Annotated in this window: 37 protein-coding genes, 1 rRNA gene and 2 pseudogenes; 16 read left to right on the top strand and 24 right to left on the bottom strand. The window is 57.9% G+C overall.

The genetic code is table 11. The features are described from left to right. The 6 genes from rrf to AB4Z35_RS23165 all read left to right on the top strand — a co-directional run. Window positions 1–83, top strand: a 5S ribosomal RNA gene (gene rrf, locus AB4Z35_RS23190); the annotation flags it as partial. Between the two features lie 395 nt (window positions 84–478). Next, window positions 479–931 (top strand): VOC family protein, encoded by a 453-nt coding sequence (locus AB4Z35_RS23185; RefSeq protein ID WP_108228069.1) that lies wholly within the window; start codon window positions 479–481, stop codon window positions 929–931. Window positions 932–1,355: 424 nt separating this feature from the next. Then, complete coding sequence (locus AB4Z35_RS23180; protein ID WP_442099633.1) at window positions 1,356–2,783, top strand: APC family permease; 1,428 nt, start codon at window positions 1,356–1,358, stop codon at window positions 2,781–2,783. A 94-nt stretch (window positions 2,784–2,877) separates the two neighbouring features. Next, entirely contained in the window at window positions 2,878–3,612 is a 735-nt protein-coding gene (locus AB4Z35_RS23175) for an SDR family NAD(P)-dependent oxidoreductase (RefSeq protein ID WP_442099631.1), read from the top strand. Between the two features lie 90 nt (window positions 3,613–3,702). Continuing rightward, complete coding sequence (locus AB4Z35_RS23170; RefSeq protein WP_008000547.1) at window positions 3,703–4,611, top strand: NAD-dependent epimerase/dehydratase family protein; 909 nt, start codon at window positions 3,703–3,705, stop codon at window positions 4,609–4,611. A 62-nt stretch (window positions 4,612–4,673) separates the two neighbouring features. Then, window positions 4,674–5,567: a polysaccharide deacetylase family protein gene (locus tag AB4Z35_RS23165; protein ID WP_442099629.1), complete on the top strand. Its 894-nt coding sequence runs from the start codon at window positions 4,674–4,676 to the stop codon at window positions 5,565–5,567. 213 nt (window positions 5,568–5,780) lie between these two features. Here the strand turns inward: AB4Z35_RS23165 and AB4Z35_RS23160 are convergent, their stop codons facing one another. The 3 genes from AB4Z35_RS23160 to AB4Z35_RS23150 form a co-directional block, all read right to left on the bottom strand. Continuing rightward, window positions 5,781–7,520: a dipeptidase gene (locus tag AB4Z35_RS23160; RefSeq protein WP_442099627.1), complete on the bottom strand. Its 1,740-nt coding sequence runs from the start codon at window positions 7,518–7,520 to the stop codon at window positions 5,781–5,783. 157 nt (window positions 7,521–7,677) lie between these two features. Next, window positions 7,678–7,989 carry a hypothetical protein gene (locus tag AB4Z35_RS23155; RefSeq protein ID WP_442099625.1) on the bottom strand — a complete coding sequence of 104 codons (312 nt, stop codon included), beginning with the start codon at window positions 7,987–7,989 and terminating at the stop codon, window positions 7,678–7,680. Window positions 7,990–8,112: 123 nt separating this feature from the next. Next, window positions 8,113–8,664, bottom strand: coding sequence for a nuclear transport factor 2 family protein (locus AB4Z35_RS23150; RefSeq protein WP_442099623.1), 552 nt, complete (start codon window positions 8,662–8,664; stop codon window positions 8,113–8,115). Between the two features lie 251 nt (window positions 8,665–8,915). Here AB4Z35_RS23150 and AB4Z35_RS23145 point away from each other — a divergent pair, with 251 nt between their 5' ends. Next, the gene (locus tag AB4Z35_RS23145) at window positions 8,916–9,401 is read left to right on the top strand and encodes an ester cyclase (RefSeq protein WP_442099621.1); all 486 of its coding nucleotides are present in this window, start codon (window positions 8,916–8,918) and stop codon (window positions 9,399–9,401) included. Window positions 9,402–9,569: 168 nt separating this feature from the next. Further along, window positions 9,570–10,334, top strand: coding sequence for an SDR family NAD(P)-dependent oxidoreductase (locus tag AB4Z35_RS23140; protein WP_442099619.1), 765 nt, complete (start codon window positions 9,570–9,572; stop codon window positions 10,332–10,334). Between the two features lie 44 nt (window positions 10,335–10,378). On the opposite strand, the gene AB4Z35_RS23135 is transcribed toward AB4Z35_RS23140, so the two are convergent. After that, a complete protein-coding gene (locus AB4Z35_RS23135) occupies window positions 10,379–11,281 on the bottom strand; it encodes a helix-turn-helix domain-containing protein (protein ID WP_442099617.1) in 903 nt (300 codons plus the stop codon). Window positions 11,282–11,434: 153 nt separating this feature from the next. Here AB4Z35_RS23135 and AB4Z35_RS23130 point away from each other — a divergent pair, with 153 nt between their 5' ends. The 4 genes from AB4Z35_RS23130 to AB4Z35_RS23115 all read left to right on the top strand — a co-directional run bounded on the left by AB4Z35_RS23130 (window position 11,435) and on the right by AB4Z35_RS23115 (window position 14,025). Beyond that, on the top strand, window positions 11,435–11,875 hold the full coding sequence (locus AB4Z35_RS23130; protein WP_442099615.1) for a DoxX family protein: 441 nt from the start codon (window positions 11,435–11,437) through the stop codon (window positions 11,873–11,875). Between the two features lie 74 nt (window positions 11,876–11,949). Continuing rightward, window positions 11,950–12,873 (top strand): NADP-dependent oxidoreductase, encoded by a 924-nt coding sequence (locus AB4Z35_RS23125; RefSeq protein ID WP_442099613.1) that lies wholly within the window; start codon window positions 11,950–11,952, stop codon window positions 12,871–12,873. 141 nt (window positions 12,874–13,014) lie between these two features. After that, a complete protein-coding gene (locus tag AB4Z35_RS23120; RefSeq protein WP_442099612.1) occupies window positions 13,015–13,752 on the top strand; it encodes an SDR family oxidoreductase in 738 nt (245 codons plus the stop codon). A 15-nt stretch (window positions 13,753–13,767) separates the two neighbouring features. Next, window positions 13,768–14,025 (top strand): Atu4866 domain-containing protein, encoded by a 258-nt coding sequence (locus AB4Z35_RS23115; RefSeq protein ID WP_442099610.1) that lies wholly within the window; start codon window positions 13,768–13,770, stop codon window positions 14,023–14,025. 79 nt (window positions 14,026–14,104) lie between these two features. Here AB4Z35_RS23115 and AB4Z35_RS23110 read toward each other — a convergent pair whose 3' ends face one another. Further along, entirely contained in the window at window positions 14,105–15,175 is a 1,071-nt protein-coding gene (locus tag AB4Z35_RS23110) for a threonine aldolase family protein (protein WP_442099609.1), read from the bottom strand. Window positions 15,176–15,288: 113 nt separating this feature from the next. After that, the gene (locus AB4Z35_RS23105) at window positions 15,289–16,104 is read right to left on the bottom strand and encodes an AraC family transcriptional regulator (RefSeq protein WP_442099608.1); all 816 of its coding nucleotides are present in this window, start codon (window positions 16,102–16,104) and stop codon (window positions 15,289–15,291) included. 248 nt (window positions 16,105–16,352) lie between these two features. On the opposite strand from AB4Z35_RS23105, the gene AB4Z35_RS23100 reads away from it, so the two are divergent. Continuing rightward, complete coding sequence (locus AB4Z35_RS23100) at window positions 16,353–17,258, top strand: NmrA/HSCARG family protein (RefSeq protein ID WP_442099607.1); 906 nt, start codon at window positions 16,353–16,355, stop codon at window positions 17,256–17,258. 18 nt (window positions 17,259–17,276) lie between these two features. On the opposite strand, the gene AB4Z35_RS23095 is transcribed toward AB4Z35_RS23100, so the two are convergent. Continuing rightward, window positions 17,277–18,188 carry a LysR family transcriptional regulator gene (locus tag AB4Z35_RS23095; protein ID WP_442099606.1) on the bottom strand — a complete coding sequence of 304 codons (912 nt, stop codon included), beginning with the start codon at window positions 18,186–18,188 and terminating at the stop codon, window positions 17,277–17,279. Between the two features lie 125 nt (window positions 18,189–18,313). Here AB4Z35_RS23095 and AB4Z35_RS23090 point away from each other — a divergent pair, with 125 nt between their 5' ends. After that, the gene (locus AB4Z35_RS23090; protein ID WP_442099605.1) at window positions 18,314–19,210 is read left to right on the top strand and encodes a pirin family protein; all 897 of its coding nucleotides are present in this window, start codon (window positions 18,314–18,316) and stop codon (window positions 19,208–19,210) included. A 16-nt stretch (window positions 19,211–19,226) separates the two neighbouring features. Here the strand turns inward: AB4Z35_RS23090 and gltS are convergent, their stop codons facing one another. The 3 genes from gltS to AB4Z35_RS23075 form a co-directional block, all read right to left on the bottom strand. Next, window positions 19,227–20,441 carry a sodium/glutamate symporter gene (gltS, locus tag AB4Z35_RS23085; protein ID WP_442099603.1) on the bottom strand — a complete coding sequence of 405 codons (1,215 nt, stop codon included), beginning with the start codon at window positions 20,439–20,441 and terminating at the stop codon, window positions 19,227–19,229. Between the two features lie 236 nt (window positions 20,442–20,677). Continuing rightward, on the bottom strand, window positions 20,678–21,238 hold the full coding sequence (locus tag AB4Z35_RS23080) for a YSC84-related protein (RefSeq protein ID WP_442099602.1): 561 nt from the start codon (window positions 21,236–21,238) through the stop codon (window positions 20,678–20,680). A gap of 833 nt (window positions 21,239–22,071) precedes the next feature. Beyond that, window positions 22,072–22,338: a GDCCVxC domain-containing (seleno)protein gene (locus AB4Z35_RS23075; RefSeq protein WP_442099600.1), complete on the bottom strand. Its 267-nt coding sequence runs from the start codon at window positions 22,336–22,338 to the stop codon at window positions 22,072–22,074. Between the two features lie 161 nt (window positions 22,339–22,499). Here AB4Z35_RS23075 and merR point away from each other — a divergent pair, with 161 nt between their 5' ends. Continuing rightward, window positions 22,500–22,895, top strand: coding sequence for an Hg(II)-responsive transcriptional regulator (merR, locus tag AB4Z35_RS23070; RefSeq protein ID WP_442099598.1), 396 nt, complete (start codon window positions 22,500–22,502; stop codon window positions 22,893–22,895). A 36-nt stretch (window positions 22,896–22,931) separates the two neighbouring features. On the opposite strand, the pseudogene AB4Z35_RS23065 reads toward merR, so the two are convergent. Beyond that, a pseudogene (locus AB4Z35_RS23065) lies at window positions 22,932–23,075 on the bottom strand (DUF2790 domain-containing protein); the annotation flags it as partial. Window positions 23,076–23,087: 12 nt separating this feature from the next. Next, window positions 23,088–23,243 (bottom strand): hypothetical protein, encoded by a 156-nt coding sequence (locus tag AB4Z35_RS23060; RefSeq protein ID WP_178087109.1) that lies wholly within the window; start codon window positions 23,241–23,243, stop codon window positions 23,088–23,090. Between the two features lie 707 nt (window positions 23,244–23,950). Here AB4Z35_RS23060 and AB4Z35_RS23055 point away from each other — a divergent pair. Further along, window positions 23,951–24,076 (top strand): annotated as a pseudogene (locus AB4Z35_RS23055) (hypothetical protein); the annotation flags it as partial. Here AB4Z35_RS23055 and AB4Z35_RS23050 read toward each other — a convergent pair. The 12 genes from AB4Z35_RS23050 to AB4Z35_RS22995 form a co-directional block, all read right to left on the bottom strand. Further along, the gene (locus AB4Z35_RS23050) at window positions 24,058–26,556 is read right to left on the bottom strand and encodes a fimbria/pilus outer membrane usher protein (RefSeq protein ID WP_442099597.1); all 2,499 of its coding nucleotides are present in this window, start codon (window positions 26,554–26,556) and stop codon (window positions 24,058–24,060) included. The pseudogene AB4Z35_RS23055 and the gene AB4Z35_RS23050 sit on opposite strands and share 19 nt — an antisense overlap. Before the next feature lie 85 nt (window positions 26,557–26,641). Continuing rightward, complete coding sequence (locus AB4Z35_RS23045) at window positions 26,642–27,391, bottom strand: fimbrial biogenesis chaperone (RefSeq protein WP_442099596.1); 750 nt, start codon at window positions 27,389–27,391, stop codon at window positions 26,642–26,644. Window positions 27,392–27,463: 72 nt separating this feature from the next. After that, a complete protein-coding gene (locus AB4Z35_RS23040) occupies window positions 27,464–28,057 on the bottom strand; it encodes a fimbrial protein (RefSeq protein ID WP_442099595.1) in 594 nt (197 codons plus the stop codon). A 105-nt stretch (window positions 28,058–28,162) separates the two neighbouring features. After that, entirely contained in the window at window positions 28,163–28,810 is a 648-nt protein-coding gene (locus AB4Z35_RS23035; protein WP_442099594.1) for a response regulator, read from the bottom strand. A gap of 21 nt (window positions 28,811–28,831) precedes the next feature. Continuing rightward, window positions 28,832–31,999: an ATP-binding protein gene (locus AB4Z35_RS23030; RefSeq protein WP_442099593.1), complete on the bottom strand. Its 3,168-nt coding sequence runs from the start codon at window positions 31,997–31,999 to the stop codon at window positions 28,832–28,834. An 86-nt stretch (window positions 32,000–32,085) separates the two neighbouring features. Continuing rightward, on the bottom strand, window positions 32,086–33,273 hold the full coding sequence (locus tag AB4Z35_RS23025; RefSeq protein ID WP_442099592.1) for an EAL domain-containing response regulator: 1,188 nt from the start codon (window positions 33,271–33,273) through the stop codon (window positions 32,086–32,088). Continuing rightward, a complete protein-coding gene (locus AB4Z35_RS23020; RefSeq protein WP_442099591.1) occupies window positions 33,260–36,073 on the bottom strand; it encodes a response regulator in 2,814 nt (937 codons plus the stop codon). Before AB4Z35_RS23020 ends, AB4Z35_RS23025 begins: the two co-directional genes overlap by 14 nt. 53 nt (window positions 36,074–36,126) lie before the next feature. Then, window positions 36,127–37,095, bottom strand: coding sequence for a fimbrial protein (locus AB4Z35_RS23015; RefSeq protein WP_442099589.1), 969 nt, complete (start codon window positions 37,093–37,095; stop codon window positions 36,127–36,129). A 470-nt stretch (window positions 37,096–37,565) separates the two neighbouring features. Further along, window positions 37,566–38,381 carry an HpcH/HpaI aldolase/citrate lyase family protein gene (locus AB4Z35_RS23010; RefSeq protein ID WP_108228090.1) on the bottom strand — a complete coding sequence of 272 codons (816 nt, stop codon included), beginning with the start codon at window positions 38,379–38,381 and terminating at the stop codon, window positions 37,566–37,568. Next, window positions 38,378–39,220: an FAS1-like dehydratase domain-containing protein gene (locus AB4Z35_RS23005; protein WP_442099588.1), complete on the bottom strand. Its 843-nt coding sequence runs from the start codon at window positions 39,218–39,220 to the stop codon at window positions 38,378–38,380. Before AB4Z35_RS23005 ends, AB4Z35_RS23010 begins: the two co-directional genes overlap by 4 nt. Before the next feature lie 25 nt (window positions 39,221–39,245). Then, window positions 39,246–40,202, bottom strand: coding sequence for an electron transfer flavoprotein subunit alpha/FixB family protein (locus AB4Z35_RS23000; protein ID WP_442099587.1), 957 nt, complete (start codon window positions 40,200–40,202; stop codon window positions 39,246–39,248). After that, the coding region (locus AB4Z35_RS22995; protein WP_442099586.1) for an electron transfer flavoprotein subunit beta/FixA family protein at window positions 40,203–40,541 on the bottom strand (339 nt) is incomplete at its 5' end.

Here is a 40,541-nt window from a genome sequence, read left to right as displayed (position 1 = left end):
CCCATCCCGAACTCAGCAGTGAAACGATGCATCGCCGATGGTAGTGTGGGGTTTCCCCATGTGAGAGTAGGTCATCGTCAAGATTAAATTCCGAAACCCCTATCTGCGTACGCAGGTAGGGGTTTTGTTTTTCTGGCTCCTGTAGGAGCGAGCTTGCTCCGGGCGGCGTTCCGACGAAAAACTTCAGGGCAACCGGTGGCTTCAGTCAGCCAGCGTCATCGTTAACGACCAACAATGGCAGCGCAGCTGGTGCGCTGCGAGCGCTCTTCCATACAGGTGGTGTCGGTGTTCAATACGTGAGCGTGGATCCACGGCCAGCTTGGGCGCCGGAAACACCCGGAACCATCCCCCTGCTAGCCGCTTGGCAGCGCTTTTCGCTGTTTCAATCGGACCCGCTGGTCCAGTTTATTTCGACGTCTTGTTTGGGAATGCCAAGCTAGGTGCCCGGCTACGTTACGTTGGATGGCAAGGAGAGATCATGACAGTCAAGCGTATGGACAACATCGGCATCGTTGTAGAAGACCTCGACGCTGCCATTGAGTTCTTCACCGAACTTGGCCTCGAACTCGAGGGGCGCGCGCCAATCGAAGGAGACTGGGCAGATGGTGTCACTGGATTGCGCGACATGCGCGTCGAAATTGCCATGATGCGTACACCGGACGGTCACGGCCGTCTCGAGATGTCCCGATTCCTCGCACCACCTGTGGTCGCCGATCACCGCAGCGCCCCGGTGAACGCTCTCGGTTACCTGCGCGTCATGTTCACCGTGGAGGACATCGACGACACGCTCGCCAGGCTCCACAAACGCGGCGCGGAGCTCGTCGGCAAAGTGGTCCGGTACGAAAATACGTATCGGCTCTGCTACATTCGGGGGCCCGAAGGAATTCTCATCGGGCTTGCCCAGGAGCTCGGGCAGCACGCTTCTCGATGAGCACCTGCAGCAGGTACAGAGCTGATAGGGGGGGCGTGGCTGGTTGCCGTTGAGGGCGTCTGATAATTTACTTCGCTAATTCAGATTTAAACATCGGCAATTACTGATGGTAGGTATTTTTTGGCTGTTCCTATACTGACCTCCCCCCATTCAGAAGTTTAAGCACCACAACTGATCACGCACGCAGCTATGCAGTTGAAGTGACTGCTGGCGGCTGGAAAAAATAATCTCGACTTGAGGGTTTTCCTGGGCAGCGATAAAAAAGAGCGCTGTAAGTCAAATCTGAATAAGCTGTCGGTGTCTGGCTTGTTCGGGTTTTGAGTATCTGCATTTTGCTTAGTTGAATAATAAGAACGGCGTCCAAATCAACTCAAATGGTTTGACGCTACAACATCTTCTATAGCTATTAATCAGAGCCTGAAAAATGAACTTTTATGAAATCATCGGCTATGACCGTGACGGAACTGTTCGTGATCTGGATACTGCGTTAAACAAGGGAACTCTAACTACCAGGGATGTGACGTTTTCGGCGCTGGGCTTCAATGCGCCTGGCTGGATCGCAGCTTCTTCCATGTCGATTCTTTACTCAATATCGGGCCACCACGCTCCACTGGCCATATTGATTGCGTACTTCTTTCCGATGTTGGTCATGGCATTCTGCATGATCTCACTCACTCGCCAGGCTCCGTCGGCGGGTGGCGTCTTCACTTTCACGTCGCGTTTTCTGCACACCCGTGTAGGGACCATTCTCGGTTGGGCGTACTCGGTTGCCTGCATGGCAGTGATGGCAATGTGCGCAATTATCGGAACCGAATACATACAGGCGTTGTTCCCGGTGTTGGCTGGCCCCCTCAACGCAAAACTGATCGGGACGGGTATGGTTCTGATCTTCCTGGCCATTTCCTGCTATGGCGTCAATGCCACAGCCAAAGTAGCCAGCGTATTTCTGATTTTCGAGATCAGCGTGGTAGCCGGGCTCGGGTTGATGGGAATCATCAATCCTCAGGTTCCGGATTTGTCAGTGATTTCCATGTACACGCTGGAAGGGTCTGCTGGTTGGTCCGCGATCGGGCCGGGGGTGCTGTTCGGTGTCTGGATGCTCGCGAACTTCGATTCGGCGATCAACTATATCGAAGAGTCGCGTATTCCGGTTCGGACTGTACAGCGCTCTATGCTACTCGTTCTGACTTCGGCATTCGTCATTTACAGTCTTGCGGCGATTGGCTGGCAGTACGCGGTGCCTGTAGAGAAGTTGGCGGCAATTATCGAAGACGGCAACGGTGGGCCGATCGCCGCCGTGGCGAATGTCTACTTGCCCCCCGCCATGGCCTGGATCGCTCTATTCGTCGTAATCACTTCGGCATGTGCCGGCTTGCAAATTTCTTCGAGTGCAGCTGCGCGTACGCTCTATCGAATGAGTGAGGAAGGGCATCTGCCAACAGCGCTTCGCTCAGTCAATAAATCGAGATCGCCATGGCTGGCCAGCATTATCGTCTCGACCCTCGCCATTACACTGCTCTGGTGGAAGCCACTGGACAAGATCTCGTGGTACTACGATGTCGTGACCATCACGCTGGTGATGTCCTACATGGCCGCTATCGCAGCATTCATTGTCATGACCTTCCGCCGTCAACGTTTTGGTATGGCGTTGGCACTATCGATCCCGGCTGCGCTGGCAATCCTTGTACTGGGATACATCGGTTATACCGCCGGAGCCAATCCGGTTTCGCCCGAGGATCAATACACCGCTTGGTACCTGGGCGCGCTGACCATCCTTTCTGGCGCAATGATTCTGTTTTGGCAGTCGCGAATTTCCAGGCAAACCGTACTAACGCCAATGCAAGAGTCCTGATTGCGAAGTTAACGCATGCGGTCAATGTTGCAGCCTGCGTTAACCGGACATTGGCGCCTGCGTGTGGTGTTCATTTAAAACCATGGGTGAACTTATGAAGCGTGTTGTCGTAATTACGGGAGCGGGAAGGGGCATAGGGCTGGCAATTGCCAAGCGTTTTGCTGCAAGTGGCGATCATTTGGTACTCAACTATTTCGACGTCAAGGATCAACTGGACGCAGTGATACGTATTGCCCAGGACAACGGTGGCGATGGGATCACTGTTCAAGCGGATGTCAGTCATCCCGAAGCGGCAGCCGGAATCATCCGCGAGGCGGAGAACCACTTTGGGCGGGTCGATATTCTTGTCAACAATGCCGGCAGGCTGGTTTCGGCGACGGTCGCGCAGACGACCTGGGCGCAGTGGGAACAGATGATCAGCACCAATCTCGGGGGGACCTGGGCCTGTATGCAGGCCGTGTTGCCGGGCATGCTGGCACGCGGTCAGGGGCGGATTATTAACATCAGTTCCGAGCTGGGGTTGATTGGCTTTCCGACCTACGCCGCGTACTGCGCCTCCAAGGGCGGGGTGATCGCGCTGACAAAAGCGGTTGCGAAGGAAGTTGCCCCACAAGGCGTATTGGTGAATTCGGTGGCACCGGGGCCGATCGAAACGGACATGCTGATCAACGACACCATTGAATACAACGACGAGACGCGCGCGACCATTCCATTGAAACGCTTCGGAAAACCGGACGAGATTGCGGCCATGGTCGAAGCCCTGGCCGGACCTGCGGGAGATTATATGGTTGGACAAGTAGTCAGCCCCAATGGCGGGGCCGCGATCTAGTTGAGTGTCGTGCAATTAAACTTCACTGAGTCATGAATTTCCCAGTCAAATAAGTGGCTCTGATTTTTCTAATAACAAGAAGGATACAAAATGAGCGCTGTGATGATTACCGGTGGTTTGGGCTATGTTGGCAGGTACCTGACTAAAAAGCTCAGCGAACAGGGCGTTAAGGTCGTTAGTTACAATCGTGACTACTCGGAGGCCAGGTCGGAGTTCATGACCCCTGTACAGGGCGAGTTGTACGATATTCCCAGGATCGTCAGAACCATTCAGGACTTTGGGGTTGATCGTGTTATTCATACGGCCGCGATGTCACATCCTGACTTGTCCATAGATCTGCCGATTACGACAGTGGCAGCGAATATCGATGGCACCATTCATTTGCTTGAGGCAATGCGCCTGGCGGGCATTAAAAAGCTCGTGAATTTTTCCTCTGAAACGGTGTACGGGCACTTCGAAGGTGTGATCAATGAAAAAACACCGACTAATCCAACGACACCCTATGGTGTAACCAAAGTTGCCACCGAGCATTTTGGCCGAGTCTACAATGATCTTTATGGTATGGAAGTAATCTCGCTGCGGATTGCTGAAGTGTATGGCCCTGAAAATAAAATGCCGCAGGTTCTCAGGGACATACTTAAAACGGTTCATCGGGGTGAAACTTTCAAATTGGCTGCCGGCGGCGATCATCGGTTCCATTATATTCATGTGGAAGACGTTGTGCGCGCTGTACTGATGGCGGCTGAAACCAGAGATACGAAGGGCGGCATATTTAATATTGCCGGTGACTGCTCCTGGACGCTGCATGAGGCCGTCGAACTGATCAGGAAAATAATTCCTGATGCCCGCATAGAAATCGGCGATGGCTATTGGCATCTCGATCGGCATGGGGAATGGGACCTGAGTGCTGCGCAGCGGGAGTTGGGGTATCGAGCGCAATGGTCGCTGGAAAAAGGACTGACGCATTATTCCAATTGGCTGCTCGATCACGAGTATTGATATCGGGATAGCTCACGGTTCTTGGTAAATCAATGATATTCAGCAGCCATTGGTGATTAAACATGATTGAAAACCCGATTGTCTGGCCAAACGGCGCACGCTGTGCCGTCTCCTTTACCTTTGATATGGACGCAGACAGCATTCTGCATGTGGCGCACCCCAAGGATTCAGCAACGCGAGTTGCCAGTATTTCAATGCTGCACTACGGACCGAAGGTGGCGATTCCAAGGATCCTGGAAACCTATCGACGTTTCGAGATTAAACAAACGTTCTTCATTCCGGCCTGGTGCATCGAGCAATACCCCAAGGCCATTGAAGCGATCGTCGAAAATGGACACGAAATTGCTCACCATGGCTATATACATGAACATCCAAACGAGCTGACTCGAGAAGAAGAGGCTTATTGGCTCGACCGTGGTTGCGACACCATCAAGCGCTTCACGGGCCAGGCACCGCGAGGCTGGCGGGCTCCCCTCTACAATATGTCGGAGCACTCGGCTGACTTGCTGATCGAGCGAGGCTTCAGTTATGACGCCTCATTGATGGGGGATGATGTTCCTTATCTGTTGCGCACAAATGCTGGAGAGCTGGTGGAGCTGCCCTCCAGCTGGGCGCTGGATGACTGGCCCCAGTACATGCACAGTATCGACCTTGATTTTCAGATGCCGATTCAGTCGCCGCAACGCGCCGTAGAGGTATTCAAGGCCGAGTTTGATGCAGCATGGGAATATGGCGGTCTTTTCATACCCGTCTGGCATCCCTTCCTTTCCGGCCGTTTGGCACGCTGGCATGAAGTTTCGAAGTTGATCGAATACATGATGCAAAAAGGCGATGTCTGGTTTGCACGTATGGATGAGATCGCGGCGCATGTTCAGCGTAGTGTCTGCACTGGGGTCTATACACCACGGATTGACAGCCTGCCTTACTATCAGGGACCGGTTAAAGCGAACAAATAACCGTTCTGATGGTGAATGTATCGTGCGTATTGGGTTCTTGTAGTTATTGATGTTGGAGCCGCGCCCCTCGATGAAGGGGCGCTACTCTGCCTGAATGATGCTTTTTTTACTTCATTGGGCCTGGAGAGCGCGGATCAGCGCGACATTCGAGTTGTGTTTCCAGCATAGCCGGCCTCAAACCGGACCCGCCAGAAGGGCGGGTCCGAAGGGGGATCAAAGCTTCGGCAATTGCCCGATGCGGCCCATCATCTCGGTCACGACCTGCAAGTCCAGCAGGAACTGCTCGGTAGTCTTGAACTCGTTGTCGTTGTGGCCGGTGTATTTGACGTTCGGCATGGCCAGGCCGAATTGCACGCCGTTGGGCAGTTCATGCACGGACGTGGCGCCGGCGGAGGTGCCGAACTTGTGTTCCATGCCGAGGTTTTCACTGGCCACGGCGAGCAGGGCCTTGGCCCATTCACCCTCGGGGTTGCGGTACATCGGTTCGGCAATCGACAGGTCGAAGGCCGGTGCGATCCGGGTCTTCTTGCTCCATGCGTCCAGCTTTGCGGCGATTTCGGACTTGAGCATTTCCGGCGACTTGCCCTTCGGCACGCGCAGGTTGACCGCGAGCTTGAAGGCGTTGTCATCCATCCCGACATAGGTCAGGGAAGTGGTCAGCGGGCCCATGAACTGATCGGCAAAACCGACCCCCAACTTGCCACCCAGGTAGTCCAGCCCCCAGTTGTCGGTGGCGTAGCGGGCAGCGTCAGTGATCTGGTTGTGCTTGAGCGCAACCTTGTCGTCGAGGCTGTTGATGAAATCGAGCATCCTGGCCACCGGGTTGACGCCGGACTCCGGCTCGGAGGAGTGGGCGGAAACACCGGTGACGGTCAGCTTGACGTCCTTGCCGTCGACCCTGGCAGCCACCTCGAAATTGCCGCCGTTGCGCTTGGCGTAATCAGTGCCGGCCTTTTGCAGGCTGGCGGCCAGTTCGGCGGGCTTGTCGGTCACCAGGGTCGCGACCGATGTCGACGGAATCTGGTTGGTGGCCAGGCCGCCGGTCATCGAGGTGATTTCCGCGCCTTGGCCTTCAGCGTTACGTTTGGCGAAGCTGGCCATGACCGTGCCGTAACCTTTCTCGGCGATCACCACCGGATAGCCGCCATCCAGTGCCAGGTTGTAGTTGGGCGTCGGGTTGCGTTCGAAGTAGTAGGGGATGGCATCGCCCGTGGTCTCTTCGGTGGTGTCGACCAGCAGCTTGAAATTTCTGGCCAGCGGCAGCTGCTCTTCCTTGATGATCTTCATGGCGTAGAGCGCCACCACGATGCCGTTCTTGTCATCCTCGGTGCCGCGGCCATACATGCGATCGCCGACCAGGGTGACTTTGAATGGATCGAGGCGGGTGCCGTCCTGCAGCACCCAGTTCTCCGGCGTTACCGGCACCACATCGGCATGGGCGTGAATGCCCACGACTTCATCGCCGGTGCCTTCGAGGGAGATCTCATAGACGCGGTTGTCGATGTTGCGAAAGTTCAGGTTGAACGCCTGGGCAAGGCTCTTGATTTTCTCGGCTATCTTGAGGAATTCGGGATTGTCGTGCTGGGCAACGCCATCCACGCGCACGGTTGCAATGGCCACCAGCTCCTTCAAGGTGTCGGTGGCCGCACTGCCGTATTTCACCCGTGCATAGAGGCCAAGCAGGCGATGGATTTCGCTTTGCTGCTCAGAAGTAAGCGTCTTGTTGTCGAGGAACGCACTGATGGCCGGGCCGAGGTAGTCGGTCTTGGCGATATCGCTCTTGGCCAGACTTTCCAGGAATTGCCTGAAATCCTTGACCGACGCATCACTGAAGGTCTTGAGGATGATCGCGTTCTGTTGCGGGGTGATGTTGGCGTGGGCTGCGGTGGTGAACGACGAAAGGCTGGCGAGCATGAGGGTGGTCGCGGCCAGGTGCTTGAGTGAAAAATCCATTGCTGGGGGCATTCCTTTGCAGGCGGTTTGTAAGAAATTTCTGATCGCTTGATCAGAAACATTTCCAAACTAACACCACGAGCGTGTGAAACGGGAGCCCCTGAAGTGGGATCTGTCGCACAAAAAGGCAAAAGCGGCGCAGAAACGAAAAACTCTATCAATGTTTACATTCCGCCATCACCACGTGGCAGGTATCCGGCGTACCGCCGGATCGGCCGGCATAGCGTATGCAATTACTCAGGGATTTTTGCCGAGCCATGTCCAGGGTGTCGCCCCAGGCGAGGCCACCTTCGCCGACAGTGGGGAGTGCTTCTGCAAAGCAGACTGAGCCGGTGTTTGAACCGGTGTTTGAGGCAGGATGTGGAGCCGTGGTGGCTTTGCTTGAACATCCGGCCAGCAGCGCCATGTTGACGGCGAGCAGGGAGAGCAGGAGCCATGGCGAGCATTGGCGTGCTGTATGTCCCGTCATCCCGGTTCCCCTGTATCAAGAGGCGTGTTCAAGGTCGTACCTATTCAGATTAGGCCCCTATCAGGACATCATCCACTTGCCCGCCGGCTTGTCTCGGAATTCACTGAGTAAGAGGCCCACTGTCTAGACGGACGGCAGCCTGATCTCTTCGTCCAGTGCGTGAGCGGCTGGAATTGGATCGAAGTACTCTCGGATAAACCTGAGCTTGCCGTTTTCGGCCTCCACGAACAAAACGTAAGTCTGTCTGTAGATTCGACCTGTCGTCTTGATCCTCCCTTCGGCCTTTACTTGCGCGACTGCTTTTGAATGATCGGCAAAGGCATTGATCTGAAGGTCGTAAAAGCGAAAGTCTTGCACCGCTCCGATAAACCAGCCGACATGCCCCAACACCTGATCACGACCCGTCAATCGGGTCGGATGCCCGAGGCTCGGGGCGTAGGGAAGCTCCCAGACAATGTCGTCAGAAATAAGCGATTTCCATTTTTCAGGGTTGGCGACAAACGTGTCGAAGTGCGCCTGAAGCAGCGCTTGAGCGTGGTTCATCTTTCGCCTCCAGGGTTTGATGACCGGTGCACAGCGAATGCTGTCCGCGGCTTGGTCGAAAGAATGTCCCATGGATCCCGGCTCGAATAAAACCCGATTAATTTCGATCTCCAGGTTCCAGAAAATCGACAAGTTCCTCCCTCAAGCGGATGCCTCCTGCGCCGCGCTTTGTTGAACAAAACGGTCAATCAACCACCGTGCGGCAGTTCCCGGTAGCAGATCCGTGCGGTGGATGACGTCGAAGGCATAGTGTTCCAGGATCAGAAATCATGCCTATTTCCTCGAACTTAATGGTCAAACTTATCCCGGTATTACTAAAAGCTTCATCAGTCTAGATTGCCTGTCCGGCTTGCGGTTTCAACCAGACCATCAGGGAGACTGAAATGAACGCCATAAAAAACTGGAAGGCAGCGCTCTGCGTTGCCCTGGTATGTGTCAGTGCACTGGTCAGCGGCGGGCAGTCCAGTCAAAACAAGCGAGATGTCGAACTCTGGTATGCCGCTTTCGACCAGAACGACCCCAGCCTTATTGACCACATACTGAGCAAAGACTGGATAGACATCCCAGCGGGCGCGAATCAGGCCCCGGGCCCTGAGGGTGCCAAAGCAGTGCTGCACCATCTTCATAGCACCTTCTCGGATTTCAGCATCAAGATTGAGGAGGTGTTGCAGGACGGCGACAAAGTCATCGTGCGCTCGCGCATTTCCGGTATCCAAAGTGGTGTCTTTGTGGGGGGGGCGCCCACCGGCCAGCGAATCGACATCATGGCCACCGATATCCATGAATTCAAAAACGGGAAAATCGTTCGCACCTGGCACATGGAGGACTGGATGACCGGGTTGCATCAGCTCGGCGTGCTGAAAAAATAAAACGCCAGGCAGATAAGCGCAAAACCACGACAGGGTGAGCAAGGCTCCTAAAGAGTGGCGGATCGCAATCGGCGAAGGTTGAGTCGTGGAAAGCGACACCCCGCATACGTTCAGGTCTATGCGCAGCGGCTGGAATTGTTCAGCTGCTCTCTTGCCAGGAGAAACGAGATGACTGATTTTATTGCTACCCCCAACGAGATCGCCGGAAAAGTCGTGATTGTCACGGGTGCCGCCAGCGGTATCGGCCGAGCTATCGCCGAGCTGTTTCATGCCCGAGGCGCCAAGGTCATTGCCGAAGACATCAACCCTGAAGTGAATGCACTTGAACGCCCTGGTTTGGTGCCTTTGGTCGCGGATATCACGGTCGATGGCTCGGCGGAAAAAGCGGTTGCACTGGCCGTTCAACACTTCGGCAAGCTCGATGTGCTGGTCAACAACGCCGGACGAATCATCTACAAGCCTCTGGTCGAGATGACACGCGAGGATTGGAGCTGGCAGATGGAGACAAATGTAACGGGTGCGTTCCTCCATTCCCGTGAAGCGGCGAAAGAAATGATGAAGCAAAAGTCAGGCGCAATCGTCAACATTGCGTCCTATGCCTCTTACTTCGCGTTCCCGGGAATCGCAGCCTATACCGCATCGAAAGGGGCACTGGCGCAATTGACCCGAACCCAGGCGCTGGAAGCGATAGAGCACGGTATTCGGGTCAACGCGATTGGCGTGGGCGACGTGGTCACCAATCTGCTCAATCACTTCATGGAAGACGGCCCGGGGTTCCTGCAGGAGCACGGCAAGTCGGCACCGATCGGCCGTGCGGCTTCGCCCGATGAAATCGCCGAGATCGTGGCATTCCTGGCCTCTGAGCGCGCCAGTTTTATTGTCGGCTCGGTCGTCATGGCCGATGGCGGCATGAGCATTCCCGTGGGCAGTTGATTGGCCGGTTGTATTTGCGGTACGGCGAGCGCCGTGCCGCGTTTTCATTTGCGGTAATGACTGGGCAGGACGCCGACTTCCCGTTTGAATGCCTGGGAAAAATGGCTGGCGCTGCTGTACCCGACCTCCAGTCCGGCATCGATGATGCTCATGTCGGTTTCAATCAGCAGTTGCCTGGCCTTGGTCATTCTCAGCCTGATGAAGTAGCGGGAGGGTGAAAGTCCCGTGGCGCGTTTGAACAGACGGCTGAAGTGGTACTCGCTCATGCCGGCTGCGTCGGCCAGATCCCCCAGGCAAAACGTCTCACCCAGAGACTTCTCCATCGCATTCACCACACGCTTGAGCTTGAAGGCCGGCAGGGCGTTGCGCTGAACGATGTTATCGGCTTGCGCATCAAGATAATCGCGTGCCAGGTGTACGGCGATGCACTGGGCGATGCCTTGCATCAGCAGTGGGCTGGTTTCTCCCCGGGTGGTCAGTTCAACTCTGAACTGTTCGAACAGCACCGACAGCGCTTCATCTCGACCACCGGATATTTCACGCAGGCAAATCGAACCGGTGACTGCCTTGCGGGTTTCCTGGATTGCATGTTCGAGCAGGGGCAGGCCGAGGTAAATGTGCATCACCACAAAGGGTTCCGCACTGGTCACTTGCCAGCGCATTTCGTAGGGCTCGGCGCTGGTGGTCAGGAAAAAATCTCCCTTTGTCACTTCACTCGTCAGCCAGTTTTCGCCTGCCTCCCGTTCCTCAATGGTGGCGTTGCCGGAAAGCACCCAGACAATCAGCGGCTCGGCCACGGCGGGAACGATAACGCTTTGCTCGAACCGCTCCCGGTTAAAGATCTGCACCAGGACATCGTTGGAAAAAACCTCGTCGGAGGCCGCCAGGCGCTTACCGCGAATGTGCGCTTCCAGGCCTGTTGCAGACGTTCGCTCAGCGGATTGCACGATTGAACTCCCATTCGGTGGAGTGAGTGGCTTGCCTATTTAATCGAATCTAATGATCTAAATTAGTCGGCTATTAAGATGAGCTGACCAGGAGCAACATTTCCTCACCCGGGCGATTCAAGTCGAATCGCACCCAACTGAAGGAAATACCCCATGACGACTTCTGCAAACATCGCTCATTCCGCCACCTCTGAACAGAGCCGTTCCGACGTGACCCAAGCCTCGGCCTCGTTGATCGGCCGGGTACTGCTCAGCGCAATCTTCATCCTTTCCGGTTTTTCGAAACTGGCCGCTCCGGCCATGATGGTCGGTTACATCGGCTCTGTCGGGCTTCCGTTTCCGCAACTGGCGCTGGCGCTAGCAATCATTGTCGAGATCGGTGGTGGCCTGGCGCTGATCGCCGGTTACCGCACTCGCACTGTCGCAGCTGTACTGGCTGTGTTCAGCGTGTTTACCGCCCTGGCGTTCCATAACGCACTGGGCGATCAGAACCAGTTCATCCACTTCTTCAAGAACATCGCGATGGCTGGTGGCTTGCTGCAGGTCGTGGCCTTCGGTGCCGGTCGCTTCAGCCTCGACGCTCGCCGTCGTTGATACCCCGCGCTGCGAAGGGCGAACCCTCGCAGCGCAGTGTTTGTCTCCCTTCTTTTTCAATGATCGAGGCCTCCATGAAAGCCCTACGCGTGTACGAATACGGCAGCCCTGAAGTTTTGCGTCTGGAAGATATTGCCGACCCGGTGGCCGGCGTCGGTGAAGTGCTGATCGATGTCGCCGGAGCGGGGGTGAACCCGATTGACTGGAAGATCCTCTCCGGAGCCATGAAAGCGTTCATCCCGTTGCCGCTGCCTTTTACCCCGGGTGTCGAAGTGGCCGGTACGGTGGTAGCAGTGGGGCAGGGCGTTACTGAATTCAGCATTGGCGATGAAGTGTTCGGCTTCATCAACATCGTTGGTGGTTATGCGACCAAAGCAATCGCCCAGGTTTCAAAACTGGCGATCAAACCAAAATCGCTCAGTGCCTTGCAGGCCAGTGCTGTACCCGCATCGGCCCTGACAGCCTGGCAGGCCCTGACCGAACACGCGGGTGTGCAACGGCGGCAGAAGGTGTTGATCCACGCCGCGGCCGGTGGCGTGGGCAGCATGGCTGTGCAGATTGCCAAGTACCTGGGCGCGGAAGTCTACGCAACGGCCTCGGCACACCATCATGCTTACCTGAAGGAAATCGGAGCGGATTACACCATCGACTATACGACCCAGGCATTCGAAGAGTTGGTGTCCGGCGTCGATGTGGTACTGGATCTGGTGGGCGGCGACACACAGACCCGTTCCTTTGCGGTACTGAAAAGAAACGGTGTGCTGGTATCGCCGGTGAGCCTGCCGAACATGTCACTGGCAAACGACTACGGCGTGACCCCCGCCAACTTTGCCACCCGCTCGGATGGCCGTCAGCTCTCGCTCATTGCCGAACTGTTCGACAAGGGACACCTCACGGTCGACGTTGAGGCATACCCCTTGAGTGATGCGAAAGTGGCGATCGAGAAAAGCATGGGCCGTCACTTACGTGGCCGGCTTGTCCTCGATACAACGAAGTAAGTGGTAGCCAGTCATCCCCGACAGGATCAGGCAAGTTGTCAGAAGGATCTGACTAACTGGCTGCCGCCGTTATCCCTAATCTGGACTGGCAGCGAGACACCGCTCTCGCGTCACCAGGCACTCAAGTGAGGGATTAGGGTCATGTCGAATATCTCGAAAAAAGTCGTTCTGATCACAGGCGCGAGCAGCGGAATAGGCGAGGCGACAGCGCGTCTTTTAGCCAGCAACGGTGCACATGTCGTGCTCGGGGCACGTCGCACGGAACGCCTCGAAATACTCTGTGGGGAGATCAACGCGAGCGGCGGAGTCGCGCACTTTCAGGCGTTGGATGTCACCCGTCGAGCCGACGTACAAGCGTTTGTCGATTTTGCATTAAAGCTGCATGGCCGGGTCGATGTGATGGTCAATAACGCCGGGGTGATGCCGCTGTCGAAACTCGATGCGTTGAAAGTCTCTGAGTGGGACCAGATGATCGACGTCAATATTCGTGGCGTCTTGCACGGTATCGCGGCCGGTTTGCCTTTGATGCAACAACAGAAATCAGGCCAGTTCATCAATATTGCATCGATTGGTGCCTACACCGTCAGCCCGACAGCGGCGGTCTATTGCGCGACCAAGTTTGCAGTGCGCGCCATCTCGGAAGGGTTGCGCCAGGAGGTCGGCGGGGACATTCGTGTCACGGTGATTTCGCCTGGCGTTACCGAGTCCGAATTGGCCGAGAGTATTTCCGACGAAGGCGGGCGGGCCGAGATGCGCGAGTTCCGCAAGATCGCCATCCCTGCAATGGCCGTCGCTCGCGCTATCGCTTACGCCATTGAACAGCCCGCCGATGTGGACGTCAGTGAACTGATTGTCCGCCCAACCGCCAGTGCATTCTGAACGGAGGACTTGAACATGACAGTCAAAAAATCCGCTGATCAGGATAAGTACGTCGGTATGTGGGTCACGGCGGACGGGCTCATCCGCCACGGGCTTTTACCGGGTGGTCGATACGATGAAGCCCGGGGCAGGAAGGTGAGTGCCTATCAGGGCCGGTATTGGCTGGAAGGTGACCACATTGAGTACGTCGACGACACCGGCTTCACGGCTGATGGTGAGTTCCGCGACGGGATTTTGTATCACGCAGGCATGATTCTTTATCGCGAGATGTAGAAGCCTGACACCGCAGTGGCGGGTGCTCATTCGAATTTGAGCGAACACAGCCGCCATCAATCATCGACTATTACGACTGCTATTTTTGTACATGATCAACAACTCGCCGCACCTGACTCAACAGGTGATCGACATCCTCGGCGGTGGTTGCGAATGACGTGACAAAGCGAACGATGTTCGGTCCCCAGCGATCATGGTAGAACCCGAACCCGGCCCGTAGCAGCGCTTCGATTATTGCCGGGTCCAGCCGACAGAACAGGATGTTCGCCTCAGTGCCGCCGAGCACGTCAACGCCGTTCAGGCCGGCAAGTCCTTGCGCCAGGCGCTGGGCCGCAGCGTTGGCCTGGCGTGCATTGCGCAACCAGAGGTCGTCAGTCAGATACGCGTCGATCTGCGCCGAAAGAAAACGCATCTTGGAGAAGAGATGGCCTGCGCGCTTGCGCCGGTAACTCATCTCGGTGGCGAGCGAGGTGTTGAACAGGACGATGGCTTCCGCCGCCAGCACACCATTCTTCGTGGCACCAAACGACAGGGCATCCACACCGGCCTTCCACGTCATTTCTGCAGGAGAGCAACCCAGCGAAACCAAGGCGTTGGCAAACCGCGACCCATCCATATGGAAGCCAAGGGAAGCTGACTTGCAGACATCACCGATGGCTGCGATTTCGTCCAGGGTGTAGATGCTGCCGACTTCGGTGGCCTGAGTGATGCTGACGCAGGCGGGCTGGGTGGTGTGCACGTCGCCGACTTTCTCGCGAGTCCGCTCGCGCAGTCGGGTGATGTCCAGCTTGGCCGATGGGCCATCGATGGTCATCAGCTTCGCGCCGTTGGAAAAGAACTCGGGCGCGCCACATTCATCGTTGTTGATATGACTGGCCGGATGGCAATAGATATTCCCCCAGGGTGGAGTCATCGTGCTCAGGCACAGGCCATTGGCGGCGGTGCCGGTGGGCACGAGAAAGACCTCCACGTCGCGCTCGAAGATCTCGCAGAACTTGCGCTGGACCTGCGCCGTCAACTCGTCAGTGCCATAGGGGCTCGCCTGGCCCGTGCTGTGTTTGACGATGGCTTGCGCCACCTCCGGCGATGCGCCTGCGATGTTGTCACTTGAAAAACCCAGAGCGGGCGGTCTGTTTGCTTCACCGTTCATCATCCAGTTCTCGGCTGTGCGGGCGAAGGTGTTTCGCCCGAATTGGCGCATCCTATGGAGAGGGACGGTTGTCGCGCTTGTAAAAAATTGACGGTCGTCTGATGGCCGACGCCCTATGTCCTGTAGCGGGAGGGCGCGACGCCAAATGCCTGTCGAAAGGCGCGATTGAAATGGCTTTGATCGTAAAAGCCGACAGCGTGGGCGACCTCGATGATCGGTTGCCCGCTACGCGACAACAGGCCACAGGCCCGTTCGAGACGCAGGCGAAGCAGCCACGCGTGGGGCGTCATGCCGACGGTCCGCTTGAACTGTTTGAGAAACGGGAAGCGGCCCAGCCCACACAATCCAGCGAGATCATCGAGGGTGATTCGCTCATCGATGTGGCTGAAACAATAGTCCCTGACGCGAGACCATTGCAGGGGGGATAGCGTGCCTGTAATCGTTTCGGGTTTGATCGCCCGTGACTGGCTCAACAGGTGTTCAAGGAGGGTGATCCATTGCGTCTGCACCGCGAGGCTGCCGGGGCCAACGGCCTGTTGCATCGCTTCGTGCAGCCCGCGCAGGTGGCCGACAAGGCGCGCGTTGTCCAGCAACACACTGGTCAACTCAAGCTCTCTCGGTCGACCGCTGATCTCCTCGGCCAGATTCGCAACCAGCGCCTGCGACAGACGGAATGTCTTGAGCGTATAAGTGCCGCCGCCCTCGGACACACCATCGTGGATTTCACCCGGCGGCATCAGGGCAATACTGCCCGGACCTAAAAGAAACGACTCGCCTTTCGATCGATGACGCTGGATGCCTTCGGTGACAAAGCCAATGTGGAAATCGAGGTGGTAATGGCGGTCGAAACCGACATTCGCAAAGCGTGCGGAACCCAGCACCAGGCCTGGTACTTCGGACACGTGATGGTACTTGGCGTGCTCAGTCATGGAGCCCGTACGACAATCGGCGAGGAGGGCAGGGAGATGCAAAGTTTAAGTCCACAAGGGGTGTAGATCCATGGGGTGTCAGCAATTGACCTGAGGTCGTGTCTATCGGGTTATTCCTCGTGTTGCTGGATGAGTGCAATCCAATTGTTCCGACTAGTCAACCAATTGGCCCGACTCTACTGTTTCAGGCATCGGGCCGTGAGGCCCGCCGATTACTCCACGCAGTCACCATTCACAGGAAGACGACCATGTCAGACAGCCAAAAGCTCATCGCCGTAGTTGGCGCAACCGGTCATCAGGGCGGCGCCGTTGTGCGTGCACTGCAGGCGAGCGGTCAATTCAAGGTCCGTGCGTTGACGCGCAATCCGGCCGAGCACCTGCGGTTGGCTGACGAAGTGGTGCTGGCGGATCTGGATCGTCCGCAAACACTGAAAGCCGCGTTTGCTGGAGCACACGGGGTTTTTCTGGTCACCAATTCCTGGGAGCCGGGCACGGGCGAGCACAAGCAGGCGCTGGCGGCCGTTCAAGCAGCGAAAGCTGCGGGCGTTCAACACTTCATCTGGTCAACGTTGCCAAACGTGGAGGCAATCAGCCGCGGCAAGCTCGATGTCCCGCATTTCACCGACAAAGCAAAAATCGATCGCATCGTGGCTGACGCTGGATTTGCACACCACACTTTCGTGATTGCGCCGTTCTTCTATCAAAATCTGCTCGGCGTAATGGCTCCGCAGCAGCAAACCGATGGAACCATTGGGTGGGCAATACCGCTCGATCCGCAGCAGCGCGTCATTCACATGGGCGACATCACTGAGCTTGGCCACGTCGTGACCGGGGCATTCGCGCAGCCTGGACTCGCCGGGAACGGCGAATATCTGCCGATGGTCGGCGACTTCCTGAGCTTCAACGAGGTGATCACCGAGCTGAATCGACTGGGGCACCATTTCTCGTTCAAACACGTCCCGCAAGAAATTTTTGCCGGCTGGTTCCCGGGTGCCCAGGAGATCGCGCAAATGCTCGCCTACTTTGAGGCCCACACTTATCTTGGTGCAGATTCGCGCGAAGCCATCGCGCTGGCCAACAGAGTCGCCGGCCGACAGCCGACGAAGTTTGCCGCGTGGGCCCGGGCAAACTTCGAAATTCCGGCGTCCGCCTGACGCAATAATCGCCACTCGCTATCGATACACCACCGGTGCGTCTGTAGTGTTCATTTTCTGGATCACCAACCCGATGAACGCCGACACGGCGAGTGGCAGCTGCCGGCGGGTCGGATACAGCACGTTCAGGCCATAGCCTTTGGGTTGGTATTGCGGCAGTACCGGGACAAGCGTCCCGGCCTCTACCTCAAGCCTGGCCATCACGGGCGGCAGCAGCGCAATGCCGAGCCCGGCCACGGCGGCCTTGCGCAGTGCCTGGGCGGTATTGCCGCTGAAGCGCCCGGCAACTTGCACTTCTTCCTCGCCATTGGGACCGACCAAACGCCATGTGGTGTGGCCGCCTGGATGCGCGGAGATCACACAATCGTGGTTCGCCAGGTCCTGCAACGTGCAAGGTGAACCACGTGTCGCAATGTAAGAGGGACTGGCCACCATCCCGACGCTGCGCGGGTCAAGGATCTGCCGGCCGACATAACCTGAGTCGCGCAAGGGCCCGCCGCGAAAGGCGACGTCGATCTGTTCTGCGATCAGGTCGGCCTTCGCATCACTGAGCACGAAGTCCAGCCGCACGCGCGGGTGCGCGGCCAGGAACTCGGTCACCCACGCCATCTGGAAAAAGTCGAAAAAGTCGGCTGGAGCCGCCACGCGCACCAGCCCACTGGGTTCGTTACTGCCTGTCATCAACTCCTGTCCTGCTTCGAGCAGGCCATCGACGGCTCCCACGCAACGCTCATGAAAGCCCTGGCCAGCACTGGTGAGCGTGAGTTTGCGAGTGGAGCGTTGCAGCAGCCGAGTGCCGAGTTGCGCTTCGAGTTGCTGGATGCGACGACTCACGGTATTGGGTGGCATGCCCAGCCGTCGTGCCGCCTCGGCAAAACTGCCGCTGCGTACTACCTGCACAAACATGGCGATGTCATTGAGGTCGATCATGGCGAGGCATTCCTGGTGTTGGTGGACGAGTGCAATCCAATTGTATCGACTAATCAAGTAATCGGTCCGGCCCTATTGTTCAGGCATTGGGCCGCGAGGCTCCCACTCTTCTGCGAGTAATCTTCATGACGCTGCTGCAACAACCTCTCTCCGGTATCGCCTCCGGCTCTACCCGCGCAATCAGCTACCGCACCACCGGTAGCGGGCATGGCGCGATTGTCCGGTTGATGAGTCCTTCCGATCTGGGCCACCTGATCAAGCCATTTGTTTTCCTTGACCTGTTTGAAGGTGAGAGCTCATTCATCAACGGCATGCCACTGCACCCGCACTCGGGCATCGCCACTGTCACGGTCATTACCGAAGGCAATTTGCGTTTCGAGGATGCTGATTCGGGTTCGGGGATGATTGACTATGGCGCTGTCGAATGGATGCGTGCCGGGGGCGGGGTCTGGCACGGCAAGGAAATGTCGGTAGGCACATCGAAGCGGATTCAAGGCTTTCAACTGTGGGTTGCACTGCCGCCGGCGTTGGAAAACGCGAGTGTCGATAGCCAATACCTGGAGTCAAGCGTGATGCCTGAAGTGGGGCCGGCGCGCGTGATTCTTGGAGCGTACCAGGGTGTCCAAAGCCCGGTCCGCGCTCCCGCGGGAATGAACTATCTGCTGGTCACGCTACCCGCCGGGGAGTCCTGGACCTATGTTCCACCCAGTGGGCACGCGTCATTGTGGTTGAGTGTCAGCCGCGGTTCCCTTGGCGCGCCAGGGGTGGTCATGGCGGGAGAAATGGTCATCTTCGAGCCAGGTAGCGGTGCCGTCACGCTCAAGGCCATGCACAAGGATACGGTCTTCGTGATCGGCTCAGCGCAACCCCATCCCTATGACCTTGCGCTGGGAAACTACTCGGTACATACCAACCCGCAAGCCTTGCGTGCCGGGGAGGCGAAAATTGCCGAGATTGGCGCTCGGCTGCGTGAGTACCTGAAAAAACCAAACGAGTCAGCCAGCGTGCCGGTTTTCAAGTAAACCAGGCGTCCGGTCGCTAAAGCCCACTGAACATACTGATGATCACGGCATTGACCAGGTCAATGAAAAAGCCACACACCAGCGGCACGATCAGGAAGGCCTGGTGGGCCGCACCGTATTTTTGCGTCACGGTTGTCATGTTGACGATGGCCGTCGCCGTGGAACCGAGGGCAATCCCGCCGAATCCGGAAGCAATCACGCTGGCTTCGTAATCGCGCCCCATAAAGCGGAAGACCACAAAATACGTATAGACGACCGTCAGCAGAATTTGCAGGGTCAAGGCGCACAGAATGAACATCAATGCGCCGCTGAGCTGCCATAACTGAAGCCCCATCAGGGCCATGGTCAAAAACATGCCCAGACAGATATCGGAGATCAGCGACAGACCCAGGCTGGCGCCGCTCCAGGTTTTCAGCCGTCGATCACCGATCACGGCGAGAACGATGTGGTGAATGACGATGCCCGCGAACAGGCAGCTGACGAACTTGGGCAGGGTGATGCCCGCATCGACCAACAGCAGGTTGAGTCCGTAGCCGAGCATCAGGGTCAGGTTGAGCCACATCCACGCCCAGAGCACGTCGTAGTAGTCCATTGGCTTGCTCGGTTGTTGCTCGAAAATGCCGACTTCCAGCGCCGCATCCCCGGAAGGCGTCAGTCGATGACGACGTATCAGTCGGTTGGCGATCGGGCCGCCGATCACGCAAGCGGCAATCAGGCCGACGGTGTTGCTGGCCATGCCCAGTTCATGCGCGTTACTGATTCCCAGCTTATCGACGAAAAGCGGTGCCCAGGCCAGTGTGGTGCCCGCCCCACCCGTAAGGGAAACGGAGCCCACCATCAAACCCGCCTTGGGCGCGAGCCCAAATGCCTCGGCCACACCCATGCCCAGCGCGTTCTGCAGAACGATGAACACAGCGGCGAGCACCAGCAGGATCAGCAGCGGCAGTCCTCCCTTGAGCAGTTGGCGCATGTCCGATTTCAAGCCAATGGCGGCAAAGAAATACAGCAGCAGGGTGTCGCGAATTTGCAGATCAAATTCGATTTCGATATTGAGGCCGAAGTAAAACAGGGTCGTCACCGCCGCACAGACAAAGCCGCCAACCACCGATTCGGGAATACAGTATTGACGGAGCAAGGCGTTGCGCTGGACAAGGGTTTTGCCGAGGAAAAGCAGGAGGATGGCGAGGGTGAAACTCACGAGGCCGTGAATCGGGAAGAGCTGAGGAGTCATTCAAGGCCTACCTGAAAATATGAAAAATCATTATCGGGATTCAGCCGTTCAGTGTTTAGACCTGCGTCAATGAACGGTGGATTCGGCAGATGCAAGCCTGGCTCGTCCAGGTAACTTCCTGATCACCCAGTGTGTCTGTGCGCCAGGAGTGAGGACAGCCTAGCCTAAACGGAAAACTTCATCCGCGTTGGCAAAGGCCGCCATCACGCTCCCGATGGCCAATCAAACGGCTGACTTTAGCGCTTGATCAGAGAAATCTTCGTTCCCTCGATACTGACCCCCGCCATCAATCCTTGCTGATCGAAGATGAACGCGTACGCATCGTCTTTCAGCGTCGAGCTGGACAGGTTCTTCGCCACCCCTTCATCCACTACAACAACCGTTGGCCCCACACCGATTTCCCAGCCTTTGGTTTCAGTAACGTATTTCACAGCTTTATCGGTCATCAGGAAAACCGCATAGCCATACGATTGGGCACCTGCCTGCAGCCCCCATGACCCGCTGACGGAGTTGTAGTAATTCTCGACTTTCGCGCCTTTCATTAATACGCCTTCGCCATAGCTGCCGCCGAACACAAGCCCCGCCTTGATGATGTTCGGAAAAACAAGCACGGCTTTGGCTTTGTGCGAGATGGTTTCGGAAAATGGATGGGTCTTGTAGAGCGTTTGCAACGCTTGTCGAGAGTCGGCATTCAGATCCTCGGCGGTGGCCGCTCCGGCATTGTTCAGGAAACCAGCCGATGCCAATGATGCAGTCGCGAGGACCATCGACAGGAAGAACCGCATTGATTGAGTCATTTGCGTACTCCGCTGAGGGAGCATTGGATGAGAGCAGCGGCAAGCGCCTGCGTCAGGCAGGAACCGAACCCACTGAGGTTATCCGGTGCACCCTAAAGTGTGTGAATCGTAAGCATCGCTCGTGAGTGAAGTTGGTCCGCGACCTTGGTCTGCGGCCTTGGCCCGGGGCCACTGTTCATTTGCGATGCCATCAGCAGTTATGACCACTGCGTAATGGCGGGGTTCGCTGTCAATTCTGCTGATGGCCGATAGTTTCCCGTTGCGTAGGGCTTATCCAGGGTGTGGGCTGAAGTTGGGAGGGCCTGGAGGGTTTTCCAGACCCCGGAAACGACAAAGCCCTGAAAATCAGGGCTTTGTCGTATAAAGATGGCGCAGGCGATGGAATTCGAATGGACCTGTTACAGTCGACGGATTCAGGTCTGGCGAATAATTGTTTAATTTCAATAGGTTAGTGTTCTTGTGTTTCTCGATCTTCAAGAGTCTTGATTCAGGTTGACTGACTTCCTCAGGGCGTGAAGCTGCCGGTCATTTGTGTTCATAAGATCAGGTGGTGATTCACTTTTCCCATTGGATCAAAGCCAATACAGGATAGCAGTGGACCACAACCAACCGATGCTGAGGGTGATGGTGAGGTAGATCACCACAAGCATCAGAGGCTGATTCCACATGACACACCTCCCATAACCGCTGTTTTTACATGGGTGCCTGGTAAGTTGGGAGCTCGTATGAGCAATAAGGCAATAATCAAGCCATTTGAGTGGAAGACGCTTGGGCGCCAGCCTTGGGCCTTTAGCGCTGCGTTCCAGGCTACTTCCTTCAGACGAAAGCTGACCCTAAATCTCCCCCCCACAAATGGGATTTCCCACTTGTGGGGGAGCATTCGTCCGGTTGTCACAGCATCCGCGCTGCTCCTGGATCGGCGGGCACTTCATCGAGCCAAACGAGCAGAACACACAGCAGTCACCGGGATTTGGGCGTAGCAGAGTCCTGCAATTGCCACATTCGTAGAAAAACTGACAGGCATCTGTGGGCATGGCTTCGCGCTTGGCGAAACTGCAATGCGGGCAGGTCAACACGGATTCGAGGATGACGGCGCTCATATCTGCCTCATTTGTGCACGGTGGAGGGATAGCCCGCATTCGTCGTCGCTTTGACCAGCGAACCTTTGCCGATTTGTTGAACCATCGTCTTCTCCATTGAATCGATCTAGCCTAGAGTCACTCTACACTCCGTACCTGGGTACAGAATCAAGGGGCGTGTGATGGCGACAGGAATGAGTATCGGCAGGTTGGCGGAAGCTGCCGGGGTGAACATCGAGACTATTCGCTATTACCAGCGACGCGGCTTGCTGGATGAGCCGCCAAAGCCGCTCGTTGGTTATCGGTGCTATCTACCGGAACAGGTCAAACGGCTGCGCTTTATCAAACGGGCACAGGCGCTGGGCTTCACGCTGGATGAAGTGGGCGCACTGCTGACGCTGGATGCGGCCTGCACTTGTAGCGAGACTCGGGCACTGGCCGTGCATAAGCTGGCCCTGATCGAGCAAAAGATGGCCGACCTTGCAGCAATGCAGCAGGTGCTGGGCGGGCTGGTGCGGCAATGCGATGTTGGCGGAGGAACCGCTTGCCCTATCATCGATGCGTTGAACGAGGAGTAATGTTTAGTTTTTTGGCACCATGCACAGGCGCCAGGCCAGCACCTTCTTCACATCGATGTCCATCCCGCAGTGGTATTCGACGGCCGGGACATGCGCGCCGGGTTCTTGCAGGCCGTTCTGGTCGAACACACTTGGCGCGAGACTGGAAATCACGGCACTTACTACTGTGGCCATGTTCATTTACCGGACACGTCAGAGCGCTCCAAAGGTCAACTCCATCGCCAGTGCAGCGGACAATGCCAGCATAATCAGCAACGCAATAAACATCAGGCTCAACTGAGCGAGCTGCTTGTAAAGGGCTATCGGCCTTTTCGTGATTCGAGCAATTGATCTATCAGTGGAAGCCATCACCAATTCTCACTTTTGCGCGGAGCACGTAATAGCTCCAGAAGGTGTACATCAGGATCACCGGCGGGATGATCTTCGGCCAGATGCGCACAGGGGGGGCTTGACCTGAGTAGCAAGGCGATGGAGCTGGATGATGGTGTCGCGCGTTTCATTTTTCACCCCTCGCGTCATGCCGAATCTGGCAAGCTCCGCCGTCTCCATGATGTCCGGGACGACAGTTGTTGTGGGTACCACGGGGGGAAGCAACTAATGAGCCATTTCAATAGGGCGAAGAAAAAGTTCAAATCAATTAACAAGCTGATTCTGAGCATTTCAAGCGAGGGAAAGGGTCAGGGGGGAATATTCCTCAAATCAGGTGGTAAACGCCCGGTTGGGTGGGTGTAATGCCCCATTTATGGAGATAGTAGCGGCGCTATCGAGGTTTTTTGCTTTGTGCAGGCGCATCTGTCCCATTACCCCGTGTGATCGCAGTTTCGAGGTATTCTTCGCGCTATTTCCGTACACAAACCCTGTAGGAGCGAGCCTGCTCGCGAAAACCCCCGAGACCGCCGCGGGGCACCTGCCAACCAGCGTCATCGTTAACGATCATCGTCGGAGCGCCGCCCGGAGCGAGCTCGCTCCTACAGTCGGTCAAAACAGGTTCATTTCCTACGATCGATCTGGATCGCTATCTGCAAGCCGTGACTCGCGACAACACCCGTCGTTAAGGCGTAGGTGTGTTCGAGCCGGCCAACACCATTGCCTTGCGCTACAAGCTGAGCAAAAAGGTCTACCTGGAAGCCGCCAGCGGCGTCGCCAGTTCGCTGGACATCTTTTACAAGCGCGATTTTTGAGAGGGGCCACACACCAGCGACACCCGCTCATAGTTCAGCGCCTTATTGCGTTTCGGCAACGCATAAGGCGCCTCACACCGTTGGCCCTGCCAGTTGATGATGAGGGTGCCTACGTCTACTTCAACCAACGCCAGTGCCTTGCCGCCAGGGTCAGAGATCGCTAACTGCTTGCCAGTACTGTCCTCGAGCGTCGCGCCAAACGGGATTGGCTGGTGCCGGGCGTCGAACAAGGCGAACTGCACGCGTCGCCCGGTCTTGCTAGCGTAACGTGCCAGCACTACTGCACCGCGTCGTGGCACCACTTGCCGGGTCGCGTTTTCGATCTCGATATCGCCACCCAGATCACGGGTGTCCAGGTTGATCCAGTTCACGCGATAGGGTTGCGCGTTGGGCACCACCGCGAAGCCGTTACTGGCGGTTTTCGCCCCGGAGAAGCTGCCGATTTTCACGCCTGCCACCCCTTCGACCTGTGCCAGTGCGAATGTCTCGCCCACGGTTTGTCCCAGGTTGATCCCGCCGGCATGGCCCACGACCGAACCTGCCAGGTTAAGGTTCTGCGAGTTGTACCCGCGTCCCTGGCTGTAGCCGGCACTGATGTCCATCACCGAAGTGCGGGTGCTGAGGTTGACCGAACCGGTGCTGCCGCCGGTGCTGCTGTTCCCGCCTTGTACCGAGTAATAGGTGTCGCTGTCTTCTGACAGATAGCCGTTGATGCCCACTTGGGTGGTGTCGTCGCCTTTCTGCGTGCTGGCGGACACAAAGGCCCGTGGTGCACGGGGCTTTGAGCCCAGCGGGAACGACACGGACAGGTTGACCAGCGTGTCATTGTTCGACGGCCCGTAGTTGCCGACATCCTTGGAGTACGTGGCCCCGATGTTGTAACTCAGATCACCCCAATAGTTACTGTAACCCGCCGACAGGCTTTGCGAACCGCCGCGCCCCCAGTAACGCTGGTCGCTGGCGTTCACGTAGAGGCTGCCATATTGCTGGTTGCGCCCCAGGCTCTGGTTGACGGTCAGGTCGGTGCGGGTTTTCGAGTTGCCGGTGCGTTTCTGGCCATCGCTGCTCAGTTCCTCGACGTGCTCGGTGAGGGTGCGATAGCCCTCGGTCGAGTAGCGGTAGGCGGCGAGCGTGAAATTGGTGTCGGTGCTGGTAAAGGTCTTGGCATACAGGGCGCGCAAGCTGTTGCCCTTGTCCGCCTGACCGAAGGTGCGACTGCTGGAGTGGGTCACGTCCAGCGAGACAGCACCGATGGGCGTGTTGCGACCCGCACCCACGGACAACGCCTGGAAATTCTCCGTCGCCTGTACCCCGACGATCCCGGACAGGTTGCTGCTGACGCCATAAGCCAGGGTGCTGCTGACAAACTGCGGTGACTTCTGATCATCGCTGTTGCTGTTGTACTGGCCGGCCGAGACGCTGTACTTCAACTGGCCCTGGCGCACCATGATCGGCAGGCTGGAAAACGCTTGCACCGTCACCCGGCGCCGACCATCGGCTTCGATAATCGTCACTTCCAGGTCACCGTTGGAGCCGCTGGGGTAGATATCGCTGATCTCGAACGGGCCCGGCGGCACATTGGCGGTGTAGAGGATGTAGTTGTTCTGGCGAATCTCCACGGTGGCGCTGGATTGCGCAATGCCGCGAATGATCGGCGCATAACCGCGCTCGCTGTCGGCACGCATGCCGTCGTCGGAAGCCAGTTTCAGGCCGCGATAGCGCACACTGTCGAACAGGTCGGTATCCGAGAAAATATCCCCGGCACTGAACTGGCCCTTCAAGGCGGTCACGTCATGTTGCAGGTAGCTGCGGTTGCTTTTGAAGGTGTTGGGGCGGCCGGTGCTGCTGTTGAAGTTCGATTCGTTACGCAACCGCCAGGCGCCCAGATTGATACCGTTGCGCAAGCCGACGTTATTGGACAGGGTGTTTTCAGCCTGGGTGCTGTTGCGGCTGCTGCTCAACTGGTAGTTGATAAACGCTGCGGGCACGCCTTCGTCCCACAGGGCCGGGTCGACATAACCGCGCCGGCCGCGCTCCATGGCGCGTTGCGGCACGCTGACCAGCAGACGCAGGCGTGGCACGTCGTAACGCACGTAGGCGTGATCGATCAGCGCGGGCAGGTCGATGCAGGCGTTCGGGTCATCGCCGACAAGTTTGCCGGTGGCTTGCAGTTTGCCAATGTCGACACCCAATTGCTGCACCATCTCCCGGGTCAGACAGGCCTCGACCTTGCCCGTGCCGGGGTTGCGGCGGAAGTCGATATCGCGACGGCCGACCAGGGTCTCGTTGCCGTATAGATCAACCCGGTAAATACCGGGAAGTACGCGACTGGTGGCGAGCAGTGATTGCAGGTCGACAAAGGACGATGCGCCTTGCAGAAACGATGTATTGAACTGTTCATCGCTTTCAGCCAGGCAGGCAGAACTGAAAACCAGCGCAATCGATAAAGGCGCCAATCCGTCGCGCTTGAGTAAAAACATGCAGGAACCCTATATCACCTCCGATACGATTTAACGGAGCGAAGAGAAATACAGTGAAAGTGCGGCTGTGAAAGCGGCACGCGAGTTATGGGGATTCTTTATTCAAACTGGCCCTGGAATCGGCACTGTTGGAAAGTTGCGCGCCATAACGGTCTTGTGCGCCATAGTCATTAATGCTGCTAAATAACAAGCGTGGTGTATTGGCGTGGTGGAGTTGTTTGAGACTGAACTCTTTTCGTTCGCCGGGTGCGATCATCATCGAATCAAAGGGGTGTTCGCTGAGTGCGCCGGATTGCAGCGTTATATCGGCAATCGACACATGATACTGTCCGGGGTTATTCACCACTAGCATGCTCTTGCCGGCGCGCTCGGCCAACCGCCACGTCAATTCGGTCGGCGCAAGATAGGCGTTGTTTTTCAGTCCCGCCGGGCGAAAGAACACCTTGATGCGCTGGCGCACGGCAAGCTGCAATGTGTTCTGGGTTTTCGCCGCTTGAGGGATTTCCTGCACGTTAAGCCACACCACCGACTCCCGGTCAGTCGGCATGCCCGTGCCTTCGTAGATCACCCGCAATATTTGCTGTTCGTCGCCGCTGACGCGCACCAGTGGCGGCGTGACGGCAAACGGTACAGCGCTGATTTCGCTGGTATCGGTGTCGATCCAGGACTGGATCAATACATCTTCACCGCTATTACGCACGGTGATACCGGCTTCTTTGTGCTGGCCGTCGAATACCAGGCGGGTGCTGCTCAATGAAATGCCGGCCATGGCCTGATTGACCACGAGCAGGCCCAGCAGCCCCACATAAAAGGACAGTGAGTGACGATAAAACATGATGGTTACCGCGCAATTGAATGAAAATGCAGAGCCGTCCGGCCCTGCACCAGACTTGAGTGTTCGCGCGGGTTATTCGTATTGCAGCGTGAACGGCAGGGTGGCATCGCCACGACCGGCAACGGCCGATGCCGCATCGATGGTGGTGACGTAGGCGGCCGAGAATTTCAGCGTGGTGTTGCTGTCTTGCAGGGTGTTTTCGATCTTCGCCGTGGTCGGCGAACTCAGGTCGATCAATGCACCGTTAGCGTCAAGCAAGGCGATACCAATGTTCTTGGCGGCGCCMATGCCGTCGATCAGCTTCAGCACTTTGGTACCGGTAACGATGCCCGAACCTGCACCTTTGGTGGGTTCGAAAATCATGGCCACCTTGGTACCGGCGTTGCAGTTGATCTTCATGTCGAAGTTTTCGACGCTCAGCGTGCCGTTGCCTTTAGGCGCGGTGGCCGTACCCATGTCCTTGATCGACACTTCACCCATGGCTACCGAAATGTTTTTGTTCTTTGCAGCACCTTCAACGGAGCAGGCATCGTTGTTGATGGTGCCGGTGAAGTTGATGGTGCCGCTGCCGGCCTTGGTTGGCTTAACCGGTGGGTCGGCTGCCAGGGCATTACCTGCAGCGGCGAATATCGAAAGGGCGAGAAGTGCGCGAGACAGCTTTTTCATGTTGTTTACCATCGGTGGGGTTAAAACAACACGATATAGCGCTGACTCCTGGTGGAACATCAGACGATTCCTAGAAGCCAGTTTGAAGTTTGGTGAAGTCTCCTGCTAGTTGAATAAGTTGCGTTCTATGCAGTAAGTCAGTAAGTCCCGATCGCTGCTGACTTCAAGTTTACGCATGGCTGATATTTTCTGAGTGCTGATGGTCTTGGCACTTCTGTTTAATCCCCGTGCAATCTCGTTGACGCCTAATCCAGAGACAAATAAACGCAGTATTTCGTGTTCCTTGGGTGACAGCCGGGTAAATCGCTCGTCCAGGTCAGCGCCGTCGTCAATCACTGACGTCGGCGGCTGCCCGTTGCTGCGAACCGGGTTGCCCCGGGCAATGGCCTTGAGCGCCGCTTCGATTTCGATATGCAGCTGGTTTTTCTGGATGATGGCCAGAACCCCGAGTTCTTGCAGGCGCGTCAGGATCAAGGGGTTAGAAATCATGGTCAGCACCAGCACACGGACTGTGGGGAAGCGCCGCGTCAGGTATTCCACCAGTTTCAGGCCGTCACCGTAGGGCGAGTCGCCGGGCATATTGAAATCGGTGATGACCAGGTCCACCTGTCTGTTTTCGAGCAGGTTGATCAGCTCGTTGGAGCAAACGGCTTCGCCCACCACGCGAAAGCGTTCGTCACGCTCAACCAGCTCACGTACCCCCACCAGTACAATGGGATGGTCATCGGCAATGACAACATTGAGGGTTTCCATGGGTGATTATCCAGAGTGAAATTATTCGAGGGTATCCAGTAAATCATTCAACCGAGTGAGATTCTGGCGGACTTCCAGGTTCAGGGCGGTCGTCACGGCCATGCCGTTCAAACGACACTCCAGCTCGACAAACGTAGTGGCCATGGCATCGATCTGCACCGCACCCAACGCACCGGCCATGCTGTGCAGTTGCTGCGCCACTCTATTGGCATCGGCGCTGTCCAGCGCAGTCAATGTGGCGTGTATGTCCTGGCGCAGGGTCGTGACAAACAGTTCGCGCATTTTCGGCGACAGCTGTGTTGGCATGGCGATGGCGGCGGGTATGGCAATTTTGCAATGTTTCTCCAGGTGCGCACGCAAGGTGGCGAGGTTCAGCGGCTTGACCATCCAGGCGTTCATGCCGACGGCGGCGCAGCGTTCGCCTTCTTCGCGCAGGGCATTGGCGGTGACGCCGATAATCGGCAACGTTTCATCCTGTTGACGCAGCGCCTCGGCCAATTGGTAGCCGTTCATGACAGGCATGTTCACGTCGGTCAGCACCAGGTCGAAGCGCCCGGGCAACCACTGCGCCAGGGCCTGTTCGCCATTGGCCGCGACCACCACCGAGCAGCCCAGCACTTCCAATTGCTCCTTGATGATTGCCGAGTTGATCACGTTGTCTTCCGCCACCATTACCTGCAGATTCAAGCGCCGGGTCTTTTCTGGCTGCAAAGGACGGCTGTCGGTACTGGCGCCGTGTTGTGCCAGGTAAATGGCCCAGGCAATGGCGCGTACATCGTGGGCGTCGACTTCCCGGTCGGTACCGCGCAACTGCGACGGGTTAGGGCCGTCCGGTGTGGCGATGATCCTTTGGCCGGGCCAGGGCGGCCTGTTGGCAAGTGGTGAAAGCTCCACCAGCAGCGCCGATGGCGCTGGCGTATCGACCGTTAGCGGGCGGCAGTCGAGGCCAAAACGGTTGAGCCAGGCGATGAGGTGTTGTGCCAGCTCAGTGACCTGCGCGCGCACATAGACGGCGGGGGTGCCGGGGCTGAATGCGGGGCAATCGGCCAGACCGCCGGGCGCTCGCTCCAGCGCGAGTTGCAGGGTGAAGCTGCTGCCCAGTCCGGGTTCGCTGACCACGTTCAACTGGCCCGCCATCAATTCGCACAGCCATTTGCAAATGGCCAGGCCCAGACCGGCACCGGCCTGTTCGGTGGCATCGTTGACCTGATAGAAGGGGGCGAACAGTTGCTGTTGTTGCCCCAGGGAAATCCCCACCCCCGAATCGCTGACCTGCCACTGCACGTTGACGCGGCCGTCGACGCTTTCCAGCACCCGTACCCGTAGCACTACGCGGCCGTTGTCGGTGAACTTGATCGCGTTGCTCAGCAGATTGTTGAGGATCTGGCGAATCCGTAACGGGTCACCGTGCAGCCGATCCGGCAGCGTCGCCTCGATGCAGGCATAGAGTTGCAGGCCCTTGGACCGGGCGAAGGCGCTGTAGGTGCGCACGGTGTCTTCGGTCAGCTCCAGCGGGCAGAAATCCTGAAGCTCGAGGGTCATCTGCCCGGCTTCGATCTTCGAGACATCCAGCACATCGCTGATCAGTTGGAACAACGTGGCGGAGGATCGCTGGATGGTGTGCAGGTAATCCTGCTGGCGCGGGGCGAGCGGGGTCAGGCCGAGCAGTTCCAGGGTGCCCAGTACGCCATACAGAGGGGTACGAATCTCATGGCTCATGGTGGCGAGGAACCGGCTCTTGGCCTGATTCGCCGAGTCAGCGGCCTGACGCGCATCTTCCAGTGCCGCCGCGTCTTCGATATGCCGGGTCACGTCATGCAACGCACACAACCAGGCATCCTGGCCCTGATAGCGGGTGGGCACGAAGGCGACGTGCAGGTGGCGCCGGTCAATCTCTAGGTCCGCGTGGCCGGATTCGGTCGGCGGCTGCTGGTTGAGCAGGCTTATGAGTTCGCGGGTGTCGTGCCATTGCTGGGCGCGCTGGTTTTCCAGAAGCACGCGGTGGTCGCTGCGACGGATCACGCACAGGCCGGTCGGCGCCGTGTCGATGACCGCGCGGCTGAACGCCTCGCTTTCGGCGATGCTGGCGTGCGCGCTTTGGGCGGGCAGGATGACCCGGGTCCGGTACCAGCGATTGATGGCCCGACCGCAACCGAGCATCGCCACCACCAGTGCGACCAGGCACAGCAATGGCCACAGCGCGTAATCGAGGAAACTCTGGACACTGATGACGTAGATCGCCGTCCAGTGTGACTCGCCGGGACTGGTCAGTTTGAACACCAGGCCGTCGCGGTTGAAATTCACGTCCTCGTGCAGCGTCTGCCCGGGTTTCAGGGCGCCGGTCAGGACCACACCGGTGGGGGTAATCAAGGTGAAGTCGTCGTAGATCGACCACTGCATCAGCCGCTCGATGTTATTGACCTGGGACAGATTCAGCAGCGAGCCCAGCACCACCCGGGTGTCGGCCCCCTCGACGGTCAGTGCGGTCCTGGACAGGTTGATGTTCACGTAGGCCAACAGGGTCGGCGCGGCCCTGTCATCCTGACCGGATGAGTAGGGCTCCCAGTGCACCTGAAAATCGGGCTGTGACGAGTTCTGATCGCGCTTGTTCACTTGGGTCATCGCCTCGACAAGCGCGCCAATCTGCATCTGTCCCGCACCGCGCAAACGCCCGGCGGCCGGCACGGCCACATCAAAGTTGTCGGGCCCATTGATCAGGATGACCTGGGGCGACTGATAGTGCGACGCCGACCAGTACGCGCTGTAGTAGGCGGCCAGGTAGGTGCCCAGCGCGAAGACCTTGACGTATTGATCGGGGGCAATCCTCTGCGGATTGATCTTCAAGCTGTAGGGCAGCGAAAACGGCAGGCCGCGGCCCTCGTAAATGTTCGGGCCTTCTTCGGGCAGAGGTTTTTGCATGTAGGGTGGCAACATGGCTATGGGGAGCCGTTTGCCCTTTGTGCTTTCCCGGGAGATATCCTGCAGGAACACTTCCTGTTCGCGGACATTCTCCATCAGCCGGGCAAAATGAAACTGCAGGGTATCGCGCTGTTCTTCGATCATGCGCATCACCCCCACGTAGCTGATACCCAGCAACAGCAACACCAGAGCGCCGAGCACCAGCAAGCTCTTGTTCAGGCGCGATGAACTGCTGGCGAGTTTCTCCAGGAAGGCATTGGGATGTGGCATTACAGCGCCTGGCCAGCGATGAAGTAAGAGCCTTTTGACACAGTGACCTCGATAGAAAATGACGCTCGTCAACACCCGCTTGCGGGTCAATAAGCGYTCGCCGGTCCGTCATGGGTCAGCAGTTGCTGGAACTGATCCGAAGACACGGCGTGGGAGATCAGGAAACCCTGAACCTGAGTGCAGTCGATTTTACGCAACAGAGCAAGCTCCTGCGCAGTTTCTACGCCTTCAGCCACCACGGTCAGTCCCAACTGGCGGCCCAGGCTGACAATGCTGGTCAGCGCCTGGGCCAGTTCCTGATTGGCGTTGCAACTTTGCACCAGTGTGCGGTCGATCTTCAATTCGGTGAAGGGTGCCGACACCAGATTCATGTAGGAGCTGTAGCCCTTGCCGAAATCATCCTGGGACAGGTCGAACCCTTTGATCCGCAAGCGGCAGGCACCGGCGTAGAAGTTGCTGATGTCATCGGGCACCGAGCATTCCATCAATTCGAAGCAGATCCGTGCAGGCAAGCCTTGATGGGCAAGCACGAAAGCGAGGATGCGGTCGGGTAGATCGTGGCTGTTGAGCAAATGCGTGGGCAGGTTGATCGAAACCGGAATGTCATAACCCTGCTGCCGCCAGGCGATCTGGGCGGCAATCGCTTGTTCCAGCACGCGCCACAGCAGGCGCTCTTCGAGGCCAAAGGCGACCAGCGCCGGCAGGAATGCGCCGGGCAGTAGTGTGCCATGCTCGGGATGAACCCAGCGCACCAACGCTTCAGCGGCTACGATCCGGCCATTGTTCAGGGCTTTCTTGGGTTGGAACCAGGCTTGCAGTTCACCGTTGTCGAGGGCGTGCAAAATACTTTGGCGGTCGATGCCTTCGCCGGTCTTGGGCGGTACCGTCTGGCGCAGCGCCTGCAACTGATCGATCAGGCAGCGCAGGGCGGCCGTGTTCACCGGTTTGGAAATCAGTCCGATCACTTTCACTTGCAGGTTGCTCGCCACCAGGCTGGCGCCCATCAACATGCGGCGTGACGCAGCGCTCATGATTGCCAGCGCGGGGCGCGAACGTTGCGCAGCGAGGCCCTGTATGAACTGCACGCCATCCATGCCCGGCATCAGCAGGTCGGTGAGTGCCAGGTCGAAGTCGCGTTCTTTCAGACAGGCCAGTGCTTCTTCGCCGTCCCTGGCGCACACGACGTCGAAGTCGCCCAACTCGTTGAACAGGTTCTGCAAGTACCGGTGCTGGAAGGGGTGGTCTTCGACTATCAAAATGCTACAGGGCTTCATGAGCAACTCGTTCGTAGGGAGCCAGGACAGCGAACAAGGCTCGCAGCGTAAAAGGTTTGACCAGGCAGTGATTCATGCCGGCGGCCAGGCACAGGGCGTCTTCACCGCGCATGGCGTTGGCGGTGGCGCCGATGATCGGGGTGGTGCAGCCCTGACGTCGCAGGGTTTCGGCCAGGTCGTAGCCGTTGAGTCTGGGCATGTTGACGTCGGTGAGGACGATGTCGAATGTACCTTCGTGCCAGAGCGACAACGCTTCCTCGCCATCGCTGGCCAACGCCACCGTGCAGCCAAGCTCTTCGAGCTGATCGCGCAGGATCAGTTGATTGATGACGTTGTCCTCTGCCACCAGGATGTGCAGGCGCAACGTTAGCAACGCATGGGGTTCTCGTTGTTCCGGGTGCCGGGCAATCTGGCCGCCCTGGGCCTGGCGAACCGCCCGTTGGATCGCGGCCAGATCGTTCAGATTGACCTTCCAGCCATCACCGCTGAACTGTGGCTCGTGGGCACCGTCGCCGCAGGCCAGTACCCGCGGCCCTTGCCATGGCAGGCTCGGGCGTTGCTCGTAGGGCGCGGGATACAGCTCAAGCAGCACAGCCGTCACGCCAGGTTCCATGCAGTCAGGTGCGCCGAGATGCGGGCGTGCACCCCAACGGCGTAACCAGCCGCTCATACTGTCGGCCAGTTCGCGGATGGGCGAGGCCACATACACGATGTCCGCTGCCAATGCCGGCAAGGCTGCAGGGGATGCGTTGCATGAGGATTGCTCCAAGGGCACGCACAGGGAAAAACTGCTGCCCAGTCCGGGCTCGCTGACCATGCGCAGGGTGCCATTCATCAAGTGCGTCAGACGCAGGCAAATGGGCAGACCAAGGCCCGTGCCGACCACCACGTTGGTGTTGCCTTCGGTCTGGTAGAACGGTTCGAAAATGAATGCCTGATCGTCATGGGCGATGCCTTTGCCGGTGTCCGAGACTTGCCATTGCAGGCACACGCGTTCGCCTTCGCGACATTGCTGCTTGACCCGCAGCACCACGCGCCCGGAATCAGTGAACTTGACCGCGTTGTTCAGCAGATTGTTGAGGATCTGCCGCACGCGGCTGACATCCCCCATCAGCCGATCCGGCAGTTGCGGGTCGAGGCAGGCATACAGTTGCAAGCCTTTGCTCTGCGCCGCTGCCGCGTAACCCTGCACCACTTCCTGCGCCAGCGTCGTCGGGCAAAATTCGCTCAACTCCAGAGCCAGTTGTCCGGCCTCGATCTTCGACACATCCAGCACATCGCAAATCAACTGAAGCAAGGTAGCGGACGAGCCCTCGATGGCGCGCAGGTAACTTTTCTGCCGGGTATCGAGTTGCGTACGGGCGAGCAATTCCAGAGTGCCGAGCACGCCGTAGAGCGGGGTGCGGATTTCGTGGCTCATGGTCGCGAGAAACAAGGTCTTGGCCTCGTTGGAGGCGTCGGCCGATTGGCGGGCCTGCTCCAGCGCCGCTTCGATTTGCCGGCGCGCACTGATGTCGCTGAACGCACACAGCAACACGTCTTCGCCGTTGTAGCGGGTGGGCGCGCAGCTCAGATAAAGATGACGACCATCGGCGGTCTCGAAGTAATCGGTCAGGCAAGGTTCGGTAGCGTCGAAGGCATCACGAATCCAGCCGGCGCCCAGTTGCTCGCCACATTCGTCCAGCCATTGTCGGGCGAGGGTGTTTTCCAGCACCACCTGGCCGTCGGTGCGCCGCAGCACGCACAGCGCCACGGGGGCGGTCTGGATCACGTCGCGGCTGAATAACTCGCTTTCCACCAGTGCCTGGATGCGGTGGATCGCCGGGGTAATGAAGCGGTGTTCCAGACGCCGGGTCAGCAGACACACCAGGCTGATACTCAGCAGGCAGAACACCAGCGCACCGAGCATTTGCGGCCACAGTGCCGACAACACCGCGAGCAAGTCGATGGAGTAGGTGAGCTGCCAATCCGATGATTTCAATTGCTTGCGCAACACCAACTGCTCGGGCAGCCAGTCGTCCCCGACAAAACCGAAAAAGTCCTGTTGCCGCAGGAGCGGCAGATGCTGCCCGGGCGGTGGTTTGTGGCTGTTGCTGAAGAGCGGCATGCCTTGCGAATTGAACATGGTGAACTCGCCGGCACTGTGGTCGCTCAAGGCACTGGACACTTCGCGGTCGTCCATTTCCAGGCCGAGCCAGCCGGAGTTGATGTCGCGTTCGTCCAGGCGAATAAAGATGTACAGCTGCGAGTGCCCGTCTGCCGCATGGGTCAGCCAGAGTTCTTGCAGGGCGCTGGTGTTGTGGTGCTTGAGGGTTTCCAGCTGGTTCAGCATGGCCTGGGGAAAGTCGCGAGCCTGCGAGGTCACGTTATACAGCCGTGACACTTGGGCGTCGGTACCGCTGCTGACGTAGATCAGGTTGAGCTGTTTGGCCTTCAAGTAGTCGCGCATGCGCTGGGTCAGCCAAATGCTCCATTGCTGGCCTGGCGTTTGTCCCAGCAGCAGGCGGATCTCTTCATCGGACACCGGCACATTTATTTTGGCTTTGCGCGTGGCCGACAGGCTCAGGCTTTCCAGCAACGCTTCGCGGGTGGTGAAAAAGGTATGGGCCTCGGCGATGGCGCTGCTCATGTAGCTGCGGCGCTGGGAGATTTCGTTGTTGAAGGTAAACAGCAGGAAGCTGTACACGCCGCCCAGAATGCCCACCAGCAGTACCAGGGCAAACATGCGCAACAGGCGACGCGCAGCATCGGGTGAGGACAGGATCGGGCTGATCTGATGGAGGTAATTCTTTAATCTCATCCCGGCACTGTAGGGGTGGCCAGGCGCCGGGAGAATCAGACGATCCTTAGTTTTTACAGGTAGTTCACGATGAAGGTGACTTCGGTATTGGCACTGCCGGCCTTGAGTTCATCCGTCGCCAGACGGTAATACGAGGCCGACAAGGGAATCTTGAAGTCGGTGCCGGTGGTGGTGAAAGCGTCGAACGGGTAGGTGGTGTCCAGTGCCATGGGCTGCCCGGCGTCATTCATCAATTGCAGGCCGATGCCCTTGGCGGTGGAGCTGTCATTGAGCGCGACGATGCCTTTTGCCGAATCGATGACCGGGGTGTTGGCCTTGAGCGAGTAGGTCACTTTCTTGATGCCGGTCTGGCACTGGTTCAAGCCAATATTGAAACGCACCGTGCGCGGGGTCGCGCCAGTCTCGCGAAAGTCGAGCAGGTGATAGTCGTCACCCATGGCGACCGGCACGGACGGGGTCTGGCAGGAGGCTGCATTCAATACGATGGGGTTGGTCAGATTGAATTTCTTCAGGATCAGATCATCGTCTTGCAGGCTGCCCAAGGCGCCCGCATCGATCCTGACCTGCGAAGCCAGCTTGCCAGTCTTGACGATTTCCAGCCGCACCCCGCCGGAACCGATGCCATAGGCGGCGTTCGCAGAGATCGTTTGCAAAGACCCTTCATAGCGATTCATCGACTCTATCCAGATGCGGAATGACAGTCCGGTTTTGCCTAAAGGGAAGGTCGTTGCCCAGCCAGTTACGTTGCCCAGCTTTGGATTGAGGAGTACGCCATATTGCGAAGCCAGCGTGCACTTCCAGAGATGAGCGGCCCCTTGCACGGTGTCCTGGTAGACCACGGTGCCATCGGGCGTGTCAGCGGGGATCGTCAGGCTGCCGTTGGCCAGGCTGGCGCCGAAGTTAAGGGTTTCGGTGGTGGATTTGATGGCTGTGCAACTCCCGGCCATGGCGTCAGACGTGCAGGCCAGCAACGTCGCCGCGACAAAAGAAAGCAGGGGGCGCTGTAGTTTTAAACGCTTCATTGAAAAGGGCTATACGGGGTGGCCAGGGAGCGTTGCAGCCTAATCAACTGAAATGTCGATGGACATCAGGCGATTCTTAGAACACGTCGTTGCTGTTCTGCGTCCCGACTTCCAATCTACAGGACTCTCCCTCCCTGGGGATGGTCTGCAAAAGACTTCCCGTTTCTGGTGAAATACGCCGATCCCGTTGCACTGGTTTCCCGATGAACCAAATGAACTTTGCCGACGCCGAGTACGCCGGCAAGCGCAAGCAAACCCGCAAGGAATTGTTCCTGATCGAAATGGATTAGGTGGTGCCATTTTGGCGGTCAGCATGGCGGGGCCGTGTTTCGAAGGGGGTAGTGGCCGATCTGCTCGCCATTGGCGGGGTTGGTCGAAATGGCATGGGTAAGGCTGGAAACGTTAGTCATGACACCATCCTGCGAGGTGGGAATGATTGCGCAGCTTCGAAGCAAACTGCCGCCGCTGAATCAGGTCGCGCGCGCCAGAATGGAGTGCGCGCGACCAATGACCGGTGCGTCGACCATTTGCCCGTCCAGCACGAAGACGCCTTCACCTGAGCTGGCGGCTTCGATAATGCGTTGCGCCCAGAGCAATTCTTCAGGGCTTGGTTTTAACGCCTGATGGATGATTGCCACCTGACTCGGATGGATACATAACGCGCCACCAAACCCCATGTCGCGGGCAAACTGAACGGTGCTGTGCAGGCCGACGGTGTCCTGTATGGAAGGAAACACACCATCCAGCGCCGGAGCGAGGCCAGCCACCCGAGTCGCGAGCAGTACTGCGTATCGAGCGTGACTCAGGATCTCTTCGGCGGCATGGCTGCCGGTGGTCAAGTTCAGGTCCAGGCCCAGATCAAGGCTGCCGAATGACAAGCGTTCAACGCCCTGGGCCTGGGCAATCGCCTGGAGGTCGGCCAGGCCCTTGGCGCTTTCGATGATGGGCCAGATCGGCCTTTGGGTTTTGGCAGCCGTGAGGACGTGCTCCGCGCTTTCTGCTTTGGGCAGCAAAACTCCGATCACGCCGGCGTGTCGTCGACAAAGCTCCAGATCTGCCACGTGGGCCCAGTGATCAGGGGCATTCACTCGCACCAGAATCGGGGCGTCCGGATTGTCACTCAAGAAGCGCTCCAGGTTATCCCTGGCCTGCTCCTTGAGGTTCTCCTGCACTGCATCCTCCAGATCAACAATGACCCGGTCCGCACCGGTAGCGATGGCTTTGGGTATGCGCTCGGGACGCGTGGCCGGCACAAACAGGGCGGAGCGAACAATGGACGTATTCATGGGGTTTCTCCCGCGCTGAACTCGACTTCGCCGATCTGCGCTGTACCGTCGTGATTACCTGCCCAGAGCTGTGCCTTGCCGCTATCTATCAGACGTCCGCCAACCTCGAAAGGGTGAGGCGAAATCAAAGGCCGGACGCCACGGAAGGTGAAACGATTCAAGCGCACGTTCGGGTGCGCTTTGGTAAAGGCACGCAGATTCAGGGTGGCGATCAAAGGGCCATGCACCACCAATCCCGGGTAACCTTCGGTCTCTGTGACGTATGGCCAGTCATAGTGAATTCGATGGCCATTGAAGGTGACGGCGGAGTAGCGGAACAGCAGGGTCGCCGAGGGCTCGACCCGTGCCTGCCATTGGCCTTCAGGGAGTGCTTCGGTGCCGCTCAGTTTGGGAGGAGTGGGTTCGCGATAGACGATGTCTTGCTCATCTTGAAGAGCGCGTTTGCCGTCCTGGAAATACTCATGGCGTACCGTGACAAACAACAAGGAACCCGTGCGACCGTGCTTCTCTTCGACGTTGAGAATGGTTGATACACAGGTCACGTCAGACTCCACCTTCAACGGCTGGTAGAACTCGATTCGGCTGCCGGCCCACATGCGATTGCGGTTGTGGGCTGGTGGCAGGAAACCGCCGAGCGCCGGATGACCGTCCGGACCCAGTTCGCTGGCGGCAACTGGCTCCTGAAAGAACGCCCAGTGCCACAGCGGCGGCAGCGGTTCACCAGGCTGCGGTGCCTCTTCGCTCAATGTCGCGGCGATTCGTTTGACCAGGTTGAAGCTGATTCGGTCCTGGCTTTCCTGACGACGTCCAATCCAGGCTGAAAAATCGGAATTGCTCATGTTTATCGCTCCTGTCGGTCGTTGATCAGGCCAGGGCGGCCATTTCGGGGATCGCTTCAAACAAGTCCGCCACCAGGCCGTAATCGGCCACCTGGAAGATCGGCGCTTCTTCGTCCTTGTTGATCGCCACGATCACTTTGGAGTCTTTCATGCCGGCCAGGTGCTGGATCGCGCCGGAGATACCGACGGCGATGTACAGCTGTGGCGCAACGATCTTGCCGGTCTGACCGACCTGCATGTCGTTCGGTACGAAACCTGCGTCGACCGCGGCGCGGGAAGCACCGACGGCAGCGCCCAACTTGTCGGCCAGGGCGTACAGGTGTTTGAAGTTGTCGCCGTTCTGCATGCCGCGACCGCCGGAAACGACGATCCTGGCAGCGGTCAGTTCCGGACGATCGGACTTGGCCAGTTCTTCGCCGAAGAAGCTGGATTTCCCCGCGTTGTAAACGGTGGCGACCGCTTCGATGACAGCCGAACCACCAACAGCGGCCACCGGGTCGAAGCCGGTAGCACGCACGGTGATGACTTTCACCGCAGCGTTCGACTGAACGGTCGCGATGGCGTTACCGGCGTAGATCGGGCGCTTGAAGGTGTCAGCGCTTTCAACCGAGATGATCTCGGAGATCTGGTCAACGTCCAGTTGTGCAGCAACCCGCGGCAGGATGTTTTTGCCGTTGGAGGTGGCCGAGGCCAGGACATGGCTGTAAATCGTGCGTTGTTCGATGACCAGATTCGCGATTAGCGGAGCCACGTTTTCCGGCAGCAAATTGGCGTAAGCGGCGTTGTCGGCGACCAGCACTTTGGCCACCCCGGCGATTCTCGCAGCCGCCTCAGCCACTGCACCGACAAATGCGCCGGCCACCAGAACGTGGATGTCACCACTGATTTTAGCGGCAGCCGCCACGGTGTTCAGCGTGGCCGGGGCCAGGACTTTGTTGCCCTGCTTGTCATCGCAATAGTCAGCAATCACCAGAATCGTCATTCAGATCACCTTCGCTTCGTTTTTCAGTTTCTCGACCAGTTCAGCCACAGACTTGACCTTGATACCCGCGCTGCGTGCAGCCGGCGCCTCGACTTTCAGGGTTGTGTTGGTGGAGGCGGTGGAAACGCCCAAAGCGTCCGCAGTCACTACTTCGAGAGGCTTCTTCTTGGCTTTCATGATGTTTGGCAGGGACGCGTAGCGCGGCTCGTTCAAACGCAGGTCGGTGGTGACGATGGCCGGCAGCTTCAGGGAAACGGTCTGCGCGCCGCCGTCGATTTCGCGGGTTACAGCTACGCTGTCGCCGCTGATTTCGACTTTCGAGGCGAACGTGCCCTGACC

The organism is Pseudomonas sp. KB_15 (assembly GCF_052114525.1).
Taxonomy (GTDB): Bacteria; Pseudomonadota; Gammaproteobacteria; order Pseudomonadales; family Pseudomonadaceae; genus Aquipseudomonas.
Note: the sequence above shows the minus strand (reverse complement) of the source record. Positions and strands in the feature narration are given on the sequence as shown.

What these genes read in the sequence shown, in the direction of transcription:
- AB4Z35_RS23185 (WP_108228069.1), top strand. Translation starts at nt 479, where the DNA reads ATGACAGTCAAGCGTATGGACAACATCGGCATCGTTGTAGAAGACCTC.
- AB4Z35_RS23180 (WP_442099633.1), top strand. Translation starts at nt 1,356, where the DNA reads ATGAACTTTTATGAAATCATCGGCTATGACCGTGACGGAACTGTTCGT.
- AB4Z35_RS23175 (WP_442099631.1), top strand. Translation starts at nt 2,878, where the DNA reads ATGAAGCGTGTTGTCGTAATTACGGGAGCGGGAAGGGGCATAGGGCTG.
- AB4Z35_RS23170 (WP_008000547.1), top strand. Translation starts at nt 3,703, where the DNA reads ATGAGCGCTGTGATGATTACCGGTGGTTTGGGCTATGTTGGCAGGTAC.
- AB4Z35_RS23165 (WP_442099629.1), top strand. Translation starts at nt 4,674, where the DNA reads ATGATTGAAAACCCGATTGTCTGGCCAAACGGCGCACGCTGTGCCGTC.
- AB4Z35_RS23160 (WP_442099627.1), bottom strand. Translation starts at nt 7,520, where the DNA reads ATGGATTTTTCACTCAAGCACCTGGCCGCGACCACCCTCATGCTCGCC.
- AB4Z35_RS23155 (WP_442099625.1), bottom strand. Translation starts at nt 7,989, where the DNA reads ATGACGGGACATACAGCACGCCAATGCTCGCCATGGCTCCTGCTCTCC.
- AB4Z35_RS23145 (WP_442099621.1), top strand. Translation starts at nt 8,916, where the DNA reads ATGAACGCCATAAAAAACTGGAAGGCAGCGCTCTGCGTTGCCCTGGTA.
- AB4Z35_RS23140 (WP_442099619.1), top strand. Translation starts at nt 9,570, where the DNA reads ATGACTGATTTTATTGCTACCCCCAACGAGATCGCCGGAAAAGTCGTG.
- AB4Z35_RS23130 (WP_442099615.1), top strand. Translation starts at nt 11,435, where the DNA reads ATGACGACTTCTGCAAACATCGCTCATTCCGCCACCTCTGAACAGAGC.
- AB4Z35_RS23125 (WP_442099613.1), top strand. Translation starts at nt 11,950, where the DNA reads ATGAAAGCCCTACGCGTGTACGAATACGGCAGCCCTGAAGTTTTGCGT.
- AB4Z35_RS23120 (WP_442099612.1), top strand. Translation starts at nt 13,015, where the DNA reads ATGTCGAATATCTCGAAAAAAGTCGTTCTGATCACAGGCGCGAGCAGC.
- AB4Z35_RS23115 (WP_442099610.1), top strand. Translation starts at nt 13,768, where the DNA reads ATGACAGTCAAAAAATCCGCTGATCAGGATAAGTACGTCGGTATGTGG.
- AB4Z35_RS23110 (WP_442099609.1), bottom strand. Translation starts at nt 15,175, where the DNA reads ATGAACGGTGAAGCAAACAGACCGCCCGCTCTGGGTTTTTCAAGTGAC.
- AB4Z35_RS23105 (WP_442099608.1), bottom strand. Translation starts at nt 16,104, where the DNA reads ATGACTGAGCACGCCAAGTACCATCACGTGTCCGAAGTACCAGGCCTG.
- AB4Z35_RS23100 (WP_442099607.1), top strand. Translation starts at nt 16,353, where the DNA reads ATGTCAGACAGCCAAAAGCTCATCGCCGTAGTTGGCGCAACCGGTCAT.
- AB4Z35_RS23095 (WP_442099606.1), bottom strand. Translation starts at nt 18,188, where the DNA reads ATGATCGACCTCAATGACATCGCCATGTTTGTGCAGGTAGTACGCAGC.
- AB4Z35_RS23090 (WP_442099605.1), top strand. Translation starts at nt 18,314, where the DNA reads ATGACGCTGCTGCAACAACCTCTCTCCGGTATCGCCTCCGGCTCTACC.
- gltS (WP_442099603.1), bottom strand. Translation starts at nt 20,441, where the DNA reads ATGACTCCTCAGCTCTTCCCGATTCACGGCCTCGTGAGTTTCACCCTC.
- AB4Z35_RS23080 (WP_442099602.1), bottom strand. Translation starts at nt 21,238, where the DNA reads ATGACTCAATCAATGCGGTTCTTCCTGTCGATGGTCCTCGCGACTGCA.
- AB4Z35_RS23075 (WP_442099600.1), bottom strand. Translation starts at nt 22,338, where the DNA reads ATGAGCGCCGTCATCCTCGAATCCGTGTTGACCTGCCCGCATTGCAGT.
- merR (WP_442099598.1), top strand. Translation starts at nt 22,500, where the DNA reads ATGGCGACAGGAATGAGTATCGGCAGGTTGGCGGAAGCTGCCGGGGTG.
- AB4Z35_RS23060 (WP_178087109.1), bottom strand. Translation starts at nt 23,243, where the DNA reads ATGGCTTCCACTGATAGATCAATTGCTCGAATCACGAAAAGGCCGATA.
- AB4Z35_RS23050 (WP_442099597.1), bottom strand. Translation starts at nt 26,556, where the DNA reads ATGTTTTTACTCAAGCGCGACGGATTGGCGCCTTTATCGATTGCGCTG.
- AB4Z35_RS23045 (WP_442099596.1), bottom strand. Translation starts at nt 27,391, where the DNA reads ATGTTTTATCGTCACTCACTGTCCTTTTATGTGGGGCTGCTGGGCCTG.
- AB4Z35_RS23035 (WP_442099594.1), bottom strand. Translation starts at nt 28,810, where the DNA reads ATGGAAACCCTCAATGTTGTCATTGCCGATGACCATCCCATTGTACTG.
- AB4Z35_RS23030 (WP_442099593.1), bottom strand. Translation starts at nt 31,999, where the DNA reads ATGCCACATCCCAATGCCTTCCTGGAGAAACTCGCCAGCAGTTCATCG.
- AB4Z35_RS23020 (WP_442099591.1), bottom strand. Translation starts at nt 36,073, where the DNA reads ATGAGATTAAAGAATTACCTCCATCAGATCAGCCCGATCCTGTCCTCA.
- AB4Z35_RS23015 (WP_442099589.1), bottom strand. Translation starts at nt 37,095, where the DNA reads ATGAAGCGTTTAAAACTACAGCGCCCCCTGCTTTCTTTTGTCGCGGCG.
- AB4Z35_RS23010 (WP_108228090.1), bottom strand. Translation starts at nt 38,381, where the DNA reads ATGAATACGTCCATTGTTCGCTCCGCCCTGTTTGTGCCGGCCACGCGT.
- AB4Z35_RS23005 (WP_442099588.1), bottom strand. Translation starts at nt 39,220, where the DNA reads ATGAGCAATTCCGATTTTTCAGCCTGGATTGGACGTCGTCAGGAAAGC.
- AB4Z35_RS23000 (WP_442099587.1), bottom strand. Translation starts at nt 40,202, where the DNA reads ATGACGATTCTGGTGATTGCTGACTATTGCGATGACAAGCAGGGCAAC.